Source organism: Mesorhizobium jarvisii, from assembly GCF_003601985.1.
Classification (GTDB): Bacteria; Pseudomonadota; Alphaproteobacteria; order Rhizobiales; family Rhizobiaceae; genus Mesorhizobium; species Mesorhizobium jarvisii.
Map to the genome: position 1 here is coordinate 1 of NZ_QZXA01000011.1, position 55,500 is coordinate 55,500.

57 protein-coding genes, 1 tRNA gene and 2 pseudogenes (1 of these 60 only partly in view) are annotated in these 55,500 nt (G+C 62.6%); 22 read left to right on the forward strand and 38 right to left on the reverse strand.

The features are described 5' to 3' along the window. Positions 1-82 precede the first annotated feature (82 nt). Both D3242_RS25735 and D3242_RS25740 read right to left on the reverse strand, forming a co-directional pair. Positions 83-449, reverse strand: a pseudogene (locus D3242_RS25735) (four helix bundle protein). 47 nt (positions 450-496) lie between these two features. Further along, entirely contained in the window at positions 497-1,933 is a 1,437-nt protein-coding gene (locus tag D3242_RS25740) for a glutamine synthetase family protein (RefSeq protein ID WP_019860333.1), read from the reverse strand. A 143-nt stretch (positions 1,934-2,076) separates the two neighbouring features. Here D3242_RS25740 and D3242_RS25745 point away from each other — a divergent pair, with 143 nt between their 5' ends. Continuing rightward, positions 2,077-2,793, forward strand: a complete 717-nt coding sequence (locus D3242_RS25745; RefSeq protein ID WP_064986139.1) for an HAD family hydrolase — start codon at positions 2,077-2,079, stop codon at positions 2,791-2,793. An 89-nt stretch (positions 2,794-2,882) separates the two neighbouring features. Here D3242_RS25745 and D3242_RS25750 read toward each other — a convergent pair whose 3' ends face one another. The 3 genes from D3242_RS25750 to aceA all read right to left on the reverse strand — a co-directional run bounded on the left by D3242_RS25750 (position 2,883) and on the right by aceA (position 5,155). Continuing rightward, positions 2,883-3,326 (reverse strand): ANTAR domain-containing protein, encoded by a 444-nt coding sequence (locus D3242_RS25750; RefSeq protein WP_019860331.1) that lies wholly within the window; start codon positions 3,324-3,326, stop codon positions 2,883-2,885. A gap of 240 nt (positions 3,327-3,566) precedes the next feature. Next, on the reverse strand, positions 3,567-3,809 hold the full coding sequence (locus D3242_RS25755) for an SMc00767 family acetate metabolism repressor (RefSeq protein ID WP_006202762.1): 243 nt from the start codon (positions 3,807-3,809) through the stop codon (positions 3,567-3,569). A 56-nt stretch (positions 3,810-3,865) separates the two neighbouring features. Next, positions 3,866-5,155, reverse strand: coding sequence for an isocitrate lyase (gene aceA / locus D3242_RS25760; protein WP_038644640.1), 1,290 nt, complete (start codon positions 5,153-5,155; stop codon positions 3,866-3,868). 237 nt (positions 5,156-5,392) lie between these two features. Between aceA and D3242_RS25765 the strand changes: the two genes are divergently transcribed. From D3242_RS25765 to D3242_RS25790, 6 genes are all read left to right on the forward strand, one after another. Beyond that, positions 5,393-6,841 carry a helix-turn-helix domain-containing protein gene (locus tag D3242_RS25765; protein WP_027047235.1) on the forward strand — a complete coding sequence of 483 codons (1,449 nt, stop codon included), beginning with the start codon at positions 5,393-5,395 and terminating at the stop codon, positions 6,839-6,841. Positions 6,842-6,977: 136 nt separating this feature from the next. Next, on the forward strand, positions 6,978-7,931 hold the full coding sequence (locus D3242_RS25770; RefSeq protein WP_019860327.1) for a DMT family transporter: 954 nt from the start codon (positions 6,978-6,980) through the stop codon (positions 7,929-7,931). 326 nt (positions 7,932-8,257) lie between these two features. Next, positions 8,258-9,355, forward strand: a complete 1,098-nt coding sequence (locus D3242_RS25775; protein ID WP_019860326.1) for a polyamine ABC transporter substrate-binding protein — start codon at positions 8,258-8,260, stop codon at positions 9,353-9,355. An 81-nt stretch (positions 9,356-9,436) separates the two neighbouring features. Beyond that, positions 9,437-10,579, forward strand: coding sequence for an ABC transporter ATP-binding protein (locus D3242_RS25780; protein ID WP_019860325.1), 1,143 nt, complete (start codon positions 9,437-9,439; stop codon positions 10,577-10,579). Between the two features lie 9 nt (positions 10,580-10,588). Further along, positions 10,589-11,554 (forward strand): ABC transporter permease subunit, encoded by a 966-nt coding sequence (locus D3242_RS25785; RefSeq protein WP_019860324.1) that lies wholly within the window; start codon positions 10,589-10,591, stop codon positions 11,552-11,554. After that, complete coding sequence (locus tag D3242_RS25790) at positions 11,551-12,369, forward strand: ABC transporter permease (RefSeq protein ID WP_019860323.1); 819 nt, start codon at positions 11,551-11,553, stop codon at positions 12,367-12,369. Before D3242_RS25785 ends, D3242_RS25790 begins: the two co-directional genes overlap by 4 nt. A 139-nt stretch (positions 12,370-12,508) precedes the next feature. Here the strand turns inward: D3242_RS25790 and D3242_RS25795 are convergent, their stop codons facing one another. Then, a complete protein-coding gene (locus D3242_RS25795; protein ID WP_064986141.1) occupies positions 12,509-14,362 on the reverse strand; it encodes an AsmA family protein in 1,854 nt (617 codons plus the stop codon). Positions 14,363-14,559: 197 nt separating this feature from the next. Between D3242_RS25795 and D3242_RS25800 the strand changes: the two genes are divergently transcribed. Beyond that, complete coding sequence (locus tag D3242_RS25800; RefSeq protein ID WP_064986476.1) at positions 14,560-16,518, forward strand: acetoacetate--CoA ligase; 1,959 nt, start codon at positions 14,560-14,562, stop codon at positions 16,516-16,518. Positions 16,519-16,891: 373 nt separating this feature from the next. Here the strand turns inward: D3242_RS25800 and D3242_RS25805 are convergent, their stop codons facing one another. Beyond that, the gene (locus tag D3242_RS25805) at positions 16,892-20,896 is read right to left on the reverse strand and encodes a PAS domain S-box protein (protein WP_064986143.1); all 4,005 of its coding nucleotides are present in this window, start codon (positions 20,894-20,896) and stop codon (positions 16,892-16,894) included. Between the two features lie 250 nt (positions 20,897-21,146). On the opposite strand from D3242_RS25805, the gene D3242_RS25810 reads away from it, so the two are divergent. The 3 genes from D3242_RS25810 (at position 21,147) to D3242_RS33645 (ending at position 22,360) form a co-directional block, all read left to right on the forward strand. Further along, the gene (locus D3242_RS25810; protein WP_019860319.1) at positions 21,147-21,605 is read left to right on the forward strand and encodes a phasin; all 459 of its coding nucleotides are present in this window, start codon (positions 21,147-21,149) and stop codon (positions 21,603-21,605) included. A gap of 355 nt (positions 21,606-21,960) precedes the next feature. Further along, positions 21,961-22,037, forward strand: a tRNA-His gene (locus D3242_RS25815). Between the two features lie 158 nt (positions 22,038-22,195). Further along, entirely contained in the window at positions 22,196-22,360 is a 165-nt protein-coding gene (locus tag D3242_RS33645) for a hypothetical protein (protein ID WP_155772712.1), read from the forward strand. A 33-nt stretch (positions 22,361-22,393) separates the two neighbouring features. On the opposite strand, the gene D3242_RS25825 is transcribed toward D3242_RS33645, so the two are convergent. Beyond that, entirely contained in the window at positions 22,394-22,945 is a 552-nt protein-coding gene (locus D3242_RS25825; protein ID WP_064986147.1) for a hypothetical protein, read from the reverse strand. A 412-nt stretch (positions 22,946-23,357) separates the two neighbouring features. Beyond that, complete coding sequence (locus tag D3242_RS25830; RefSeq protein WP_147377489.1) at positions 23,358-24,089, reverse strand: hypothetical protein; 732 nt, start codon at positions 24,087-24,089, stop codon at positions 23,358-23,360. Positions 24,090-24,138: 49 nt separating this feature from the next. On the opposite strand from D3242_RS25830, the gene D3242_RS25835 reads away from it, so the two are divergent. Beyond that, a complete protein-coding gene (locus tag D3242_RS25835; RefSeq protein WP_064986150.1) occupies positions 24,139-24,363 on the forward strand; it encodes a hypothetical protein in 225 nt (74 codons plus the stop codon). Here the strand turns inward: D3242_RS25835 and D3242_RS25840 are convergent. The 4 genes and pseudogenes from D3242_RS25840 to D3242_RS25855 all read right to left on the reverse strand — a co-directional run bounded on the left by D3242_RS25840 (position 24,353) and on the right by D3242_RS25855 (position 25,810). Beyond that, positions 24,353-24,748 carry a hypothetical protein gene (locus D3242_RS25840; RefSeq protein ID WP_064986152.1) on the reverse strand — a complete coding sequence of 132 codons (396 nt, stop codon included), beginning with the start codon at positions 24,746-24,748 and terminating at the stop codon, positions 24,353-24,355. The genes D3242_RS25835 and D3242_RS25840 overlap by 11 nt on opposite strands. Further along, the gene (locus D3242_RS25845; protein ID WP_064986154.1) at positions 24,738-25,280 is read right to left on the reverse strand and encodes a hypothetical protein; all 543 of its coding nucleotides are present in this window, start codon (positions 25,278-25,280) and stop codon (positions 24,738-24,740) included. The genes D3242_RS25840 and D3242_RS25845 overlap by 11 nt, the downstream gene beginning before the upstream one ends. 33 nt (positions 25,281-25,313) lie before the next feature. After that, positions 25,314-25,511 (reverse strand): hypothetical protein, encoded by a 198-nt coding sequence (locus tag D3242_RS25850; protein WP_167470457.1) that lies wholly within the window; start codon positions 25,509-25,511, stop codon positions 25,314-25,316. 72 nt (positions 25,512-25,583) lie between these two features. After that, positions 25,584-25,810: pseudogene (locus tag D3242_RS25855) on the reverse strand (DUF768 domain-containing protein). Between the two features lie 75 nt (positions 25,811-25,885). Here D3242_RS25855 and D3242_RS25860 point away from each other — a divergent pair. Next, on the forward strand, positions 25,886-26,191 hold the full coding sequence (locus D3242_RS25860; protein WP_064986156.1) for a hypothetical protein: 306 nt from the start codon (positions 25,886-25,888) through the stop codon (positions 26,189-26,191). Between the two features lie 5 nt (positions 26,192-26,196). Beyond that, entirely contained in the window at positions 26,197-26,421 is a 225-nt protein-coding gene (locus D3242_RS25865) for a hypothetical protein (RefSeq protein ID WP_064986478.1), read from the forward strand. Positions 26,422-26,625: 204 nt separating this feature from the next. On the opposite strand, the gene D3242_RS25870 is transcribed toward D3242_RS25865, so the two are convergent. The 16 genes from D3242_RS25870 to D3242_RS25940 all read right to left on the reverse strand — a co-directional run bounded on the left by D3242_RS25870 (position 26,626) and on the right by D3242_RS25940 (position 36,385). After that, complete coding sequence (locus D3242_RS25870) at positions 26,626-27,333, reverse strand: hypothetical protein (RefSeq protein ID WP_064986158.1); 708 nt, start codon at positions 27,331-27,333, stop codon at positions 26,626-26,628. Further along, positions 27,330-28,736: a DUF2793 domain-containing protein gene (locus D3242_RS25875; RefSeq protein ID WP_064986160.1), complete on the reverse strand. Its 1,407-nt coding sequence runs from the start codon at positions 28,734-28,736 to the stop codon at positions 27,330-27,332. The genes D3242_RS25870 and D3242_RS25875 overlap by 4 nt, the downstream gene beginning before the upstream one ends. Further along, on the reverse strand, positions 28,733-29,422 hold the full coding sequence (locus D3242_RS25880) for a hypothetical protein (protein ID WP_064986162.1): 690 nt from the start codon (positions 29,420-29,422) through the stop codon (positions 28,733-28,735). The genes D3242_RS25875 and D3242_RS25880 overlap by 4 nt, the downstream gene beginning before the upstream one ends. Continuing rightward, entirely contained in the window at positions 29,423-31,222 is a 1,800-nt protein-coding gene (locus D3242_RS25885; RefSeq protein ID WP_147377490.1) for a hypothetical protein, read from the reverse strand. After that, entirely contained in the window at positions 31,197-31,622 is a 426-nt protein-coding gene (locus D3242_RS25890) for a hypothetical protein (protein WP_064986165.1), read from the reverse strand. The genes D3242_RS25885 and D3242_RS25890 overlap by 26 nt, the downstream gene beginning before the upstream one ends. Before the next feature lies 1 nt (position 31,623). Further along, positions 31,624-32,037 (reverse strand): cold shock domain-containing protein, encoded by a 414-nt coding sequence (locus tag D3242_RS34400; RefSeq protein ID WP_317452352.1) that lies wholly within the window; start codon positions 32,035-32,037, stop codon positions 31,624-31,626. A gap of 12 nt (positions 32,038-32,049) precedes the next feature. After that, the gene (locus D3242_RS25900) at positions 32,050-32,586 is read right to left on the reverse strand and encodes an HK97 family phage prohead protease (protein ID WP_064986167.1); all 537 of its coding nucleotides are present in this window, start codon (positions 32,584-32,586) and stop codon (positions 32,050-32,052) included. Between the two features lie 4 nt (positions 32,587-32,590). Continuing rightward, positions 32,591-33,655, reverse strand: a complete 1,065-nt coding sequence (locus D3242_RS25905; protein ID WP_064986169.1) for a phage major capsid protein — start codon at positions 33,653-33,655, stop codon at positions 32,591-32,593. Beyond that, positions 33,645-34,256 carry a hypothetical protein gene (locus tag D3242_RS25910; RefSeq protein ID WP_064986171.1) on the reverse strand — a complete coding sequence of 204 codons (612 nt, stop codon included), beginning with the start codon at positions 34,254-34,256 and terminating at the stop codon, positions 33,645-33,647. Before D3242_RS25910 ends, D3242_RS25905 begins: the two co-directional genes overlap by 11 nt. Positions 34,257-34,292: 36 nt before the next feature. Beyond that, positions 34,293-34,622, reverse strand: coding sequence for a hypothetical protein (locus D3242_RS25915; RefSeq protein WP_064986173.1), 330 nt, complete (start codon positions 34,620-34,622; stop codon positions 34,293-34,295). A gap of 123 nt (positions 34,623-34,745) precedes the next feature. Then, complete coding sequence (locus tag D3242_RS25920) at positions 34,746-35,411, reverse strand: hypothetical protein (RefSeq protein ID WP_064986174.1); 666 nt, start codon at positions 35,409-35,411, stop codon at positions 34,746-34,748. Continuing rightward, the gene (locus tag D3242_RS25925; protein ID WP_064986176.1) at positions 35,408-35,626 is read right to left on the reverse strand and encodes a hypothetical protein; all 219 of its coding nucleotides are present in this window, start codon (positions 35,624-35,626) and stop codon (positions 35,408-35,410) included. The genes D3242_RS25920 and D3242_RS25925 overlap by 4 nt, the downstream gene beginning before the upstream one ends. A gap of 6 nt (positions 35,627-35,632) precedes the next feature. After that, entirely contained in the window at positions 35,633-35,863 is a 231-nt protein-coding gene (locus tag D3242_RS25930) for a hypothetical protein (RefSeq protein ID WP_064986178.1), read from the reverse strand. Then, positions 35,860-36,045 (reverse strand): hypothetical protein, encoded by a 186-nt coding sequence (locus D3242_RS25935; RefSeq protein ID WP_064986180.1) that lies wholly within the window; start codon positions 36,043-36,045, stop codon positions 35,860-35,862. Before D3242_RS25935 ends, D3242_RS25930 begins: the two co-directional genes overlap by 4 nt. Next, complete coding sequence (locus D3242_RS33650; protein WP_155772713.1) at positions 36,042-36,185, reverse strand: hypothetical protein; 144 nt, start codon at positions 36,183-36,185, stop codon at positions 36,042-36,044. The genes D3242_RS25935 and D3242_RS33650 overlap by 4 nt, the downstream gene beginning before the upstream one ends. Further along, on the reverse strand, positions 36,182-36,385 hold the full coding sequence (locus D3242_RS25940; RefSeq protein WP_064986182.1) for a hypothetical protein: 204 nt from the start codon (positions 36,383-36,385) through the stop codon (positions 36,182-36,184). Before D3242_RS25940 ends, D3242_RS33650 begins: the two co-directional genes overlap by 4 nt. A 68-nt stretch (positions 36,386-36,453) precedes the next feature. On the opposite strand from D3242_RS25940, the gene D3242_RS25945 reads away from it, so the two are divergent. Together D3242_RS25945 and D3242_RS25950 are read left to right on the forward strand one after the other, a co-directional pair. Next, positions 36,454-36,921, forward strand: a complete 468-nt coding sequence (locus D3242_RS25945) for an Arc family DNA-binding protein (protein WP_081296239.1) — start codon at positions 36,454-36,456, stop codon at positions 36,919-36,921. Between the two features lie 2 nt (positions 36,922-36,923). Further along, entirely contained in the window at positions 36,924-38,162 is a 1,239-nt protein-coding gene (locus tag D3242_RS25950; protein WP_064986186.1) for a tyrosine-type recombinase/integrase, read from the forward strand. Positions 38,163-38,531: 369 nt separating this feature from the next. Here the strand turns inward: D3242_RS25950 and D3242_RS33655 are convergent, their stop codons facing one another. Beyond that, a complete protein-coding gene (locus D3242_RS33655; protein ID WP_167470458.1) occupies positions 38,532-38,936 on the reverse strand; it encodes a hypothetical protein in 405 nt (134 codons plus the stop codon). Between the two features lie 263 nt (positions 38,937-39,199). Here D3242_RS33655 and D3242_RS25970 point away from each other — a divergent pair, with 263 nt between their 5' ends. From D3242_RS25970 to D3242_RS25990, 5 genes are all read left to right on the forward strand, one after another. Continuing rightward, complete coding sequence (locus D3242_RS25970; protein WP_064986191.1) at positions 39,200-40,444, forward strand: ABC transporter substrate-binding protein; 1,245 nt, start codon at positions 39,200-39,202, stop codon at positions 40,442-40,444. An 85-nt stretch (positions 40,445-40,529) separates the two neighbouring features. Beyond that, on the forward strand, positions 40,530-41,483 hold the full coding sequence (locus D3242_RS25975; protein ID WP_064986193.1) for a carbohydrate ABC transporter permease: 954 nt from the start codon (positions 40,530-40,532) through the stop codon (positions 41,481-41,483). After that, positions 41,480-42,346 (forward strand): carbohydrate ABC transporter permease, encoded by an 867-nt coding sequence (locus D3242_RS25980; protein WP_019860314.1) that lies wholly within the window; start codon positions 41,480-41,482, stop codon positions 42,344-42,346. The genes D3242_RS25975 and D3242_RS25980 overlap by 4 nt, the downstream gene beginning before the upstream one ends. 18 nt (positions 42,347-42,364) lie before the next feature. Continuing rightward, positions 42,365-43,882 (forward strand): DUF5060 domain-containing protein, encoded by a 1,518-nt coding sequence (locus D3242_RS25985; protein ID WP_064986195.1) that lies wholly within the window; start codon positions 42,365-42,367, stop codon positions 43,880-43,882. A gap of 16 nt (positions 43,883-43,898) precedes the next feature. Beyond that, the gene (locus D3242_RS25990) at positions 43,899-44,963 is read left to right on the forward strand and encodes an ABC transporter ATP-binding protein (RefSeq protein WP_064986196.1); all 1,065 of its coding nucleotides are present in this window, start codon (positions 43,899-43,901) and stop codon (positions 44,961-44,963) included. Between the two features lie 258 nt (positions 44,964-45,221). On the opposite strand, the gene D3242_RS25995 is transcribed toward D3242_RS25990, so the two are convergent. Together D3242_RS25995 and oiaX are read right to left on the reverse strand one after the other, a co-directional pair. Next, positions 45,222-46,550 carry a four-carbon acid sugar kinase family protein gene (locus D3242_RS25995; RefSeq protein ID WP_019860308.1) on the reverse strand — a complete coding sequence of 443 codons (1,329 nt, stop codon included), beginning with the start codon at positions 46,548-46,550 and terminating at the stop codon, positions 45,222-45,224. A gap of 4 nt (positions 46,551-46,554) precedes the next feature. Beyond that, complete coding sequence (oiaX, locus tag D3242_RS26000) at positions 46,555-47,805, reverse strand: 3-oxo-isoapionate-4-phosphate decarboxylase OiaX (protein WP_019860307.1); 1,251 nt, start codon at positions 47,803-47,805, stop codon at positions 46,555-46,557. 183 nt (positions 47,806-47,988) lie between these two features. On the opposite strand from oiaX, the gene D3242_RS26005 reads away from it, so the two are divergent. Beyond that, positions 47,989-48,702, forward strand: coding sequence for a transcriptional regulator NanR (locus D3242_RS26005; protein WP_019860305.1), 714 nt, complete (start codon positions 47,989-47,991; stop codon positions 48,700-48,702). Between the two features lie 6 nt (positions 48,703-48,708). Here D3242_RS26005 and apnL read toward each other — a convergent pair whose 3' ends face one another. From apnL to D3242_RS26035, 6 genes are all read right to left on the reverse strand, one after another. After that, a complete protein-coding gene (gene apnL, locus D3242_RS26010) occupies positions 48,709-50,547 on the reverse strand; it encodes a D-apionate lactonase (protein ID WP_064986204.1) in 1,839 nt (612 codons plus the stop codon). Further along, a complete protein-coding gene (locus tag D3242_RS26015) occupies positions 50,544-51,578 on the reverse strand; it encodes a Gfo/Idh/MocA family protein (RefSeq protein ID WP_064986206.1) in 1,035 nt (344 codons plus the stop codon). The genes apnL and D3242_RS26015 overlap by 4 nt, the downstream gene beginning before the upstream one ends. Before the next feature lie 2 nt (positions 51,579-51,580). Continuing rightward, positions 51,581-52,645, reverse strand: coding sequence for an ABC transporter permease (locus D3242_RS26020; protein WP_038644660.1), 1,065 nt, complete (start codon positions 52,643-52,645; stop codon positions 51,581-51,583). Further along, complete coding sequence (locus D3242_RS26025; protein WP_019860301.1) at positions 52,638-54,209, reverse strand: sugar ABC transporter ATP-binding protein; 1,572 nt, start codon at positions 54,207-54,209, stop codon at positions 52,638-52,640. Before D3242_RS26025 ends, D3242_RS26020 begins: the two co-directional genes overlap by 8 nt. Continuing rightward, positions 54,206-54,871, reverse strand: a complete 666-nt coding sequence (locus D3242_RS26030; RefSeq protein ID WP_019860300.1) for a DUF2291 family protein — start codon at positions 54,869-54,871, stop codon at positions 54,206-54,208. The genes D3242_RS26025 and D3242_RS26030 overlap by 4 nt, the downstream gene beginning before the upstream one ends. Positions 54,872-54,949: 78 nt before the next feature. Continuing rightward, positions 54,950-55,500, reverse strand: partial view of a D-ribose ABC transporter substrate-binding protein gene (locus tag D3242_RS26035; RefSeq protein WP_019860299.1) — the 3' portion only. 391 nt of this gene lie beyond the right edge of the window; only the last 551 of its 942 coding nucleotides appear in the window; its start codon lies off the right edge, out of view — the gene reads right to left on this strand; it ends in the stop codon at positions 54,950-54,952.

Genomic DNA, 55,500 nt, shown 5'->3' on the forward strand with positions numbered 1-55,500 from the left:
GTAGGGCAGTAGGGCAGTAGGGCAGTAGGGCAGTAGGGCAGTAGGGCAGTAGGGCAGTAGGGCAGTAGGGCAGTAGGTAGAACTATTCAGGGGACAATTTGCGGACGAGGGGCCGCAAGAGCGTTCCCACGCTCTCGCTTCGGTTCATCAATGGTTCGGTTGCCTGATGGGAGGTGATTCCGACGCGCTGCGCGATCAGCAGATTGGTCTCCAACTCTTTGAGAGATCCCTGCAATTCTGAGAAACTGCTGATATGAAGCTCGGCTTTCTCGCCCATAACCCTCGGCAATGTTGGCGGGAACGGAGGTAGCTGCACGACGTACCTGAGCCGTCAGCCCGTAGCGCTCATCCTTTGGCCAGGCTCTGGTTGTTTCGTAGATCGAAACCGCCAGATCCATAGCTTGCTGCCAGACAATCAAATCTCTGTACGATTCAATCTTGGCCGCCATCCTTGCCCTACTGCCCTACTGCCCTACTGCCTTACTCCCCTATTCCCCTAAACATTCAGCAGAAGATACTCCCGCTCCCACGGGCTGATCACTTCCATGAAGGTCTCGAATTCCGCCCGCTTGATCGCCGCATAGGTGGCGGCGAAGGATTTGCCCAGCAGCGCGCAGAGTTCCTCGTCGCCCTCGAACAGGTCGACGGCTTCGAGCAGGCTGCGCGGCAGGTCGATCTCGTCCGCATTGGCGGTCGTCAGCACCGGCGGCTCGGCCTTGATCTTCCTGGTGATGCCGATCAGCCCGCAGGCAAGCGAAGCCGCCAGCGCCAGGTAGGGATTGGCATCGGAGGACGGGATGCGGTTTTCGACACGCCGCGCCGCCGGATCCGAACGCGGCACGCGGAACGCCGTGGTGCGGTTGTCATAGCCCCATTTGTTGTTGACCGGAGCCGAGGCCGCCTGCGTCAGCCGCCGGTAGGAATTGACATAGGGCGCGAACATCACCAGCGCGTTCGGCACGTGTTTCTGCATGCCGCCGATGAAATGGAAGAACGCCTCGGTCTCCGAGCCGTCCTCGGCCGAGAAGATGTTCTTGCCAGTCTTCTTGTCGATGATCGACTGGTGGATATGCATGGCAGAACCCGGCTGGCCCTGGATCGGCTTGGCCATGAAGGTGGCGTAGATCTCGTGCTTGAGCGCGGCTTCGCGGATGGTGCGCTTGAACATGAACACCTGGTCGGCGAGCTCGATCGGGTCGCCGTGGCGCAGATTGATCTCGAGCTGGCCGGCGCCCTCTTCATGGATGAGCGTGTCGATCTCGAGGCCCTGGCTTTCGGAGAAGTGGTAGATGTCGTCGATCAGTTCGTCGAACTCGTTGACGCCGGCGATCGAATAGCCGGCGCCGCCGCCGATTGCACGGCCCGAGCGACCGACGGGCGGGGTGAGCGGATAGTCCGGGTCCGGGTTCTTGCGCACCAGGTAGAACTCGATCTCGGGCGCCACCACCGGCCTCAGCCCGAGCTTGTCATAGGCGGCAAGCACGCGCTTCAACACATTGCGCGGCGTGAATTCGACCGAGCGGCCGTCCTGGTGAACGAGGTCGCAGATGACGGCGGCCGTCGGGTCTTCTTCCCAGGGCACGACTGTCAGCGTCGACAGGTCCGGCATCAGCTTGAGGTCGCCGTCGTCTTCCGGATAGTGGAAGCCGTTGCCGTCTTCGGGATAGCCGCCGGAAATCGTCGTCATGAAGACGGCCGAAGGCAGCGCCAGCGAGGTGTTGGAGGTGAATTTCTTCGACGGCATCATCTTGCCGCGCGCCACGCCCGCCTGATCAGGGGTGATGCATTCGATGTCCTCGATGCCGCGCCATTCCAGCCAGTCGCTGACTTCCTTCCAGTTCTTCACACCACGCAGGTTTTTCACGAAGGCAGGCGTACGCGCTCGTCCTCCGCGGCTCGACGGACGGACTTCCTTTTTTGCAGGCGGCATCATTCACCAGATTGGGTTGCGGATTTGCGAGTATAGCCGTGCCCCACTGTGTAAGGGAAGGGGAGGTGCCGCCGGCAGTCCTCGTTCCGGTTGAAAATCACGTCGGTCGGCCTAGGTTCGTACGGCTCCCAACCCGGAAGGCATCGATGCGAAACAACAACGAACTGACGACCATTGGCTTCGACGCCGACGACACGCTTTGGCAGAACGAACAGTTCTTCCGCATGACGGAGAAGCGTTTCGCCACCATGCTTGCCGATCATGGCGAGGAGAAACAGATTTCGGCGCGATTGCTCGAGGCCGAGCGGCGCAACCTTGCCGTCTATGGCTTCGGCATCAAGGGGTTCACCCTGTCGATGATCGAAACGGCGATCGAGGTCACCGACGGGCGTGTACCGGCTTCGGTCATAGCGGAGATCCTCGAGGCTGGCCGCGAGATGCTGAGCCACCCGATCGAGGTCTTGCCGCATGTGCGCGACACAGTGGAGAAACTTGCCGGCGCCTACCGCCTCGTGCTGATCACCAAGGGCGACCTCTTCGACCAGGAGCGCAAGCTGGCCGGGTCCGACCTCGGCGACCTGTTCGACGCGGTCGAGATCGTCAGCGACAAGAATGCCGCGACCTATTCCCGCCTTTTCAGTCGCCACGGTGACGGCCCCGCAAAGAGCATGATGGTCGGCAATTCGCTGAAGTCGGACGTGGTGCCGGCCATCGAGGCCGGCGGTTGGGGCGTTCATGTGCCGCACGAACTCACCTGGGTGCTCGAGCATGTCGAGGCGCCGCTCGCCGAGCCGCGGTTTCGCCAGATATCCAACCTCGGGCAATTGCCCGAACTGGTCCAAACCATCGCCAGAGGGAGTTGATCGCGCTCTGCACGTCGCCCAAAAGTAACCTCGGTTTGGGGAGAACGATATGCATGGAACAACGACCCGAAGCGCGCCAGGTGACGCGCTTAGCGGCTTATCAGGCGATCGATCACCGGTTGCAGCCGCTCGGGCGTGATCGGCTTGGCGACGACGACGTCAATCACGTTCGACAGGCCCAGGCTCTCCGGCGTACCGGTCTTGGTCGAAAGCAGGATCACGGGAGGAAACGATTTTCCCGAAGCCCGTCGCAATGTTTCGATGCCGGACATCAGGATGTCGCAGTCGTTGTTGTCCGCGCCGCCATCCAGCACGATCACGCCTGGCACGAGTGTCCGCAAGGTCTTCGCCGCCATGTCGGGCGATTCCGAGATTGGCTTGAGCCCGGATCGCTCGACGATCTTCGACACCACCACGCGATTGATCGGCGATTTCCCGACAACAAGCACTTGCGAGGGACTGCGTATCGTCTCGGTGCTTGAATCCTGGGTCACCAGATTCGGATGTTTTGCGGTCTCGCCCTCGTTTCTCACTGGGCACCCAAGTCGGCCAAGAAGCTCGCCCCTATTTCAATGCAGAGTTGAATCTGGGCGACAATTGGCGTGAGATAGCAGCCCATGTCAAGTTGAAATAAAAGCCTTCCGAAAACGCTCCTGCGATAGTGGAGTCAAGCAACAGTACTGTACTGCCCTGTCCACGGATTGGTTGCGTAAAAATAAAATTCACCTGCGCATACGCTGTGCAGGTGAAGGGCCGGTTGCAACGATTTCCGGTCAGCCATGGCTCTGTTGTGTGACGATCACCGGGATCAGAAGGTCGCCCCAATTGCCGTCGCCGCCATGGTGCCTCGCCGAGCGCACCAGCTCCACCGAGACGCCGGCCTCGACCGCCTTCATCACCGACTGGTTGAGCCTGTGCAGATCGTTGGCCAGCATGCGGATCGTCGCCTGCTGGTCGACGCTCATCGTGGTCGATTGTTCTTCTGCCCGTTCCTTGACGCGGCTTATCGATGCCATTGGTCTTCTCCTGTGTGTGAAGCCCTGTTGGGCGTTTCCTCGGTGTTTCTGATCCGCTATTCGGCGGCCGGCCTGAACTGTGCGTGCTCGGTCGATTCATGCATGGCGGTGGTCGACGACTTGCCGCCTGTGATTGCCATCGACACGGCGTCGAAATAGCCGGTGCCGACCTCGCGTTGGTGCTTGGTCGCGGTGTAGCCATTGGCTTCCGCCGCGAATTCGGCCTCCTGCAATTCGGAATAGGCCGCCATCTGCCGTTCCTTGTAACCACGCGCCAGTTCGAACATGCCGTAGTTGAGCTGGTGGAAGCCGGCGAGCGTGATGAACTGGAACTTGTAGCCCATGGCGCCGAGTTCCCTCTGGAACTTGGCGATCGTCGCGTCGTCGAGATTCTTCTTCCAGTTGAAGGAGGGCGAGCAATTGTAGGCGAGCAGCTTGCCCGGATGGTGCTTGCGCACGCCCTCGGCGAATTTTTTGGCCTGTGCGAGGTCCGGCTTCGAGGTCTCGCACCAGATCAGGTCCGCGTGGGGGGCGTAGGCGATGGCCCGCGCGATGCAGGGCTCGATGCCGTTCCTGACCTGGTAGAAGCCTTCCACCGTGCGTCCGGCATCGTAGTCGACGAAGGGCTGGTCGCGCTCGTCGATGTCGGATGTCAGAAGCTTCGCGGCTTCGGCGTCGGTGCGTGCCACGACCAGGGTCGGCGTGCCCATCACATCCGCTGCCAGGCGCGCGGCGTTGAGGTTGCGGATATGCGCGGCGGTCGGGATCAGCACCTTGCCGCCGAGATGGCCGCACTTCTTTTCCGACGCCAACTGGTCCTCGTAGTGAACGCCGGCGGCGCCCGCTTCGATGAACGCCTTCATGATCTCGAAGGCGTTGAGCGGCCCGCCGAAGCCGGCTTCGGCGTCGGCGACAATCGGCGCGAACCAGGTCTCGACCGAAAGCCCGTTGCCCTCGGAGGTCTCGATCTGGTCGGCGCGCTGCAGCGTCCGGTTGATGCGCTTGACCAGCTCCGGCGCGGCATTGGCCGGATAAAGCGACTGGTCGGGGTACATCGCCGAGGCGGTGTTGGCGTCGGCGGCGACCTGCCAGCCCGACAAATAGATCGCCTTCAGTCCGGCGCGCACCTGCTGCATAGCCTGATTGCCGGACATGGCGCCGAGCGCGTTGACGAAATCCTCCTCGTGGATGAGCTTCCACAGCCGGTTGGCACCCATTTCGGCGAGACTCTGACGGATCTGCACCGAGCCGCGCAGCCGCTTCACATCCTCTGGCGAATAGGGACGTTCGATGCCGTCGAAGCGGCCTTCCGGCGCCGAGGGAACGAGATTGTAAAAATCGGTCATGAGTCACTCCGAAGGATTGCTGGATTTTGTCCGCGCGCCAATCTTTTGGCGCATCGGGATGTGACTGAATTTACATTGCGGCGCAAAATCAGCCAGAAAAATCAGCCGATTCGGCCGAAGATTAGGGAAAACCTGTGTTGTGTTTGACAGAGGGTTGCTGTAAATTTGTCATAGTTGTAAAACTAACTGGCAATGGGATGCCGCGAATGTCGTGTAAATTCCTGTCAAGAGCAGTTGATGGCTGAGCAGAAGATTTTCGCCGGGCCGCGCATCCGCCGCATTCGCAACGCCAAGGGCCTGACCCAGACGGCGATGGCGGAAGGGCTCGGCATCTCGCCGTCCTACCTCAACCTGATCGAGCGCAACCAGCGGCCGCTGACGGTGCAGCTGATCCTGAAACTGGCCTCAGTCTACAAGGTCGACCCGCATGAGCTGCAGGGCGAGGCGAGGGGGTCGGTCGCGGCCTTGAAGGAAGTGTTCACCGATCCGCTGCTGGTTGGCGAATTGCCGGGAGACCAGGAGTTGATCGAACTTGCCGAGGCAGCGCCCAATGCGTCCGCGGCGGTGATAAAACTGTTTCGCGCCTATCGCGAGCAGGCCGAGCGACTGTCAGACCTCAATGAACTCCTGGCGCGCGAAGGGCGGGCGACCGCGCTATCCGGCGCTCGCCTGCCAATCGACGAGGTGCATGAGACCTTCGAGCGGCGGCCGAACCATTTTACGGCACTTGAGGAAGAGGCCGAGGCGTTCACCGCGGTGCTCGATCCCGGCGACGATCTGTTCGGTGCGTTGAAGGCATGGCTGAAGCGCGAATACGGCATCGTGGTCAAGGTGCTGCCGGTCGCCACCATGCCGAACTGGCGCCGTCGCTACGACCGCCATTCGCAGCGCCTGTTCCTGTCCGAGAGGCTGTCGCCGTTCGACCAGCTACGCGAAGTGGCGATGGAGGCCTGCCTGATCCGCATGACGGTCGCGGTCGCCGGCGAGATCCAGGCGCTCAAGCTGACCACCGACGAAGCCCGCCGCCTCGCCCGTTTCGAGCTCGGCCGCTATGCCGCGCACGCGCTGATGATGCCCTACCAGGCCTTTCATGCCGCCGCCATCCGTGCCCGCTACGACATCGATGTCCTGCGCTCGCGCTTCGGCGTCTCTTTCGAGCAGGCCGCGAACCGGCTGACCATGCTGCAGCGGCAGGGCGCACCGGGCGTGCCGTTCTTCATGCTGGAGGTCGACAATGCGGGGAACCGCTTTCGCAGGGCCGGCAGCCAGGGCTTTCCGCACAGCCGCTTTGGCGGCGGTTGCCCCAAGCTGCCCGTGCATGCCGCCTTCACCCAGCCGGGTCAGGTTTTCGTCGAAGCGGTGGAAATGCCTGACGGCGCCGAGTTCCTGTGCATCGCCCGCACGCTGGAAGGGCCGCAGGGCGCGTTCGCGGAGCGCCCACGCCGCACGGCGCTGCTGCTTGGTTGCGACATCGGCTTTCGCGACGACATCGTCTATGGCGCGGCGCTGCCCGGCGCCGTGGTCGGTGCAAGGGCTGGACAAGGCGCCGTCGCGGCGACGCCGGTCGGACCCGCCTGCCGGCTTTGCGAGCGCGTCGGCTGCCTGGCGCGGGCCGAACCGCCGGTGACGCGTCCGCTTGGCCTCGACGAGATGGTGACGGGCCTGAGCGCTTTCGACTTCCAGTAATGCGAGAACAAAGGTGCCACAATCGTCGCCGGTGTCTGGATCACCCGCGGCCTTAGTCTTTGCGTTACGCGAACAGAGCAGTTTTTTGTCGTCCCTTGCGCATCGTCCCGTCCACAAAAGCTCGACAGTCGCGCCCATGACAGACGCAGCATCATCGCCGGGCCTTGTTGCATCGACCTCCTCGCCGCGCGAGGAACGTGTCGGCATGCTTCTGGTCTTCCTGTCGGCGCTGATGTGGAGTTTCGGCGGCACCATCGCCCGCTTCATCACCGTTGGCGACAGCTGGACGGTTATTTTCTGGCGCTCCGTCTGGGCCGCCGCCTTCCTGCTCCTGTTCATGACCTGGCGTGACGGCTGGCGCGGCATGCTGAAATCGTTTCGTGACATGGGCCTGCCTGGCCTTGCCGTCGGCTTCTGTTTCGCCATCGCATCGACCGCCTTCGTCGTGGCGCTCGCCTACACCACCGTCGCCAATATCCTTTTGATGCAAGCCGGTGTGCCGCTTCTGGCGGCGCTGTTGGCCTGGGCCTTGTTTCGCGAACGGGTCAGTGCCGTGACTTGGGTGGCGATTGCCGCCGTCATTGCCGGCGTTGCCATCATGGTGTCGGAATCACTCAATGGCGCCGTCTCGCCCATAGGCGACGGGCTGGCGCTGCTGATCGCGTTCATGTTCTCGATCGCGACCGTCATCACAAGGCGGTTCGCCAGTGTGCGGATGACGCCGGCGACCTGTCTCGGCACGTTCCTGGCCGCGGGCTTTGCCGCCTCGCAGGCGTCGACCTTCACGGTTTCAGCCGGCGACATGGGTTTTCTCTTCGCTTTCGGCGTGGTCAATCTCGGCATCGGTCTCGCCTTCTTCGCAACTGGCGCGCGGCTGATCCCGGCCGCCGTCGCGGCACTGCTCGGCACCTTCGAGCCGATCCTTGGGCCGATATGGGTCTGGCTCATCCATTCCGAGGTGCCGTCCGGCCGCACCATCATCGGCGGCGCCGTGGTGGTCACGGCGCTGCTCGTCCATATCGGGCTCGAATTCAAGCGCCAGGCACGGCCGCGGCGGGCAGGGGTCACCGGAGTGCCGTCGCCGAATTGATGCGGGCCGCTGAAGCTTTGCCATTGACAATGTTGCTGCCGCCCGGGCAGGCTGGGTCCACAGCAACAACAAGACAGGCGTATCTTGCCAAGTCTCCCCGGCGGCCCGATCGAGACCGCTCCATATTTCTGTATTTCTGTCCGCGCGGCGGCGAAAGCTTCTGACGGCACCGCGATTCCTTCCAGCCTCGGACGATTGCGCGGCCGCGGCCGTCGCGCCAATCGGCGCTTGTTGTCCCCTGGAAAGCTCAAAAGTCTGAAACAAATGCCCGGTCGCGCACATGTCGCGACGAGCCGGCGATGGAACACTCACCAAAGGAGAATAGCATGATCCGCAAAGCGCTCTGGCTTTCGGCGACCTCGGTATTTCTGACATTGTTCACACCTGCCGGCCATGCGGAGGACCGTGTCGTCAACGTCTTTAACTGGTCGGATTACATCGACAGCTCCGTCATCGAGGACTTCACCAAGCAGACCGGCATCAAGGTCGTCTACGACACCTTCGATTCCAACGAGATCCTGGAAACGAAGCTGCTTGCCGGCGGTAGCGGCTACGACGTCGTCGTGCCCAGCGGCAATTTCCTTGCCCGCCAGATCCAGGCCGGCGTCTTCCAGAAGCTCGACAAGTCGAAGCTGCCGAACATCTCCAACATGTGGGACGTCATTTCGGAACGCACCGCCAAGTACGATCCCGGCAACGAATACTCGGTCAACTACATGTGGGGCACCGTCGGCATCGGCTATAACGTCAAGAAAGTGCAGGCCGCGCTCGGCACCGACAAGATCGACAGCTGGGATGTGTTCTTCAATCCCGAAAGTCTCGCCAAGTTGAAGGATTGCGGCGTCTATGTGCTGGATTCGCCGGCCGACATCATTCCGGCGGCGCTGAAATATGTCGGCCTCGACCCGAACAGCACCTCGCCCGACGATATCGCCAAGGCCGAGGAAGCCCTGATGAAGGTCCGCCCCTTTATCAGGAAATTCCACTCGTCCGAATATATCAACGCCTTGGCCAACGGCGACATCTGCCTGGCTATCGGCTTCTCTGGGGACGTCTTCCAGGCCCGCAACCGCGCCCAGGAGGCCAAGCAGGGTGTCGAGATCGGCTATTCCGTGCCGAAGGAAGGCGCCCAGATATGGTTCGACCAGATGGCGATCCCCGCTGATGCGCCGCATGTCGCCGAGGCGCATGAATTCATCAACTACATGATGAAGCCCGAAGTCATCGCCAAGTCTTCAAACTTCGTGCTCTACGCCAACGGCAACAAGGCTTCGCAGCAGTTCGTCGACAAGGCGATCCTGGACGATCCGTCAATCTATCCGGACGAAGCGACGGTGCAGAAGCTCTATACGGTCCAGCCGTACGATCCCAAGGCCCAGCGCGTCATCACGCGCACCTGGACCAAGATCGTCACCGGCCAATAATCATCTGAAGCGACCTCGGCGGACAGCTGCCGGGGTCGCGTTTTTTGGGGCACGAAGCAAGAAACAGAACGGAGTGGGGATATGAAATCGCTTGGCAGCATCCGCAGGGATTTCGCGCCATGGAACGACCCGAACGCCAAGCCATACATCCAGTTCGACAACGTCACCAAGAAGTTCGGTGACTTCACCGCCGTCAACAATCTGTCGCTGACCATCTTCGAGCGCGAGTTCTTCGCCCTGCTCGGCGCCTCGGGTTGCGGAAAGTCGACGCTGCTGCGGATGCTCGCCGGTTTCGAGGAACCGACGGCCGGCCGCATCCTGCTCGATGGCCAGGATCTGCGCGGCATCCCGCCCTATCGCCGGCCGGTCAACATGATGTTCCAGTCCTATGCGCTGTTCCCGCATATGACGGTGGAGAACAACATCGCCTTCGGCCTCAAGCAGGAAGGCATGCCCAAGCCCGATATCGAAAAGCGCGTCGCCGAGATGCTGAAGCTGGTCAAGCTCGAGCAGTTCGCCAAGCGCAAGCCGCACCAACTCTCCGGCGGCCAGCGCCAGCGCGTCGCTCTCGCCCGCTCGGTCGCCAAGCGGCCGAAGGTGCTGCTGCTCGACGAGCCGCTCGGCGCGCTCGACAAGAAGCTGCGCGAGGAGACCCAGTTCGAACTGATGGACCTGCAGCAGGAGCTTGGTCTCACCTTCGTCGTCGTCACCCACGACCAGGAAGAAGCGATGACCATGGCAGATCGCATCGCCATCATGGACAAGGGCGAGGTCATGCAGGTGGCGACGCCCGCGGAAGTCTACGAAGCCCCGGCCTCGCGCTTCGTCGCCCATTTCGTCGGCAATGTGAACATGTTCGAGGGCAAGGTCGCCGAGCGGTCGGCCAATACCACCCGCATAACCGGAGCGAGCGGAGCCCAGATCGTCGTCGAGAATGGCGGTGCCGTGGCCGCGCCCAATGCCGATATCGTCTTCGCCATCAGGCCGGAGAAGATCAAGGTCTCGTCGAAGAAGCCGGCCGATGCCGTCAACGCGATGGAAGGCGAGGTCTATGACGTTGCTTATCTCGGCGACATGACCGTCTACCACATCAGGCTTGACGATGGGCAGATCGTGCGGGCAAGCGCCTTGAACGCGGCGCGCGTGACCGAGGATCCGCTGACCTGGAACGATCGCGCCTGGGTGTCATTCCGGCCCGATGCCGGCGTCGTGCTGGCGCGGTAGGGGGCTGATATGTCCAACATCGCTGTCGCCGATGCCGCCGCGCCATCGACTGCCAAGCCTTTCCTGACGCGGCTGGGTGCCGGTTTCGTCAATCGGCTCGTCATCATCGTCCCCTACCTGTGGCTGCTGTTCTTCTTCCTCATCCCCTTCGTCATCGTCTTCAAGATTTCATTGTCGCAGACGGCGATCGCCATGCCGCCCTACACGCCGGTGCTCGACTTCAGCGACGGCGTCTCCGGCTTCTTCGCCGGGTTTCGCGACCTCAACTTCGACAACTATGTCTGGTTGACGCAGGACGCGCTCTATTTCAAGGCCTATGTGACGAGCGTCATCATTGCCGCGATCTCGACCGTGCTGACGCTGATCGTCGGCTACCCCATCGCCTATGGCATGTCACGCGCGCCGGCGACCATCCGCCCGACCTTGCTGATGCTGGTCATCCTGCCGTTCTGGACGTCGTTCCTGATCCGGGTCTATGCCTGGATCGGCATTCTGAAGCCCGAGGGCCTGCTCAATCAGCTGCTCTTGTCGCTGCACATCATCAACCAGCCGCTGGTCATCCTCAACACCTATACGGCGATCTTCATCGGCATCGTCTATTCCTACCTGCCCTTCATGGTGCTGCCGCTCTATTCGTCACTGGAAAAGATGGATTACTCGCTGATCGAGGCGGCCAAGGATCTGGGCTGCCCGCCGACCGCGGCTTTCTGGAAGATCACCTTCCCGCTGTCGCTGCCGGGCGTCATAGCCGGCTGCCTGTTGGTGTTCATCCCGGCCGTCGGCGAGTTCGTCATTCCCGACCTGCTCGGCGGATCGCAGACGCTGATGATCGGCAAGACGCTGTGGAACGAGTTCTTCGCCAACCGTGACTGGCCGGTCTCGTCGGCCGTCGCCGTCATCCTGCTTCTGCTGCTCACCGTGCCGATCATGCTTTTCCAGCAGGCACAGGCGCGTGCCCAGGAGCAGGGCAAATGAACGCCACCTGGAGCCGCTTCAACGTCACCTCGATCGTGCTTGGCTTTGCCTTCCTGTACCTGCCGATCGTGCTGCTCATCGTCTTCTCCTTCAACGAATCCAAGCTCGTCACCGTCTGGGGCGGCTTCTCGACCAAATGGTACGTGTCGCTGTTCCACAATCAGGGCTTGATGGACGCCACCTGGGTGACGGCGCGTGTCGGCGTCATTTCGGCCACCGTGGCGACCGTGCTGGGCACGTTGGCGGCGCTCACCCTGACGCGCTACACGCGGTTCCGGGGCAGGGTGCTGTTTTCCGGCATGGTCTTCGCACCGCTCGTCATGCCGGAAGTCATCACCGGCCTATCGCTGCTGCTGCTTTTCGTTGCCGTCGGCCTCGACCGCGGCTTCTTCACGGTGACGCTCGCCCACATCACGCTGACGATGTGCTTCGTGGCGGTCGTCGTGCAGTCGCGCCTGGTCTCCTTCGACCGGTCGCTGGAGGAGGCGGCGATGGATCTCGGCGCAACGCCGGCCAAGACCTTCTTCCAGATCACGCTGCCGGTCATCCTGCCGGCGATCGTATCCGGCTGGATGCTGGCCTTCACGCTGTCGCTCGACGATCTGGTCATCGCCTCCTTCACCTCGGGACCGGGCGCCACGACGCTGCCGATGAAGATCTACAGCCAGGTCCGTCTCGGCGTGACGCCGGAGATCAATGCCGCCTGCACCATCCTGATCGCCGTCGTCGCGGTCGGCGTCATCATCGCTTCGATCGCCAACAAGCGTCGTGAGGTGCAGCGCCAGCTCGACGAACAGGCGGCGCAACGCGGCTGAGCATGATCCCGAAAAGTGGAAGCCGGTTTTCGGACAAGATCATGCTCAACTGAACGGAAGCATGATCCCGAAAAGCATGCCCTCGGGCCTGACCCGAGGGTGAAGCCTGTTTGATGCCCAGCGAAACGTAAGCGCGCTTCTATTCGCCCGAAACGCCACGGCTTATCGGCGAAATGAACGGCGTGCTCCAGGTTCCGCCGACGAAGAAGGACGACTGGTTGGGGCCTTGCTGGCCGGTCTTCTGCGCCGCCGCCTGGTCCGGCTGGATAACGCCGCCGGACAGCGCCAGCCCGCGCCCCGCATAGGAGGCGATGCCGGAAAGCCAGATCTTGTATTTCGCCGAATTGGCCTCGGCCTTGTCCAGCCTCGCCACGCCGCGCGAAATGGTCGCTTTCACTTCGGCGCCGTCGATCGGCAGCGTGCCGTCCGAGACGTCGTCGAGCGCGAAGAAGCCGCCCTGTTCGGTATGCTTGAGAAAGGCCGGCAGGTTGAACTTGCTGAGTGCGCCGGGACCGAAGGTCGCCGAGACCGAGCCGTCGGCGTTTTCAAAGATCGAATCCCAGGTCCTGCCCGGTCCCTTGAGGATGACAGAAACGGTGCCTGTGCCGACCGGCACCAGCCGGGTCATGCCGGCCGCCGTGCCGAACGCGCCGCCATCGACATCGGACGCAAGCAGCCGGATCTCTACCTGTGTGCCCTCGGGCTTGCGGTCGAAACGAAGACTGGTCTGGATGTTGCCGCCAAAGGCCGAGGCGTCGGAGATATCGAAGACGGAAAGACCGTCCTTGACCTGGGCGGTGGCGGCGACATCGGCAAGCTGGATCGTGCCGGCCGTGGCGTGCGCCGCCGACAGCCTCAGATCCAGATTGACCCGGTCGGCGAAACTTGCCTCCACGTCACCTGGGCCGGTCCCGCTCGCTGGTCCGAGCGGGGTAAAGGCGGACAGAAACGATCTGAGGTCGAGCGTGTCGAAGGCGAGCGTGCCCGAGATCACGGGTTGGGCGTCGCCAAGCGACAGGTCGAGCGCGCCCATGCCCGGATTGTTGTCCAGCGTCAGCGCGGTGTTCTCGAACTTGACGCGTCCGGCCGACGCCGTGACCTTGCTCGAAATGCTGACCGAGCCGATCGCGGCACTTGGCGCGATACCGGCCTGCGACCATTCCAGCACACGGCGCAATGAGGGTGCCGCGAACTTCACCTGGCCGTCGAAATAGGCGTTGTCGGCCATGCTGGCCGTGCCGTCGAAGGAGAAGGTGGCGGGTGCTGCTTTGAAAGACAGAGTGAGCGGCGCCACACCGCCGGCAAACAGCACCAGCGGCTTCTGCGAGGCGGCGTCGAGGGCGACGCTTTCGCCGCGCCAGATCCCGGTTGCCGACAGTGTCGCATTGCTGTTCATCGCCGCCCAGGTCGCCTGGCCGCTAAGGCTGCTCAGGATCTCCACGTCCTTGCCGTTGACGGAAGCCACCATGCGGCCGTCCCTGAATTCAACCGTGCCGAAGGCATCTGTCGGCAGTTTGTCCAGGTTGGGTTTGGCGGGGTCGGCACTGACCACGCCGCGTGCCGTGTCGATGGAGCGCGCGATGCGCCCACCGGTCGGCGCGGTGGGCAGGAACAGGCCGTCCGCGGTCCGCTGGACCCGGATCGTCGGCCGCACCAGCCGCGCCGTGGAAAACACCACATCGCCCTGCAACGCCGCCATCGCCGATAGGTCGATTTCGACGCGTTCGGCTTCGACGACCGGCGGCGCGTCGGCGTCCGTCCATTTCGAAAGCGTGACATCGGTCAGGATCGCCCGGAATTTCGGCCAGACCTCGATGCGCGGCGAGCCTTCGATGGCGACCCGGAAGCCGCTCCAGGCGCTCATTTCCCAGGCGATGCGATCGCGCACGATGCGCGTCGAGGCGATCAGCGGCAGGGCAGCGACCACCAGAGCGATGACGATCACGGCAGCGCCGATCGCCCATACTCCGCGGCGGATCAAGGATGATGGCATCTCGCCCTATATGCTTCCGTTCCGATTAATCGCCTGACGTAAAACCCCAGTCGTCACTACGACTTAGGACTGAGGCATTTCAAGTCTTTATGGCCCGGCGATGGCATTTGCGCACACCTGAGCGCTTCGGCCCAACAAAATCTTGCTCTGCTGCGCTGCAATATGCATAAGCGATGGCGACCTTGGGAGGATCGATCATGGCTGCCGAAGTACCGCTCTGGACCCCGACGCAAGACCGGATCGACGCTTCGCCATTAACTGCTTTCCTGAAGGCGGCGGAGGCGGAAGCCGGCGCCACATTCGCGTCCTACGGCGACCTTCACCGCTGGTCGGTCGAGGATCGCGAAGGGTTCTGGAGCCTGGTCTGGGACTTTTCCGGCATTGTCGGTGAAAAGGGCGAGCGCCTGCTGGCCGATGGCGACAGGATGCCCGGTGCCTCCTTCTTTCCCGACGCGACGTTGAATTTCGCCGAGAACCTGTTGAAGAAAACCGGCGCGGGCGAGGCGATCGTCTTTCGCGGCGAGGACAAGGTGGAGCGGCGGCTGTCCTGGAACCAGCTGCATGGCCTGGTCTCGCGCCTGCAGCAGCTTTTCCTGTCGCTCAAGGTCAAGAAGGGCGACCGCATCGCGGCGATGATGCCCAACATGCCCGAGACCGTCGCCGCCATGCTGGCCGCCGCCTCGATCGGCGCGGTGTGGTCGTCCTGCTCCCCCGATTTCGGCGAACAGGGCGTGCTCGACCGGTTCGGACAGATCGAGCCCGTTATCTTCATCGCGCCCGACGGCTATTGGTACAATGGCAAGGCGATCGAGGTCGCCGACAAGGTCGCCGCGGTCGCGGCCAAGCTCGGCAGTGTCCGCAAGGTGCTGCTTGTCGATTATCTCGGCACTTCGGCCGATGTGGCGGCAACCATCGACAAGGCGGTGGCGATGGAAGAGGCGCTGTCGCCCTTCGCCGCCAAGCCAGTCATCTTCGAGCCTCTGCCGTTTTCGCATCCGCTCTACATCCTGTTTTCATCAGGAACCACCGGCATCCCCAAATGCATCGTCCACTCGGCCGGCGGGACGCTGATCCAGCATGTCAAGGAACATCGGCTGCATGCCGGTCTTGTCGACGGCGACCGCTTCTTCTACTTCACCACTTGCGGCTGGATGATGTGGAACTGGCTGGTGTCGGGCCTGGCTTCCGGGGCGACGCTGCTGCTCTATGACGGCTCGCCCTTCTACCCCGACGGCAATGTGCTGTTCAACTTCGCCGATGCCGAGAAGATGACCTTCTTCGGAACCTCGGCCAAGTTCATCGATTCCGTGCGCAAGGCCGGCCTCAAGCCGATCCGCAGCCATGACCTGTCGACAGTGCGGGCGATCTCCTCCACCGGTTCGCCGCTGTCGCCCGAGGATTTCCGCTTCGTCTATGACGGCATCAAGAAGGACGTGCATCTCGCCTCGGTTTCCGGGGGCACCGACATCGTCTCCTGCTTCGTGCTCGGCGTGCCGACGCAAGCTGTCTGGACCGGCGAGATCCAGGGACCTGGCCTTGGCCTGGCCGTCGATGTCTGGGACGACGACGGCAAGCCGATCCGGCAGGAGAAGGGCGAACTGGTCTGCACCAAGGCGTTTCCGTCGATGCCGATCGGCTTCTGGAACGACCCCGACGGCAAGAAATACCAGGCTGCCTATTTCGAGCGTTTCGACAATGTCTGGTGCCATGGCGATTTCGCTGAATGGACGGCGCATGGCGGCATGATCATCCATGGCCGCTCGGATGCCACGCTCAATCCGGGCGGGGTGCGCATCGGCACGGCGGAGATCTACAACCAGGTCGAACAGATGCCGGAAATCCTCGAAGCGCTGTGCATCGGCCAGGATTTCGACAATGACGTGCGTGTCGTGCTGTTCGTGCGGCTGGCCGCGGGCGCCGAACTGGACGAGGATCTGGAGAAACGCATCCGCGCCAAGATCCGCAGCGGGGCGAGCCCGCGTCACGTACCGGCCAGGATCGTCGCCGTCACCGACATCCCGCGCACCAAGTCGGGCAAGATCACCGAACTCGCCGTGCGCGACGTCGTGCATGGCCGCGCCATCAAGAACAAGGAAGCGCTCGCCAACCCGGAAGCGCTGGAGCTGTTCAGGAACCTGCCGCAGCTTGCCGAATGATCCCGACCGGCATGGTTAACGAAACATGTCGCGGGAATTTACCTAGATTTCACGAGTGGTACACATTCGTAAATTTTTCGGCGAGCCGGTAAGGACTTGTTAAGGCCCGGCCCCGATAGTCGCATGTAACTTGAGGGAGAAATCCCGTTCCTCAGCCCCCGGAGGATCTGAATTCGCTCAAGCCCCCGTTGTGACAGCAATCCCATCTCTTAAGGCGTCCTCCAGGGCGCCTTTTCTTTTGGGCTTGTTAGAGCGGTTCGCCATTTCACGGAAACGGCGAACCGCTCTAACTCATTGTTTTGACGCAATTCCCAAGGGAAAAGCGCTACGCGCTTCTCCCGGGAAAACCGCTCACACTTTTCTTGGAATTGCTCTACTCCGCCAGCACCCGGGTCGAGGGGAAAGCCACTTCCACCAGCGTGCCTTCGCCGGGCGTCGAATTGATGGTGAAGCGGGCGCGGTTTGCTTCCACCATCGCCTTGGTCAACGGCAGGCCAAGGCCGGTGCCGTCGCCGCGGCCGCGCTTCAGCGCGTTGATCTGCTTGAACGGCTTGAGCGCCTGTTCGATCTCGGCCTGGCTCATGCCGATGCCGGTGTCGCGCACCCGCATGACGACGTCGCCTGAAGTCTCATAGGCGGTCGAGACGATCACCTGGCCGCCGGCCTGGGTGTAGCGGATGGCGTTGGACAGGATGTTGAGCGCGATCTGGCGCACGCTGCGCAAATCGGCCACCACCTCCGGCAGCCGCGAGGCGAAGCTGGAGCGGATGATGACGCGTTCGCGATTGGCCTGCGGCTGCATCATCGCCACGGTCTCGGCCAGCGTGTCGTTGAGCGAGACCGCCTCATAGGCCATTTCCTGCTGGCCGGCCTCGATCTTCGAGATGTCGAGCAGGTCGTTGACCAGGTCGAGAACATGGTTGCCCGAGCGATTGATGTCGCGCAGATAGTCGCGGTAGCGGTCATTGGCGACCGGCCCGAACTTCTCGTCGACCATCAATTCGGAAAAGCCGATGATCGCATTGAGCGGCGTGCGGATCTCGTGGCTGATGCGGGCAAGGAAATCGGTCTTCTGCGAGGATGCCCGTTCGGCCACCGCGCGCGCCTGGGTGAGATCTTCCTCGGCTCGCTTCCATTGCGTGATGTCGCGCACGACGGCACAAAAGCCGCTGTCATTGGGCAGCCGGCCGATTGTCATGAACAGCGGGATGAAGCGCCCTTGCGCCTCGCGCCCGATCACCTCGCGGCCGTCATTCATGACGCTCGCCACGCCGGGTTCGGAAAGCCCGGCGAGATAGTCGCGCGCCGCGCGCTGGCTTTCGATGGCAAACAGCGAGGCGAAGGGCTTGCCGGTCACCTCGTCACTGTCGAAACCGAACAGCGCTTCGGCCGGACGGCTGATCGAGCGGATGGTGCCGTCGCTGCCGATCAGCACGACGCCGTCGGTGGCGGTGTCGATGATGGTGCGCATCTCGGCGATGCGGGCCTTGAGCTCGGAAATGTCGGGTTGCGTCGGCTCTTCGCCGACCAAGTGCAGCGCTGCGGGCGCGTCATCATCACCGGAACGGCGCACGACCAGCATCAGCGCCTTGCCGTCACGCCAGGGAACGGAGCGCAGGATGGCGTCGATCGGGAACTCCTGGCCATCGCGTGTCTTCAGCCGCAACGCCTGGTCGCTGCCTTCGGAGGCGCCGTCATCGGCATAGGGATCGGCAAACAGTGCACCGAGGCCACCGGCATCCTCGAGGTCATCGAGCGTGTCGTAACCGGTCAGGTCGAGGAACTCCTCGTTGGCATAATGCAACTGATCGCCCGAATGGATGAGCAGCGGCACCGGCAGCTTGCCGAGCAGCGAAGTGTCTGGAGTCTTGCTTTCGTCACCGACGGAAAAGGCCGACGGCACGATCCCTTCGGTCTTGAGCGGTGGCACTTTCAGGCGCGGCCGTTCGGCCGGGCTCCCGACGGCGTTGGCCGCTTTGGCGGTTTCGCCGCTGAATGTTGCGGCCTGCTCATCGGCGGCAGCGGTTTTCGCGCCGTCGACCCAGTCCTCACTGTCCTCGGCATCGCGAAAATCGGCTGACGTCATGCTGTCATCGTCGTCGGTCCCGACATGTCCGGCCTCTGCAACTGCCGGTTCATCGTCGATTGCGGCGGGCTCGGCACTTTCCGATTCTGTGGGGACCGGTTCAGAGGCCGTAGGCTCGTCATTGTCCGCGACGGGGCTCGCCTCGGCATAGCTGAGCAGCGAGCCTGTCGCGCCGGCCGGCGTGTCACTATCCTCCTGGCGAACCACGTCGTCGGGATGAGCGCCGTCGAGCCGTGCGAGATCCGCCTCGTCCTCGGCGTCGGTCTCGGATGGCTCGGCCGGTACCGCGTCGCTCTCCGGTTCCGCCACCGGGATTTCGCCGGTCTCGGCCGGCGCCTGATCCGGGGCGGCGTCTGGCGTCGACGCAACATCGGAGACCGCCTCGATCGGAGTTTCCGTCTTGGCGGCCGGGGCCTCCACGGCTGTTTCAGCCGCTGGCTCAGCCGGTGTGCCGGGCTCCGGTTTCGGCGGGCTTTCGATGCCGGGCTTGTCGGCTTCCGGCGGCTCGGCCGGCGCACTGTCCTTCTTCAGCCGCTCGCCGATCTCACGGAAGGCGCTGCGTTCCAGCGTCGACAGCCCCTTGTCGTTGGCCGGCTGCCGGTGTTCGGCCAGGCGGATGACCTTGTCGGCAAAGCGCCGTTCCTGTTTCGGCACGATGGTCAGCGCGGGCACCTCGCCCTTGAACGGGTCCGCTGCATCTGGTTCCTCGGCCTTCGACTCGTCCGCCTTCGGCTCTTCAGCGGGAGGTTCGACGGCTTCCGGTTCCGGCGTAGCCGGCTGCTCGCCATTGGGCACCAGGGCCATGCCGATGGCTTCCGGATCGACGATCGCATCGCCGGTCCGGGCAACGCCGAAGCCGCGAAAACCTTCGAAGGCGCGGCTGCGGCCATAGACAGGCAAAGCCGCCAGGTCGACGGGGATCTTCAGGTCGGTGCCGACGACAGGCCACAGCACGGAGCGGCCGGACCATGTATCGCGCCGCTCCAGCAGGCCGGCGATCTCGCCGGATGCGTCAAGGCCGAAGGCCGCTGCGACATCCCTGAAGCGCCGGCCAATCACGTCGGCCGCCGGCTTGCCGACAATGTCGGCGAATTCCGGCGACAGTGCGCTGAACTTGCCTTCGGCGTCGGTGCGCCAGACGAAGCGCAGCGGCGCTGCCGAGCGGTCTATTGTCCGAACTGGGGGCATGGTCTGGGCTGCCGGGGAGGCGGGCTTGCTCTCCTTCGCGCTGTCCACGGGAGCCTCGGCGCCGGTCGCTTGGACCGCATTATTCGCTTCTGGCGCGGCAGGTGCGGGTCGCGCGTCATCCTCGCCGACATTGAAGTACCAGTGATCGTGCTGTGGCGGCGTGCCGCCCGCTGTCGGCTGATCGTTGTCGGCGGCAACCGGTGTTGGCCCGGTCGGCTCCGAAATCTCTTGCGTTGCCCGTTCCGGCCGATCTTCAGCGGCCGGCTTGGAAGGGGCGGGCTCGGGCTCGATCTCGGCAGTGCCAGTTGACCGTTCGACGGCCTCCGCCTGCGAAACATCCGCCGTCGGTTGATTGTCCTGATGAGGATCGGGTTGTGCGGCGGTGCTTTCCGTTACCTTATTGGCGGCTTCTGCCGAAGCCTCTGAGATAGACGCATTGTCCTCGAGCTGATCCTCATCGATCACAACCAGGAGATGCCGCTCCGGCGTCAGCCGCGCGAGCCCGGCGGGGTAGGAGGTGTTGCCGCCCGGAACGAGGCGCTTGACGATGCGTTCGCCCTCGGCGGCCACATCGGCGACCAGGGCGGCCAGCGTCGCGGGCTGAATGCCGAGCTTCGAAAAGCCGTCCGACGCGGCCTCGACATTGCCCCCGGCGTCGATGAAGGCGATGAAATGGCCGTCTTCGGTGAAGCCGCTGATCGCCCGGTTGGCGATTTCGGCGGCTCCGCGCGAGCCTGTCTGCGCCGCCGGCACCGCCAGCATGATCGCCTTCTCGCCGTCGGGCAGCGTCACGGCACTTGCCTGGAAGCCGACGGTCCTGCTGGTCATGCCGGTCGCCAACCTGACGGTGATGCCGCGATCGCTGCCGATCTCGGGAAAGCCGCTGGTCGCCATGATCTGGCGGCGGGCGATCAGCGGCAGCTGTGCCGAGGCCCCGATGATCGCCTCGATGTCGGGATAGCCGAACACGGCGGCGCCCGGCCCATTGGCCCAGATTACCTGCTCCAGATCCACCGACAGGATCGCGATCGCGTCGCCGGCGGCAAAACGCTGGCGCACCGCGTCGAGCACGGCCACGTCGAGGAAGGAATATTCGGACGGCATGCGCTTGGCGAACCCTCACGGAGCGGCGAAATTTGCAGTTAACGCTTTGTTAATAAAAGCCGCAGCTGCGAAGGTCCACAAGCCAGAACGTGCAAAGGCTGGTTTCTGGGCTTTTGGTTAACGGCCGGAAAGAAATTTATGGTGCACTGCAACAAAGATATTGCAATGCACAAAATTTGCCTTTATATTGCCATCATAACTGAACGAGACGGCTTTCCGTCAAAGCCGCTGCCGCTGAAAAGGATGGAAAATGTCCAGGACCAAAACTGCCGAGACGATCGAAAACGTTGAATTCCCGAGCTTCGACGCTTCCAAGGCCACCGACCAGATCCGCGCCTTCGCCGAAAAGGGCGTTGAGCAGTCGAAAGAGGCCTATGCCAAGCTCAAGACCGGCGCCGAGGAGACCCAGAAGGCTCTGGAGTCGACCTACGAGACCGCCAAGACTGTTTCCAGCGACCTGTCGCTCAAGACCATCGCGGCGCTGCGCGCCAACGCCGAAGCCGGCTTCTCGCATCTCGAAGCCCTGATCGGCGCCAAGTCGCTGTCGGAAGTCGTCGAGTTGCAGACCGCCTTCCTGCGCAAGCGCGTCGAGTTGACGGTCGAGCAGGCCAAGGACTTCCAGGCTGTTGCCTCCAAGGCGGCGGAAGACGTCTCCAAGCCGATCAAGACCGCCTTCGAGAAGGCGATCAAGGACATCAAGGCTGCCTAATATTTGCGCATGATCTGAGGATGCAACAAAAGGTCGCATTTTCTTAAAAACGATCAGGCGTATGATGGTAGCCATCAAGAAATACCCGGCGAGTGGAACCTCCTCCCTCTGCTCCCCGGGGTGACCAGCCAGCTCCTCCTCCCGCTGGCTCGTAACAGGAAAAGGCCGGCACCTCCTCCCGCCGGCCTTTTTCTTTGCCCTGCGAAACCGCCGCCGTTGCGGCACATGTGGGGAAGTGGTCTTTGCTTCGCAAAAGCCTTGAATTAAAATCCATAAGCCCGTATGGACGCATCGCCGAACGACAGAGCGGATCGCTTAGGACGAGTTCCCGAAGAGATTCTGCTCAGGCAAATGTGCCGTTGTAGCTCAGCTGGTTAGAGCGCCGGATTGTGGATCCGGAGGTCGCTGGTTCGATCCCAGCCAACGGTACCAAAATTTTCACAACGAAATCAAATGCTTGACAAGTAGGGTAGGGCGCTTAGCAGCGTTCCATGTCGCGTGCATGTTGCAAACCGGTACGCTTGAATTACAATGGTTTGCGCAAGATGACGGCAACTCCACGCGACATGAACGCGACACGGAGGGCACTCGTGGAACGGCTTTTCGACGATCTGATTGACGTGATCCAGTCGCGACCTGAGCAGCGTTGGCGCTCCGTCGACATTACAGCGTGGGCGATTCGCCTGGCCGGAAACCTTGCGACAGGCGTCGCGATCGGCATAGGGATCGCGGCTGGAAGGGTTCTCGCGGGCTGAAGCCCGCCGCCTCGCGACGGCGGGATCTTCCTTCTAGGCCACAAGCGATCGAAGCAACTCAACGGCGCTGTCGGCCATGCGCTCGCCTTCATTGTCGACCTCGATGGTCGAAATCAGGTAACGCGCCTTGGCGGCGACCTCGCCCATATCGGCCGGCCGGTAATCGCGCAGCGCCTGAAACGCCGCCCATTCCGCATCGCTGGCGACCTCGACGGCCTTCTCAAGCCGATCGAGATCGACGGTGGCCGCTACGGCGAGACGCCGAGCTTTTGCCTGATCGAGATCATCCTCCATGACACAGCGCCAGGTCACGGCGTCGTCGGGTGAAACCTTCAGGTGCTTGACAGCAGCAGCTGCCCATTTGTCGATTTCCTCGGCGCTCCAGACAACGCTGGCCGCCATCGAACTGAAAAGCTGGACACTCGCGTCGGGGACCTTCTCGAACGCTTTGTCATACATTTCGGTTGCCGCGGTAAGCGCCGCCCTGGCGGCGCGGTGGGCATCGATGAGGGCGTCGACGCCCGATGGAGCGTCCGGAGCGGCGATCGCGCGCTGTAGGCCCGCGCCTGTGGCGATTGCGGCCATTCCGCTGAGAACGGAACGGCGAGTTGTTGCCTGGTGTATCATCTGGATATTTTCCCTCACGGTGAGAACCGGCTTCTCACAGCCGGCGAGCCGAAGGCCATGCCCCGGATCTAACTCGGCGATCGGCGCCGAAGCCGGGGGTTGAGAAACTGCCGTGAGACAGCTCGATGGCTTTTAGCTTCCGCTTGGACATGGCGCATCGCCCCCGGCCGTGCTACGACGGCAAGGACGGTGCGCCCGCCAAGGCGTCACCAACGCGCATTCAGAGCCCGCCAAGGCTCCGTGCGCCTAGGCAGTGCCAACGACGCCAATCGATGGTCTGCTCATCACGGTCCGGGTTCTCACACCCCAACGGACACGTTGCGCTCACAAAACGATTCTCGTCAAGCGATCCCCTCTCGGGGAACATCGCTTATGCACTGTCATCGTTGCACCACTCGATCGTCAGCGTCCCGCCGAGCGCCTTGACCGCCTTGTCGACCTTTCGGAAATCGTGCTTCTTCCTACGTTGCGCCAGCTTGCTGAAATATTTCCCAGTGCCGGCGTAGACGTCGAGGTCGGGCATGAAATGCCCCTTCGCGCGGCAGGCCTCGCGGACATCATCGATAACGGGATGGCTTGTCTTCACATATGGCTTCCGCCAGCGCTTCAATCCCATCTGGTAGCCAGAGACCTGGAGCGACGTCCAGGTACGGCCAGGGAACGCCGCGATCAGCTCATCCTTGCTGACCGTTGGGAAGAGCCGTTTCAGCCGTGCCCGATCGGCGGCCGTCCAGGCCGGTTTCGGGGTGCTGAGCCCCATGAGGTGACATTGCCCGCGGATCGCCGGCATGGACCTTTCCGGCAGTCGCATTTTCATCGCTATGTAGTCTGGAAACCATTTCTTCAAAACGGCACGCTCCGCCGTCGTCCACAGCGCGTGGCCGTTGGGTGTTCGACCCGCCCTGCGAATTCGATCTTGGGCGGCCAAGCTCTTGTGGAGGTGCTCGATATCTGTCGATCGGTATGCCATCGGAGTACCGAAACGACCACGGCGCACGCCGGCAAGCCCCCGATCGGTGAGCTCCCCGCTTTCCACAACCCGTGGTGAACGATATGTTTCCGCGCCGAGGAACATTGAAAATGACGATCCCAATTCGTGCATTCCGAAATCCGCCGTACCGCGCGGCGCGGACCTCGCAAAGGCGCAGCGAGTGGCTGATCAGAACCGCGTCATTGATCGGATCGAGCACCACGCCAATGAGATCCTCGCAAACTGTCCGGACGAATGGCAGACGCTGTCATTCGGGCAGATCGGCAACCATCTAGCCATCGACGTCAAACTTGTGTGTCACGCGCTTAGCGACGGCAATCAGAACGGGCGCGGGGTGCGGGTGACGCCGGCGGATCGCGTCTTGCTCGAACGCTTCAGGTCCTGACCTCGGCGCCCTTGAGCAGGCGCCGGTGCCGCTTTCGCTCCAGGAACGCCACGATCTGGCGATCGCGTTCCGCGGCCATGCCGGGATTCGGCATCCAGTCGGCCGGCGGTCTTTTCATCTGCCATTTGTCGCCATGGACACCCCACCGGTGCTCGCCGACGACCTCGGAGCCATCAAAGAAAAGGGTGACGTTTGCCTTCGGAAAATGCAGCGGACGCGCCTGCCACCACACGCGCCCGATCTCGACGTCGCCGTTGCCGCGATGCTGCCAGGGCGTCCAGTTCGAATGAGACCGCGTCGGCTGCCTGCCAGACCGGTGATAGTCATCGCCCAAAAGATCGCGCCAGATCTCGACGTCGGCGGCATCCTGAAGATCAGAGCGCAACGGCCGCCCGATCGTCGCCGGCGGCCTTAAGCCGCCTCCGCTTGGCGTTCTCCCTGCCCTTGCGCGCGATCTCCGCGCGCTTCGCCTCGGCGGCGACCTCTTCGGCCGACTGCTTCGGCATGACGATGTCCGGGCTTGCAAAGCGCCAGAGCAGCGCCGTCGCCATCGCCTCGGCTGTCGAACACCCAGGTTTCACGAATTGAGCCCAGGCGCGGACCTGGCCGAGGTCGACGGTGTCGAAGAGATCGGCGCGGATCTCAACCAGGTTGGAGAGCACAACACGCGAAACCGCCTCGATCGTATCGAACTGCAGCTCGCCGGCGTTGCCATCGCTTTCCACGATCAGGCGGAGGACCAAGCGGAGGTGATCGGCGCCGTGCGCCTGGCCGAGGCGCTTCAGGGTCTTCGGGCAGAAGCATACCCTTGGTCGGCCTGCCATGGCGCCGTGCAGCGCGGGCTTAAGGATCTTGATCCCGCATTGCTCGGCGATCTGGTGGACGTCGCAGGGAAAGGGCGCGGTGCGAATCGGCATGGCGTGACTGTACCGCCGGCGTGGTTTCCAAAATCACTCGCACGAACCGGATTTCAGCCAAGTGGCCGCACCGGTCCTGTGGTGTTCCATCTGATGAACTCGACTTCCTTGCCGGTCACTTCCCGCACGGTCTTCAATCTTCACGATGCTTTTGTGCAGCGCTTCCGCTGCCGTCAGAAAGCACTCGATTTCAGCCTGCGAAAGCTTCGTGGATGGTTTGGACCTGGCCATTGGCGATCTCCGTTTTGAGTGGGTCGCCGCAACGGGAGGATTATATTCCTCGCGTCCGTCTCGGTGGCAAGGCTATTCACGCAGGCCGGGGTCGTAATGCACGATCGCGTCGAGGATCATTTTTGGGAGAGGCTGTCGTCGACCTCTTCGTCGATCTCGCTCCGCTTGATTCCGAGCACTTTGGCGTCGGCGATCATCTTGTGCGTGAGTTCGTCAACGGAGATGACATCAGCCTTCGTCGTCTCAGGGACGTTGTTGGCCAGCCATTGGTCAAGGAAGTTGATTCCGCGAGTGCTCATGCTGCACATAAGCTCGCGGCGTATATTAGGTTCCATGCATATTGACGTCGGCGGCGGCCGCTCCAGAATCCAAATATGGGCAAGGGCATCAAAGTCGGCGACACCGTCGCGATAACTGCAACCGTGCGCAAGCGGGTCACGGAAGACCGCGTGAGTGTTCTGATCCCTACCTACGGTCAGCCGCACTCGATCGTTGACACCACGCCACACATAAGCAGCGGGCAGAAAATCGAGCTGGCCGGCGAAGTGCTTCGCGTCGACGAGGATACGGTCACGGTCGGCGGCCAGGATCTGGGCATTACGGTCAAACACAGTGCCGTGCGGCTCGTCACCAGCTATCTGCCGCCGACGCGCAAGAGGTTGGTCGACAAGGCGACGTGAAGGTCATGAAGATCGAAGCCGACGAATGCCGGGCAGCCCTGATACTGATCCGGCGCACGATCGAGGAGCACTGCCCGCCCGGGGTACTGCCGAGCGAGGAGGCCGTCAACGGCCTCTACGGGCCGGAGTTGATCCATGAGGCAGAAGCACTGGCGGCTGCCATCGTCGCAACTATCGACAAGATGCAGTTGCGCGTGATGATGAAGCCGCCGGCCCCCAGTATCAAATAGGAAGCCCGCCAGCGCGCGGGTTTCCGGTTGGCCCGCGCGCCTTGCCGTATGAGAACCCGCGCATCGACGACGACGTGAATGGCCAAAGACCTGATCGAAGCTGTGAAGGCACCTCAAAAGAGCCCTCGGCTTGCCATTGCGCTCGCCGCCTTTGCCATCCTCGTTGCCTTTGCCGGCGCCGGCTTTGGCAGTCAAAAGCCTCCGCTACGGCCCGAAGCTGATCGCGCCGCCGACAAAGGTCTTCGAGGCCGAGAGCGTGAAGGTGAAATCATCCGTAGTGGCCGCCACAGTGGTCGCGATGTGGGCGGCAGCTGTCGAGGTATTCGTCATCGATGCGGACTGATCGGAGTCCTCGACAACGCTGTCGGTGCCTGTCCAGCTCTCCGTTACGGATGCGCCGGTGCCCTGGGCGGCAATGCCGGCGATCAGGGCGCCGCCGACCTTCGTCTCGACATCGTTGATCGCGCAGCTCGTGCCGCTCGCTGAGGTCTTGGAGACCTGGTCAACAGGCGTGGCGCTCAGGCCCGAGCAGCAATAGACGTCCATGCTGGCGCGCTCCGCCGTGGTCGTCATTACGATATTCGGTGCCGAACCGCTGGCGACGATGCCATAGTAGATCTCGAAATAGCTGACGATGGCGGTGAATAGTTGGATACGACCCGGGCTCCAGCGTGTCAGCGCAGTGCCACCAACTGACACGCCAGTGGTCGTGTAATTTCCAACGCTTTCCCCCGTGATAACGACAACAACGAGGCGATCGGCCGCCGGCGCGGATAGCGGCGCGCTAGCATAGGTGACGGTGCCGCCAGAGGCAGCGGCTTGCGAGCGGCCGATATACGTGATCGGGGCTGCTGGCGGTGCTCCTGCAGCCTGCTCAAACCCGCCAATCGCGGCACCGATACCGGGGATCATGCGACTGCCTTGACTAGATTTGCATAGGTCTTGCCTGTCGAAAGAACCTGATAGAACAGAAGGTCTTTCGCCCCCGCTGCCGTCGACAGCGTTGGATCCGTGCCGCCGGCAAACAGCCAATCGGCATGATAGCCCAAAGTTCGGCTGCCGGTGCCATCCTGGATGATCTCGATACAGCCGGATTGCCCGTTCTTGGGGTTGGATGGCGCGCCTAGCGTGCGGTTGCCGCCGAGCGTCACCTTGGCATTCAGGAAGGTGGCCATATCGACGGCGATGGTCGTCGCGTCGGTCAGGGTAACAGGGTCGGCAGCGGTGAAGATGATATCGGCTGTGAGCACCTTGTTCGAGGTCGCAGCCTGAACCTGCGCGGCCGATGCCTTGTCGATGGCCACGTCATTGGCGTTGGCGAGGATGCCGGTACCGGCGCCCACATCAAACGTTCGATCCGCTGAAAGATCGCCACCACCGGTTAGACCAGCGCCTGCGGTGATGGTCCTTGACGTCGGGACGGACCCACCAGCGGAGGTAAGCTGAGCGAAAGCAAGCGAGGTCGAACCGACCGTGATCGGCGCGTTGGTCGAGCACGTCCATTGCGTGTCGGCAAGCGTCGTTCCCTCGCTGACATAGACCGATGCATTGACGAGCTCAGCGCCGGCATCGGCATCCGTGGCACGCGCCGGCGCACCGCTGGCGGCAACAACATAGATGCCATTCTCCGCGCCGCTCGACTGGTTCTTGATGAGGATGCGGTCGCCGGTGGCGAGGGTTACACCATCGATCGTGTCGCCATTCTCATAAGCGCTGGCGAGAGTGCCGTTGGCCGTAGTGGCGGCGCGAACGGCTTGCTTCCACGAGAGACCGGCCACCTTGCCGTCGACATAGGTCTTCATCCCCTTTTCGGTGGTGACCTTATTGTCCGAATTCGATGCGAGCGTGCCATCAGTCGAGATCGCGATGCCGCTGTCCTTGATGAGCTTTCCGGTCGTGGTGTCAAACAGGACGATGTTGTTGTTGACGGCGCTTGCCGGCCCGACGACATCTCCGACGCCGCCACCACCACCGCCTGCAAACAGAGACCAAGCTGACCCGCTGTAGAAATAGTAGGCGTTGTCGTCCTGCGCATAGGCAAGCGCGCCCTCTATCGCCGGTAGGAAGAACCATGCCGCGTTGTAGTAGACGGCGACATTCTTGCCTTGGCCTGACCACGCCCCTGTCGGCGAGGCGCCGAGCACATAGAGATCGCCTTCGGCCGGCGATCCCGGAGGAGCTGTGTCGCCAATCGAGATGGCGGCAAAGCACGTCGCGCCCGCCTCGAGCTTGGCGATCGCCTCGTTGACCGTGACCGAACGGTTGCTCTGCGTTTCGGCAAGTTCGGTAATGCCGAGGCGATTGGAAGTCGTCATGTTGCTTTCCTTTTCATCTTTTCGCCGATCTTGTCTGGCCAGCGGTGAAGCATCGTCGTTGAGACGCTGCCACGTTTCACAACCGTGATATCGAGAATTCCCCCGATCAGATGCTGCCGATCGGTGTTGGCGTCAAAGGGATCGATCGGCACCGGAAAGTTGCGGAAGTATTCAAAAATGCTAACCCCGTGCATGGACAGCCACGCTTGAATGGTCTGACCCCCGGCCGGTGCCGGTACACCCATCGCCTGCAAGGTGATGGCACGGCCGTCGGTACCGAAACCCCAATGCAATGGTCCAGGATCGATTAGGGTCGAAGGGGCGCAACCATATTTTGCCGGCCTGTTCTGGAACATTCGGTGCATCGGCCCGGCGGTCTCCGAGACGCCTGCGATCAGGACCTCGAGCATTGGTGAACTCGGCAGCCAGGGCAAGGCCGCTGCGATTTCGGCCAACATCTGGTCGAAACCGGATCTCTCTGCCGCGGCGATGATCCTTTGGGAGACGTCTTCCCCGAAGTCCAGATTCCCGCGGTAGGCAACGGCCAGCGGGAGGCGCTCCGATACCGCGACCTTTCGCGCGACCTTCAACAGCGTTCCGTCGCGATCGTAGACGGCGCCGTCAGTGAGAACGATGACGGCGTCCGGCGAAATCGCCGATGAGAGTGCTGACAAGATGCCCGACATTCAGCAGTCTCCTTTGAAAATTTCGACAGTGATCTGCGAGGCGTCGCAAGCCAGGCCGGCCAGCGCACATTCCTGTTCGAGGACGTCCTTGAGCGGGACCGGCAGGCGTTGTGCCCGCGGCAAATACCAGACAACAGGATCAGCTCCGCCCGCCGGCAGGATGAGAACGGCTTGCCATTGCTGATTAACCCCGAACTGGCCAAGGTCAGAGTTGAGCTTGAGCAGCCAAGTCGACGTGGCGGCGTCATAGCGGTTTACCTGGCCGAGGTCAGAGACGCGGAACTCGAAAATATCGTTATCGAATCCCTTGATCGCGATGAGATCGGAACCCAACTTCATCCGCTTCGACAGGGGCGGTTGGGCATTGGGAACCGCACCGATGCCCGTGTGGGTGTTCGACCGCAGCAGGGTTCCAAGATCCGACGTGTAGACGAACAATTGGCCTGCGGCATCGAGCACGACGACGCTGTCGCTCTCCTCGTCGTAGAAGCATGCGACCGCATCATCGGTGAGCGCGCCGAGCGTGATTTCCGTATCAGACAACAGGCCGGTGACATCCCAGCCGATCCTGGTCACCGCCTTCGATGTGCCTGCGATCCCTCCGCGGACGGCGTAGGCGTAGTCAGGACCGACAGAAAGCGTCTGGAGGTAGGAAAGCGGCGAATGCGCTGTGCTTGCCGTCCATATCTGCTGCCAGCCGGTGCTTGCATTCGACAGCAGCGATAGCTTGGCGCCAAAGACCCACACCAGCATATAGGTGACGCCGCCAAAGCTGATGTCGTCGAGGATGGCGGAAAGCTCGCTCAAGCCGTCAAGGCCGCTGACTTCCTGACGGAAAGCGCCGGTGGCGGCATCATAGAAGGCAATCGAATCGCCACTGCCGCCGACAACGGCGACGTCGAGGCGATCGCTGATGTGGACAGATCCCGCATAGGGAATCGTGGCGTTCAGGATTTCGGCTCCTGCCGGCAAGCGACTGATTATCAGCGTGCCGGAGTCATTGGCCGCCAGATAGTCGCCGGTGGTGTCATTCCTCCACTCGTTCGCGTTCGTAGAAAAGCCATCGATGCTGGCTGTCGCCAGTATCGCACCCTTGAGGATCTCGGCCTCGATATTGGGGACGCGGATGCCGAACTCGTCGAGCGGCAGATTCTTGATGACGACATAGACGATGCCTGGCCAAGCCGGCACCAGGCCGGCGCCGCGGTCGGCTTCAATGTCAGGATCCGGTTGCTGATCATCGGTGCCGAGATGCAACGTGACCGACGCACCCTTGGCGACGCCGATGCCGTTACCGCCGCTCGCGATGGCGTCCTGCAGCGCTTCGAACGAGACGTCGAAGATCAGCTTGTCGTCAGCCCAGATACGGGTGATCGCAGTGGCAGGACCGTTCCAGGCGAAGGCAACCGCAAAGGTTGCCGTATAGCTGTATGTCGTCACCTCCGGCCCGAGCGCCTTGCCCTGCCGTTCCGTCTTCACATGCTCGTCGACGTGGTCGCCCTTGAGCCAGATCACGGCCCCGGCGGTGCGGATCGATCCATAGACGCGCGCCAGCTGGTCGCCATATTGCGAGGTCTGCGCCTTCAGACTTTCCGCGCGCGGCCCCTTGATCTTCTGCGGGAAGAAATACGCAATCGCCAGATTGATGCCGATCCCGACGGCGGTGGTGACGATCGATCCGAGGAGGCCACCACCGACAGCGGCACCGGCAAGCGGGGCTATGAAGGCCATTTTGGCCCCACGTGCGCGGCGGCGAGGAGTTCGCGGGCTGGCATCACGTCGCCTTTTCGAGGTAGCCAATCAGCTGCCAAGTGTCCTGCAGATCCGTCGCCGTGATCACCGCTGCGGCGTTACGCTTGGCGATTTTCAAGGTCTCGGAACTCAGGATGGTGACGCCGTCGCCTGCGACGAAGGTGACCTGGCCGGTGCCGCCCTGGATCACCTTCCGCGATGTGCCCGGCGGGAACGGCACCGCCGAATAGGGCGGCACGACGATCGATACCGGGCTACTGCTCGTCGTTCGCACGCACTGCTCGCGTGGTGAGAGTGTGAACGTGGTGCCGTCGAAAGCCTCTATCCGATTGAGGATCTCGACGATGGCTCCAGGCTCGGCGAGGATGATGCCGCCGTCACGCACGATGATCTGACCGCCGGCTTCAATAATCAGCCGGTCACCCTCGACGCGCACCTTGTTGCTCATATCAATTCGCCAATCTCACGTTTCGCGCCTCGGGCCGGCCGGTGCGCTCGCTGACGCCGTCGTCGAACGACACCTTGGCGCCAACATGCAGCTCGTCGACGCCGATCACGTTACTGATGTGGACGAAGACATCGCTGCTATCACCACCGTCCGGGCGGATGAACCCGAAGCCGCGATCACCTCGCCAGGTCACGACGACACCGGTCCTCATCTGACTTCTGGGTGCAGAGAAGGCTCGATTCTCATAGTTGGTTTGCACGGCGATCGCCCCTTCCGAGTTGGTCACCGCCTGGCCGCCTTCTGCTGTCGCGACCAGGCGGGAAATCGTGAACGTCACGATTGAAGGAAAACCGGCCGCAGGCAAAATCCCTTGCCCGCGGCCGGAAGCAGCATGCCGCCCGTCCAAAAGCACCACGCTGAAACGCTGTCATTTGCGGCTAATCTCCGCCAAGGAGCGGCGTGCCGCGTCGAGCCGTGGTGTTTTGCTCACAGATCTGCCGGTGATCAGCGCGCCCGCGTTGGCCGCGACGCTGACGAAGGAGAACTCGAGCAGCTCACAACTGATGAATCGGAGGCCGCCGTAAGGCTTGGACGGATCGATCGGCACGCTTTTCAACGGCATGAATCCGATCGAGGTCGAGTTGATGATGCCGGCCTTGATAAGCCCATAGACTTCATCACTCTTCGCGCTGACGCCGACATCGGGGAACTGGACCAAAGCGACAAGCTTGCCACCCTCCATGCTGACACTCAGCGCCTTGGCTATGGGATGGTCACTGTCGTGCTGCCAGAGCACCGTCGGCGAGCGGCGGAAGGCGTCGAGCTTGATGCCGGCCTGGTCGATGATGTCGCCCATGCGATCGAGCTCGCCAGTCGACACGATGGCGCGCACCTGGCGGACACCGATGCCATCTCCGACGAACTTCAGAATGGCGGGAGACGCGGAACGGCGGATCTCGGTCATCGCCTCAGTTCCCGATCAGGCCGACGATCGGACCCGCAACCGTGTTGCTGCCCAGATCGTGCACGTTGATGTCGAAACGCTCGGTCGCACGACAGCCGATCTGGTCGTATTCCAGATATCGATTTGCCGTGGTCTGAACGGTGACGCCTCGGCGGTCGCCAAGCGTGGCCGCAAGGCTGAGATCCCCGAAGGCGATCATCACCTTGGCGCTTTGATCGCCGGCGCCCGGGAGGCTCGGCACAGGTTCGATCGGCCAGCTCAGGTACTGCATCGCCGGCCGCGCCCCGGTTGCTGTCATGGTCATGCCGGCGGCAGTGGCACCGAGACGCGCAAAGCAACGGCCGATCGCATAACTGGACGCGTACCATTTGGCGCTCGGCAAAGCGTATTCTGGACAGGCAGCGATCAGCGCGCCGAGATCCGCCGCGGTGATTTCGTCGAAAGTATCGTTGTTGGTGGCGGCAACGATCTTGCCGGCGTCATGGGTGCCGTCGATCAGCTTGACGTTGACGCCGGTGATCCCGCCGTACGAGCTCGTGCCGTCGCCGTTCCAACCGCAGGAATCTTCCAATGCCGCCAGGGCATAGGCCGCGTCCTCGGCGAAGTCCTGGCCGACGTCGATAGTCTCATCCTCGCCCAGCTCCGAGCTCATCCTCGACAGCGCTGCCGCTTTTTTGGCATTGAGGTTGACCGAGCTCCAGGTCCGGTCCTGTTCCGCGATCTGGGCGTTCTCGCCAACGAAGGCAGCGATCAAGCCGGTGTCGAGCCGGGGGAACGAGCGCGAGTCCGCGCCCATGCGCTTGACCGCTGCGTTGCGCCGGAAGGTGCCGGTCAGCGCGCGGATCTTGATGATGCCGGCTTCGACTTCGATCGGAACAAGGAACCCGCCAGCGATGCCGCTGGTTTCGCCCTGGGCCTTCTGCAGGATGACCCCGTTCTTGGCACACCAGGCACGAGCGACTTCGTCGCCCTTGTGCATCGCGGCACGGAAGAACATGCCGGCCTTGAAGGCGGACTCATCGTCATCGAAGGCCCGCGGACGGGCGCCGGCATAGGTCTTAATCGGCATCGTCGATTTCCTTCCTGGTGATGATGCCGGCCCTCTCGCAGGCCTGCAGGAAAACGTAGGCGTGATCGCCGACGACGGGCGGTCCGAATAACGGGCCCGACACCACATCGCAGATCAAATTTGGGTTTGCTTTTGCGAGGCGCCGCACCTTTTCACGGAAGCCAGCGGCCTCGGCGTTGACGCGCCGCAGTGTCAGCAGCGCCATTGCGCGTTGGCGGACGATCTCAAGCCAATCGGCCTCGGTTTCGCGCATCACCTCGGCGACCGCCATGATCCTGGCTTGGTTTTCGCGGCTTTCGAGGGCTTCCAGCGCGAAAACAATAGCGGCCCGCTCGGTCTTGATCCCATGCAGGGTTTCGCCTGGTGTCGGCAACTTGTCCTTCGGCAGTGCATGCCCGTTTAACAGGGTGGCGGCGAGTTCGCGGGCATCCGGTCCCGATTGCGGCTCGGCCGGCCGGATGCCGGCCTGCTCCAGCTGGATCTGCTCGGCCAATAGCGCTTTGTCGCGATCGCGAAACCCGCGTGCCTTCGCAAGGATCTGCTCGATGAGCGCCTGCGGCACTGGCTCGGCTGCTGATTCGGAGGTCGTGTTTTTCGCCATGGCTGGACGAATCGCACCGAAAGGGGCGGACAAAAACTATTTCGTCCGTTTATTTTTTCGCCGCAGTCGCCGAGCGATGGCTTCAGGGTTGCCGCCTGTCTGTTGCGCGATCTCCCGGGCTACGATCGTGACCGCGTGCGAGCCGCGACCCTCGGCGGCCAGCTCGGCGATGCGCGTCAGCGCCAGGTTGTCGTTTTCGGCTGGCCGGCCACTCGAACCCCGCTGCGCCCGCAAGATGTTGGCGGCCTGCCGCGCGCTGCCGTCACCCGCCTCGGCCAGGAGGTCCAAGGTGGCGAGGATCGAGAGCAACTCGGCAGGACGGCCGGTCGTCGGGTCGATTGGCGGAGGGTTGACGCGACGGCGCATCGATCAGTCGCCACTCCTGCCGAAGGCGTTGAGCCTATTTTTTTCGGTCATATCGCGATTTTCCCCGAATTTCCGGTAACGCCGAAAAATTTTGTGAACGTGAGCCCCGGGCGGTTCCGGGGGTCATTCGCTCCAGAGATCGAGACCCCCCACCCCTGGTTCGTCTTCCGGACCGTCGTACTCAACAGTGCCTTCATCATCATCTTGTCTCCAAGGTTCGTGATTGAAGCTGTCGTCTGATCGTGATGAATGGGACGCGTGCGGAGCACGAGCGTCCCCCTCGGCATCAACGTCTAACGTCAAGCTCGACCTGATAGAGGCAGCGTGTAGACGGGCGGTCGGCTTGGCGCCGCCGCCCGATTCTCCTCGAGGAATCTCCTCTATGAGATTCCCCGGGCCTTTAGTGCCGGTCATAATGTCGTGGGAGTGCCGGTCAAAGGGCACGGAAGTGCCGGTCATAGATGGGTTTTGACCGGAACTATACTGCCGGTCAAAAAGGGTCGGATAGGTCCTGTTCGGGTTGCCTTTGCCGGCTCGTTTGACTGCGATGTGGCCTCGATCGCGAAGAGCAGTGAAGAGGTCGCGCACATGCCGCGTCCCAATGCCGAGCAGCTCGGCGTAGCCGTCCTGGCTTCGAAATGAGAAGATCGTACCCTGCTTCGAGAGCGTGCGGCCGCAATCTTTCATGAAATGCCAGCCCAGCTTGAATGCCAGCGGAGCGAGGGTGTTATCGGCCGCGACTTGGTCGAGCCACGCGTTTTTGAACGCCCCGAAATTCACCTTGCTCATACTGGCTGCGCCTTTCGCTTGGCGGCAGCGCGCGCGGCTCGTCTGGCCTTTCGGTTCGCGGCGGCGATCCCGGGCCCGCCGGGCGCCTTGGTGATCAGCTTATAGACGGTGAAGTCCAGGCCATCGAAGACAACCAGTTCATCGCTTTCGACGCTGGTGATCCCATGTTGAGCGAGGATCTCATCCTGCTCTGCGCGCGAAAGCTGGCGGCTCATTTGCTGCTATCCAACCCGTCGGCCGCATCGTGAGCATTTGAACTTCCGGTCCACCAGCATCTCCAGCGGCAGCTCTACCTTGCCGCGGTGGCCGCAGGGGCAACGCAAGATCTTCGTCACGATCTCAGCGGCATCGGCTTCTTTATGGGCGCCCGCGCGAGGCTTGCCGACGCTCTCCGCGCCCTGGCGGGCGATTCGCTGGCGGTCTGAGTTGCGAGACCAGTCGCGCTTGGTCACGTCGCCCTCGCACGCCGCAGATTGACCTCGCGCAGCACCGCGCAGGCTTGGGCAGCGGACAAGCCGAAGCGCTCCTGGAGGAGTGGTACGATCGGTCGCTTCCGATCGTTGGGATAGGCCGCGTACCACTCGATCGCCTCGATGAGCTCGTCGCTGCCTTCTTCGGCGGTGTCGCCGCTCATCGCCGGGCCTCCATGAGCCTGGTCGCCGTCTCGATCAGCGCGTTGCCGGCGCGCAGCAGCAGCAGCGCAAGCCGGAGCCTACCGAGGCGCGTCTGCAACAGCCCGGCGACGACGAATAGACAGACGCCGGCGGCGATCATGCGGCGTCTCCGAGGATCGCCGCGAGAAGCTTGCGGCGCGAGGCAACCCACTTTTCGCCAATCTTGGTCGCCGGCAGATGGCCGGCGCTCAGCATGTGAAATGTTTGCCGCTCAGTCCGCCCAATGATCTTGGCGATGTTCTTGACCTCCCAGACGATGTCATCCGTCGCCGAGGTGGTACTGGCAGAAATTGGTTCCATGTCACTGTCTCCGATCTCGTGTGAATCATATCCAGTGGATACAATCTGCTTTACTGTAGCCAGTGGATATGCTTGACGTCAAAGGGAATATATCCAATGGATATGGTGATCCTGACAGCGAGCACCGACCGATGGTCAATCGAAGCAATCCGGAACAATTTCAGCTCCGCCTGCCGCCCGGGCTGCGAGAGCGCATAAAAGCTCACGCGGATGAAAACGGCCGCTCGACGAACGCCGAGATCGTTCGCGTCTTAGAGCGGGAATTTCCTGAGCCTTGGAAGCTCGAGGAGCGTGTCGATCAACTGCACGGGCTCCTCACCATTCTGGGCAAAGCCATGCCGAAGGACGCGGCCGACGAGGTGGTTCAGCACGTCCACGAGACACTTACGGCGATTGCGGTTGGCCGCACGACAGATGTCGATGACGACACGCGTGACGAGATCCTCCGCGGACTGGTGCGCTGGGAAGGCAAAGCGTTGAAAGACGCTGAGGGTCAAGGGCTGCCTCCAGCATTCTTACGCCGGAGCAAGACCTGACAATGTCAATCCGCAAGCGAACCTGGACCACGGCAAAAGGTGAGCAAAAGACGGCCTGGGTGGTCGATTACGTCGACGGGAAGGGGACACGACGGCTGAAGACCTTCACCAAGAAGAAGGACGCCGACCAGTTCGCCGCGACAGCAACGGTCGAGGTCCGCGAGGGCGTCCACGTAGCCGATGGCGCTAGCGCCACGGTGAAGCAGGCAGGAGCGTTCTGGATTGCCAGCGCCGAGGCTGCCGGGCTGGAACGCACTACAGTCGACAGTTACCGATCACACGTCGATTTGCATATCGTACCATTCATCGGCGAGACCAGGCTGACCATGCTGAGCATCCCGGCCGTGCGAGCGTTCGAAGACGAGTTACGCGCCGGTGGAAGGTCGGCCGCGATGATCCGCAAGGTGATGGTCAGCCTGGGCTCGCTTTTGGCGGATGCTCAAGAGCGAGGATTGACGGCACGCAATGTCGTGCGGGAGGTACGCGGCAAGCGCAAGGGCGGCGAGCGCCGCCAGGAGCGGCGCCAGAAGGGCAAGCTGAAGGTCGGCGTTGATATCCCGACGCGCGAGGAAGTGAAGGCCATCGTAGGCGCGCTGTCGGGGCGCCGTTGGAGGCCTTTGCTGTTGACCGCCATCTTCACCGGACTGCGGGCGTCAGAACTTCGCGGCCTTCGCTGGAGCGACGTGGATCTCGATCGCCGCGAGGTCCGCGTTCACCAGCGGGCGGACAGGTTCAACACGATAGGCAAGCCCAAGTCGATTTCAGGCGAGCGGACCTTGCCGGCGCCGCCGATCGTCATCAACGCGCTGCGGGAGTGGCGGTTGATTTGCCCCAAGCGTGACACCGGCAAGGTCGATGCCGACGGTAAAGCGGTGATGGTCCTTGACCTCGTTTTCCCGAACGGCAGCGGCAAGGTCGAGCAGCTCAATAATATCGTTCGCCGCGGGCTGCAGCCGGCACTAGTCGCGGCCGGGGTGACGATCGACACCGGCGAGGTCGACGAGGATGGCAATCCGGTCATTGTCGCGAAGTACAAAGGCATTCACGCGCTGCGACATTTCTATGCGTCCTGGTGCATCAACCGGCAGGAAGAGGGCGGCCTCGGCTTGCCTCTAAAGGTGGTCCAGGAACGCATGGGCCACGCGAGCGTGACGATGACGGCCGACGTCTACGGGCATTTATTTCCGAGAGGCGACGACGCCGACGAGCTAGCGCGCGCGGAGAACGCACTTTTGGGCTGACGCGACATGGGCGCGACATGAAGCCGGAAAGCTCAATGATTTCAATGTGCGCTTTCGGATTGTGGATCCGGAGGTCGCTGGTTCGATCCCAGCCAACGGTACCATTGGCATCTCCGACAAGTTATTGGTTTTGCTGAAGGGTTTCCTGCAAGGCCGTGGAATGTAGCCTGCCTTGTGGGTGGGCGGACTTTCCTGGTGCAATGAAGGCCGGCGTTCGGTTCGGGCGCTTATCGGCGGCTGCGACCTGCAAATAGGGATGGCTCTCTGCTCGTGGGGGATGATGGCGGGAGAGCGCTACCGCCTTTCCCCCACCCATCGAACCACCAGTTCCGGCTTCGCTGCCATGGCTGGCCGAAGCGAATGACGGATTCAGTGAACCCTGTGTGGAATAAACAGGTGATCCGAACCGGTGCCACTCGATACCGTCGAACAAGTCGTCTCTCGAAAAAACCGAAACCAACCGTGATCAATGCCGCTAGCAAGAAATATCCAAGAGCCGCGGCGAACAGAGGCTCGTAAACCCGAAAGGTCTGCGCGAACGAGGTTGGCCGCCCCCATAAGTTCGAAGGCTGTGATCGTCGAGGCCAGGGCAGTTCCCTTCAACAGCAGGATGTTCTGACCGCCGATCGCCGGCAGCGCCGACCTGAAAGCCTGCGGGAGAAGGACGGAAATCATGATCCGTGTTTTCGACAGGCCAAGCCATCCGGTCACGTAATCCCAAGGAAGCGGAAGCCGCAGCAAGGCGGGATGTCGAATCCGCTTGGCGAATTGCAAAAGAAAGCTCCGCGATGCCTGAGGGCAACCGAGATGCCGAAGGAGATCGTGTGGCCGCGCGGCGCGGTGAGAAATGCAGCGACGAGGCGCACGCAGTCGGCGAAGGAAAGGTACGACCAGCATGCGCCGGTCCGCCGGTTCGGGGAAAGCCCTGGCCAAGCAACTCTGCTCTTCATCTCATCATACCAGTTGACATGATGATGGTTGCCGCTAAGGTTGGTCAGGGCTCGGCGGATGCGGGTACACGGTCAAGGGAGGAGACTATGCAGACATCGAGGAAACTTCGGCGCGTAGCGCTTTTTGGCGCCATCGCCATGGTGGTCGCCAGCGCGGCGTCCGCGCAAGAGGTCAAGGTCTGGACCCTGACCTTCGCCAATGATTCCGCCAACAAGGCATGGGCTGACATCGTCAAGGAATTCGAGGCTGCCAATCCTGGTGTCACCATCAAGGTGGAAGGCCGCGGCACCGATGAACACAAGTCGGCGCTGCGGGTCGCCTCAGGTTCCGACCAGGGACCGGACATCTATTTCATGTGGGGCGGCCTTGGCCTTGGCGGCGAATTCGTCAAGGCGGGACTCAGCCTGCCGCTCGACAAATTCTACGCCGAATACAAATGGGACGATGAACTGCTCTCACCGGCGCTTTCCTTCTCCAAGCAGTATGAGGGTGGCAGGCACGGCGTGCCCTACACATTCCACGGAGAGGCGCTCTATTACAACAAGGCGTTGTTCGAGAAGGCCGGCATCACCACGGCCCCCGCGACCTATGATGAACTTGTCGCGGACGCCGAGAAGCTGAAAGCCGCCGGCATCCCGGCAATCACCTTTGGCGGAACCGTCAACTGGCACGTCATGCGTCTCATGGACATGATCCTGGAAACCAAATGCGGGGTCGAGAAGCATGACCGTCTGATGGGGATGCAGGTGAGCTGGGCAGACGAGGCCTGCGCCACGGCCTCCTTCGAGGAGTTCCACAAATGGACATCGAATTACACGCTGAAGCCGTTCATGGGGATCGATCAGGCGCAGTCGTTCAATCTCTTCCTCGGCGGTCGAGCCGCCATGATGCTTGAAGGCGACTGGCTGGTGGGTCAGCTTAAGGGCGAAAACCGCACTGCGGATTTTGGTCTGTTCCCATTCCCGACCGGTACTGACCGCCTCTACGGCTTCGCCGAGTACAACTACATTTCGACCAAGAGCAAAGTTCCCGACATCGCCGCCAAGTTCCTGAACTATCTCGAATCCACCGACGTGCAGCAAAAGCACCTTGGCGATTTCGGTTCGATCTCGGTCAACAAGAACGTCAAGTACACGAGCGCCGAACCGCTCGACCAGAAATGGATCGAGATCTTCGGCAAGTTCCCGTCGACGTTCGTCAATGGCGACCAGGCCTTCCCGCTCGACGTCACCACCGAATATTTCCGGGTGATCAACGAGGTTGCTAGCGACACTCTCGATCCCAAGGCGGCAGCCGCCGAGCTGCAGAAATTCATCGGCAACCGCAGCTGATATTGAACCTCGCGATGGCCGGCCCCGACAAGCCGCAGGCCGGGGCCGGTCAGCCGATTCTCTTGCACCGCTCCTGGGACGATACATGGCCGTGAACATTTCCGCCGCCGATCGCCATGCGCGAAAGCCTGCCCGGTCAGGCCAGCTTCGCCGAAAACTACAGGATCCGACCCTGCAGGGATTGATGCTGTTGGCGCCCGCGGTGCTGGCCTACGCAGTCTTTGCCTTCTATCCGATGATCGACGTCATCCAGCTCAGCTTCATGAAATGGAATGGACTGAACGCGGACAAGCATTGGGTGGGGCTCGACAACTACCGCTACGTGCTGCACGACGATCCGGTGTTCTGGGTCGCCTTCAAGAACACGCTGATCTGGACTTTCCTGTCGGTCATCTTCCCGCCGCTGATCGGCTTTGGGCTGGCGCTTGGCCTGAACCAGAACATCCCTGGCCGCTCGCCGCTGCGCGCCCTGTTCTACATGCCCGTGATCATAGCGCCGATCGCCGTGGCAACCATGTGGCGCTGGATGTTCGACCCTTTCTTCGGGTTGTTCAACAGTTTGCTCTCCGCAGCCGGATGGCCCAACCTGATCCAGGATTGGCTGGGCGACCGCAACGTCGCGCTCTATTCGGTCTTCATAGGCTATGTCTGGGAGGTCGCGGGCTTCTCGATGGTGTTGTTCCTGGCCGGGCTGCAAGGCGTCTCGCAGACGCTGGTCGAAGCCGCCCGCATCGATGGCGCAGGACGCTTCCAGCTGTTCCGCTATGTGACACTGCCGGCGCTGAGGCCCACCATAACCATCGTCCTGATCCTGTCGCTGATCAACTCGCTGAAAGCCTTCGACATCGTCTACGGGATGACCGGCGGCGGACCGGCGCAATCGACGCAGATGCTCGCCATGTGGGCCTATACGCAAGCCATGCAACTCGGTGACTTCGGCCGTGGCAGCGCCATCTCCGTCGTACTCTTGCTCATCACCGTTGCCATCGTCATCCCCTATCTGCGCTGGACGCTCAAGCGGCAGGAGGCCTATCAATGAGCGGCGTGGCCAGCCCCTTTCGCCAGGCCGGCGCGGAGCGGGTGGATCCGCTGCTGGTGGCATTGTGGATCGCGCTGATCATCGTCGCCGTGGTCTGGATCGCTCCGTTCATCTTCATCATCTTCACGTCGTTGAAATCGAACGCCACGGTGATGGGGACCGGCGCATTCTCTCCGCCCACCAGCCTCGCCTGGGAGAATTTCACCAATGCCTGGCGGCGCGGCGATTTCGGCACAACGGTCGTCAACAGCACCATCATCACCGTCATCAAGGTGCCGCTCGGGCTGATGATATCGGCCATGGCCGCCTATTCGCTGAGCCGCATCCAGGTCTGGGGACACAAGGTGGTCTTCCTTGCCATCGTGTTTGGCACGATGATCCCGTTCCAGGTGATGCTGGCGCCGATCTTCAAGCAGGTGAACAGCTTCGGGCTGATCAACACCTATGTCGGCATCATCCTGCCTTATCTCGCCTTCGGCGTCCCTTACCAGGTCTTCATCCTGCATGGCTTCTTCAAGGAGGTGCCCAAGGAGCTCAGCGAGGCGGCGCTTATCGACGGTGCGTCGCATTTCACCGTATTCCGGCGTATCTTCCTGCCGGTGTCGCTGCCGGTGCTTGCGGCGCTGCTGATCCTCGACTTCGTCGCCACCTGGAACGAGTTCGCCATGGCGCTGGTCATCCTGCAGGATCCGGATCGCTGGACGTTGCCGCTCGGCCTGATGTCGTTCCAGAGCCAGTTCGCCCGCGACTACGGCCAGCTCAACGCGGCGATCGTGATGACGGTGCTGCCGGCGGCGATCGTCTACCTCATCTTCCAGCGCTACTTCGTCTCGGGGCTGACCTCAGGCGCGGTCAAGGAATAGCAACGCAAGGAACCACGCATGGCCGACGGCACGACAGTCGAGAAATGGGACATATTCGAGATCGCACTGAAGGGCCCCGCGGATAGCAACCCCTTCGTCGAGATCGAGTTGTCCGCTAGCTTTTCGCAAGCGAACCGCAGCATCGCGGTTCCAGGCTTTTACGATGGCGACGGCACCTACCGCATCCGTTTCATGCCGGACAATGAAGGCAGCTGGAGCTATGTCACGCACTCCAACATCCCGTCGCTGGCGGGCAAGAGCGGCGCCTTCGAGGCAACCGCACCGTCCGCGGGCAACCACGGTCCGGTGCGCGTGCGCAACAAATTCCATTTCGCCTATGCCGACGGCACGCCCTACTTCCCGTTCGGCACCACTTGCTATGCCTGGACGCACCAGCCGCTCGACATGCAGGCCGAGACGCTGGCGACCTTGAAGAATGCGCGCTTCAACAAGCTGCGCATGGGTGTCTTCCCGAAAGACTATCCCTTCAACGTCAATGCGGCGCTGCACGCGATCTTCGAGGCCGGGCCGGACGGCAAGCAAGATTTCGACCGGCCCAACCCTCTGGCGTTCCGCCATTTCGAGGCGCAGGTCGGCGCGTTGCGCGATCTCGGCATCGAGGCCGACATCATCATCTTCCATCCCTATGACCGTTGGGGCTACGCCAACATGAGCGCGGCCCAGGATTTCCGTTATGTCGCCTACCTCGCAGCACGGCTTGCCGCGTACCGCAACGTCTGGTGGTCGCTGGCCAACGAGTACGACTTCCTGCTTGACACCAAGCCGATGGCGCAGTGGGACCGCTACTTCCATATCCTCGAGGAAAACGACCCCTACCAACATCTGAAATCGATCCACAATGGCGAGCAGTCGATGAATTTCGACCACCGCAAACCTTGGGTCAGCCATGTCTGCATCCAGAACTGGGATGTGAAACGCACGCCCGAATGGCGCGACGCCTACGGCAAGCCGGTCGTAAACGACGAACCTGAATATGAAGGCAACATCGTCTTCCCATGGGGCAACATCAGTGCCGAAGAACTGGTGCACCGCTTCTGGCTCACCGTCATGCGCGGCGGCTATGCCGGGCATGGCGAAACCTACATGCACCCCCAGGATCTGATCTGGTGGGCCAAGGGCGGCCGGCTTCACGGCGAGGCGTGGAAGCGGATCGGCTTCCTGCGCGACCTCATCGAAGAGGACGTCAGCAATGGGTTGGAGCCGATGGGCCACAACAGTGCCTGGCCGTGGAGCCGGGTCTCCGGCGCCAGCGAGGGCGATCTTCGCTACATCTATCTCGGCGAGCATCAGCCGGTCATCTGGTCTACCGGCCTACCGCTCGAAGGTGGCGACTACGACGTCGATGTGATCGATGCCTGGAAGATGACCGTGACGCCCGCGACGAAAGTGGCGGCGCCAATTCCGCATCCAACACGCCATGGCTCGGTCGTGCGCGGGGGCAAGGCGGACGCTGCTTTCGGGGTCGAGTTACCCGGCAAGCCCTACCAAGCCATCCGCGTCAGGCCACGGCGCTAGTAAACGGGGTTACAAGATGTCTTCTGTCCAGATTGTCGACGTGAAGAAGTCCTATGGTGCGACCCCCGTGATCCATGGGGTCAGCGTCGACATCGAGGACGGTGAATTTGTCATTCTGGTCGGCCCTTCGGGCTGTGGAAAATCGACGCTGCTGCGCATGATCGCCGGGCTCGAAACGATCTCGGGCGGAGAGATTTCGATCGGCGAGCGGGTGGTCAACCATCTCCAGCCAAAGGAACGGGACATCGCCATGGTGTTCCAGAACTATGCGCTCTATCCGCAGATGACCGTTGCGCAGAATATGGGTTTCGCCCTCGAACTCGCTGGCGCCAGGAAAGCCGAGATCAAGGAAAAGGTAGATACGGCGGCATCGATCCTGGGGCTGCAGCCGCTGCTCGCGCGTTATCCGCGCCAGTTATCCGGCGGCCAGCGCCAACGCGTCGCCATGGGCCGCGCCATCGTGCGCGATCCCAAGGTGTTCCTGTTCGACGAACCGCTGTCCAACCTCGACGCCAAGCTGCGCGTGCAGATGCGCACCGAGATCAAGGCGCTGCACCAACGGCTCAAATCGACCATCGTCTATGTCACCCACGACCAGATCGAGGCCATGACGATGGCCGACAAGATCGTGGTGCTCAACGGCGGCAGGATCGAGCAGGTTGGAAGCCCGCTCCAACTCTATGACCGGCCGGTCAACATGTTCGTCGCCGGCTTCCTTGGATCGCCGGCGATGAATTTCATCGAAGGAACGGTGCGCGACGACCCGCATCCCGGCCTCGAACTGGACGACAGATCAATCATCCCGCTGTCAGCCATTCCCCCCGGCGCCTCCGGACGGCGCCTAGTGCTGGGCGTGCGTCCGGAGGACATTCATATCGACAGCGAAACCGGCGCCGCGGCGAAGGTGATCGTCGTCGAGCCGACGGGCGCCGAGACGCATCTTTCGGTCGAAATGGCGGGCCATGAACTCGTCTGCGTGCTGCGCGAACGCGTCACTTTGAAGCCGGATGAGACCGTCATGCTTTCCGTACGAAAGTCGGCCGTGCATTTCTTCGATCCGGCGTCGGGAAGCCGTATCTGATGATGTTTGGCGATAGGCCGTCCGGGATGTTCGAGGGGTGGTTCTGCCAGCGACGCGGCGGCGTGCTCGTCGTAGCGACAGGGGGGCGTCGCGGGCTTCTGGGGTGAAGTGCTGACAGTGCGGTCGATGCCGCCAGTGTTGCCGGGCTAGTGATCAACGGCGGCGCTCGACATCGCGGTGCTGACCACGGCGCTTTCCCGTCTTTTGCCCCGGAACGCCGCGAGCCGCCGTGACGCTATTTGCCGCTAGGCAATCCCGTCAATCTCCGAGGCCGTCGCGAATTGCGCTAAAATAGCGATCGGATCCGACCTGGCCGCCCTTCAGCGCGATTTCGAGGCCGTCGACCTCGCCGCCGCCATGGGCAAGGCAGAGCGGCGAACCCGGTGATTGCGGCAATGGCATGCGCACGGTCAGTGCGTCGATGGACAACTGTCCCAGCGCATGGCTGGAGGTGTCTCCGCCGGCGATGACCGCGCGCCTGAGTTTCTGCTCGACGACCAGCTGGCGCAGAATGTCGCCCAGCGCCCGGCCGAGCCGGTTTCGCGCACCTTCAATATGGTCGATCTCGGCACTGCGATCGGCCTGGGGACCAAGGGCGGTGTAGAGGATGACGCTGCGCCCTGCCGTGAGACTCGCCAGGCCGCTCGCTACGGCACGTTCGATCGCCCCGCCGGCGCTGTCCGAGACCAGCTGCATGGCATCGATCTGGATGCCGTCGAACCCATGGGCGAGCGCGAAGCGGATCTGCTTCTCTGTGGTTGGCGACACACTGCCCGAGACCACGGCGAGCCGGTCCACCGGACCGGGTGGCGCGAAGGACGCGTGCCCCGCGGCGATGCCCTTGCCGGCCCATTCGGCGAGCAGCGCATATTCGACGCCCGAGGATCCGACGACGAAACCATAGCCTTGTTCGCAAATCCGCCAGATCTGCTCGCCGACGCGTGCCTGCGTCTGGCGGCTTTCGACGTCGAACAGGACGATTTCCTTGTCCTGAAGAGCCTGGTCGACCGTCTGCGAAAGATCATCCGCCTGCAACGCCGTCAGGTCGACAAGGCCGGAACCGAGATCGGTCTGCCGATGGAGGTGGATGAGGAGATCAGCCTCCTTCATCGGCGTCACTGGATGCCGGCTCATGACCGGGTGGCGATCGATGCGGAAATAGGTACCGCGAAATGCCGCGAAGAGGTTGCCGAACGCCGTGTATCGCTTGAGCTGGGGAGCCCCGACAACCAACGGCACGCTCTTCTGGTTGAAGACACGCCGGCCGATCTCGATGGCGCGGCCAATGCTGCCGATCGCCGGGCTGGAATCGAAGGTCGAGCAGATCTTGTAATGGCAAACCGTCGCTTGCAGCCGGCTTAGCCATTCGAAGGCCGGCGCCAGATTTTCGTCCATCCATTGCGGCGTCTCGCTGCGGCTCGTACCGGCCAGCCCCATGGCACGGCAATGCGAAAACCGCCCTAGCAGCTGCTGGTCGGGTTGACGCATGAACAGCACGGTCGGCACGCCGCCGAGCTCGAGCGCTTCCATGACGTCGGTCGAGCCGGTGAGGTCGTCGCCATAGTAGCTGAGCAGGAGGTGCTGCATGACGTCAGGCCGCCTTGCCGTCGCCGAACTTTTCGATCGACCGTGCCAGCTCGGGATGCTTCAGGGCGAATCTCGCCAGCGGGATGCCGTCGACTGCCGCTTGCCAGGCTTGCTGGACGGCGCGCACGCCGGCGCCTGGCCCGTCCGGATGGCTGACGATGCCGCCGCCGCAGAGATAGAGCAGATCGACCGTGCGGCCGGTTCGTTGGTAGGTCTCGGGCGCCTGTCCGCCCCACTGGCCGGAACCTGCGACCGGCAGCGCGCAATCGTCAGGCGAAAAGATCGGCGTCGTCACTGCCTCGAAGGAGCGGATGAAGGAGTCGTCCGGCTCCCAGTATTTCGAGGCGATGCCGTTGATCTGGAACTGGTCGACGCCAAGCAGCCGCCAGAACTGCTGCCACACCTTGAAATCCATGCCGAGCCCCGGATGGCGGGTGAGGATGTCCCAGCCGTTGCGGTGGGCGTGCAGCACCAGGCTGGAGCGCTTTCTCAAGTAGGCCATGCCGCCGAAGCCGATGGAGTTGATGTTGACCACGGCGCAATTGCCGCCGGCCTTCGCCACCAGATCGTGGTTGCGCATCATCACGTCGGGGTCGGCATGCGAGATACCGAAGGCGTACATCACCTTTTTGCCGGTCTTCTGCTCGTAATCGAGGATGAGCGGCATGATCGCCTTCACCCGCTCGGCCAGCGGCGAATAGGTCGGGCTCATCAACTTCTCGTCGTCTTTGATGAAATCGACGCCGGCTGCAATCAGTTCACCCACCATCGCGGCCGTCTCATGCGGCCGCAAGCCCAGCGCCGGCTTGACGATGGTGCCGATGATCGGGCGTCCCTCGACGCCGGTCAGCTTGCGGCTGCCGGCAACGCCGAACTGTGGGCCGGGATGGGCGCCGCGATAGTCATCAGGCAGCTTCATGTCGACAATGCGGATGCCCGACAGGCCTTTGATCGAATAGGTGCCGCCGATGGCGATGGTCATTAGCGCTGACAGGTCCGTGCCGATAGCGTCGAAGGGAAAGCCGATGTCGACATCGGCGCGTTTAAACGGTCCATTGCCGGCTTCCGGAATGGAGGGCTGCAAGGCTTCGGGTAGATGCCGGATCGCCAGGACACGCGCCGCCACACGGGCCTTCAGTTCCTCGGTCTCGCCGGGCAGCGCTACGAAGGTGCCAGTCGACTGGTCGCTGGCGATCTTGGCTGCCAAGGCCTCGATGCTTTCGGACGTTTCGATGCGATAGGTGAGGGTGATCATAGTCTGCTGTCTCAAGCCCAGGCGTTCGAAAAAGGTTCACCGGTGTTCGAAATCTGGTATAATGAGTACATAAGTATTGCAAGACATATCCGGCTGGAAGGTTTGCGAGGTCGACAGCCGGCATTTCCGCGAATTGTGGCGGCAGTGTTAGATAGGGCCGGGTCAAGGGAGTGATTCGCGACGATGAACCGTTCGGAACCGATTGTCCGGCGCAAGCTTTCCGACGAGGTCTTCTTGCGGCTGAAGCGCCTGATCACCAGCGGCGAATTGATGCCGGGCGACGATATGCCGTCGGAGCGTGAATTGATGGAGCGTTTCGAGGTCGGCCGTCCGGCGATCCGCGAGGCGATGCAGGCGCTGAGCAATATGGGCCTCGTGGCGATCTCGCATGGCGAGCGCGCCAAGGTGCTGCAACTGACCGCCAAGTCGATCATCAAACAGGTCGATAGCGCGGCCAAGATCATCCTGTCGTCATCGAAGGACACGCTGGAGCATCTCAAGACCGCGCGCATCTTCTTCGAGCGTGGCATGGTCAGGGAAGCCGCCGAAAAGGCCACCGCCGAGAATATTAAGCTGCTGCGCGCAACCCTTGCCGAACAGCGCGGCTTCAGCGGCGACTCCGAAGCTTTTATATCGGCCGACATGAAGTTTCATACGCAGATCGCTGCGATCTCCGGCAACCCGATCTATGTCGCTGTCAGCGAGGCGATGCTGGGCTGGCTGAAGGAGTATCACACCGAAATGCTGATCTGGACCGGCAAGGAACAGTTCACGCTGACCGAGCACGAAGAGATCATCGGACGCATCGAGAAGAAAGATACCGATGGCGCCGAGAAGGCGATGATCAAGCATCTGGAGCGCTCGCGCGCCCTCTATGTGATGAATTCTGAAAAGTAATCTGATTCAGCCGATCCGCGCGATCGCGTAGGGTGTCATCACAATACGGTCGCGGCCAAACTCCGAAAGGTCGACCGCCACGTCGCTTGCCGTCAGGTTCGTCAGCCACACGACCGTCTTGCCCGAGGATGAGCGCCCGGCCAGCGCCAGTACCCGGGTCTCGTCGCTCGTTTTGGCCGCGACGTGTTTAAGGCCGGCCAGTTCGCAAAGCCCCTTGATGGCCTGGAAGATCGGCCGGGGTGACCTTTCCGCAACGGGTTCTCCGGATGCCGCCAGCACGCCGAATGGCCCGGTGAAGGCGGACAGCGTCAGCATCTCCAGACCGACCGGCGCGACACGCGCAGCATAGCCGATGGTCCAGGCGGCGGCGAACTGGCCATTCTGGCGCGGATCGCGGTTCGCCATGGCGATGCGTTGTCCCTGCGGGTTGTCCTTGGTGGCGCCGCCATAAGGGTTCTGCCGCATGGCAATGGTCGACGGCCCGATCCGGTAGGGCTTGTCGCCGAAGATCGCCCGCACCGAGCGGGTAATGAACGGCAACGCCTCGAGCGACTGCATGACGCTGAGATCGTCGGCGGCGTGTACGATCGGGCAGGTGCAATGGGTCACGAAATCGAGCAGCCCGGCCGGAACGCGCTTGCGGTTCAGCTCAGTGAAATAGCTGAACATACCGCCGCCAAGACGGATATCCGGGAAGGCGCGGCGCGCTGCGGCGTAGACATCTTCCAGCGGCGGGCAGGGCGGCCAGGCACTGCCCGGCGGCGTCGATTGCCGATCGACAGAGGGCGAAACCGCGATGGCGTCGAGCCGCAGATTTGCCCGGCGCACCGTGTCGGCGACCTCTGCGAGTTCAGCATCGAGATCGCCGCTGCAGGCGACCACGCATTCGAGCGTTGTAAGGGCGGGATAGGCAGCAGCGACCCGGGCGAAGGAGCGCAAGGTATCGAGCCCATGGCCGCGCGTCGGATCGTAGTGAAACAGCAATTGTTGCGGGCCGAGCACGGACAGGGTGGCGAGGTTCGCCAGCGCCGTCTCGACATCGCCGGGGTGGATGATCATGCCGACATCCGGCAGCGCCGGACCGGGGTCGCCGAGCGTCACACGGATCGGACCGGATGCCTCGATGGTGGCCGGTGTGTTGTCGTCACTGGCAATGCGCAGGCTGATCGTCTGGCGGTTGGTCTCGCCGGCCGGCAGCACATAGGGCCACGGCAGCGCCAGCGGCCGCACATAGGTCTTGTAGGACGCATCGGACCAGTTGCGCTGGTCCTCCATTTCGAAGACGTCGCCTTCCATGCGGCATTGCGCGGTGACGCCGGGCCGCACTTCATGGGTGATGGCGCGCAAATCCTTGAAAGGCTGCCACGGGTTGATCAGGTCAGGCAGTTTCGTCGCCACAACGCTGCCATCCGTGTGCTCGACCGTCACGGGGCTGCCGGCGAGGCCGGCGATCGGATGCAGGATGCAGAAGCCGCAGCGGTTGGTCTCGAAGTCGCTGTCGGGCAGGGCGCTGACGTCGAAGACCAGCTGCCCATCAGAAGAGCCTTTGATGGTGGCGCGGAAGGCGAGCCGGCTTCCGCCAGGCCCGGTGCAGCTTGCCGCGTAGCTGACGGAGAAAGCATCGGCACCCTGGTCGATGGTCAAGTCCGTCAGCGCTGGCTCATAGGTGCCCCAGTCGCGGTCGCGCACGACATAGGCGATGGCGCGCAGCACCTCCGTGCCGCCGTGGCGGATCATGCGCAGATTGCCGTTGACGAAATCGGCGTTGAGCGGACCGGCGGTCAACCGGACCGGTTCGGTCTCCGCCGCGCTCGTGCCGCAAAGGAGGAAGCGATCCCAGGTCATTTCAGCAGGTCGTCGATGCGCACCGGTTCCCGGCTCGCGGCGCCGGCATAGGCGGCCTCGACCAGCGCGAATGTCTTGAGGTTATCGGCGCCCGCGGTCGCCGGCTCCTTGCCTGATGCAAGGCAGTCGACCCAGTGCCGCTGGATCGCCAGCACGCTTTCCTGGATGTTGTGCCATGGCCGCGAGGCCCAGGGCAGCAGCGGCGGCGAAATATCCCTGACCATCGTACCGCTCTTGCCGGTGACGGTGAGCTGGTAGCCCTGCGCCAGCCGGAGCGTGCCGTCGCTTCCGTCGATCTCGATCAGCGTTTCGGGAAACGGCTCCGCCGCAAGTCGGGTGGCATAGCTGCAATCGACCACTGAAATGGCGCCGCTCTCGTGATCCATCAGCATGGTGGCGACATCCTCGCCGGCGATGGCCGGGTTGATGCGCGCGGTACGGGCAGTGAGGCTCGACACATCGCCGAGGAGAAAACGCGCAATGTCGAGGATGTGGATGCCGAGATCCTCGATGATGAAGCGCTTTCCCGTCGCCAGATAAGGCTGACCGGAAAACACGTCATAGGCGGAGCGGAAGGAGATGCGCCCGAAGAAGGGCGTGCCGATCTCACCGCTGTCGAGCACCGCGCGCACCGCCTGGATCGGTGACTGCCAGCGGAAATTCTCATGCACCATCAGCGGCACACCGGCCTTGGCGCAGGCCGCGACCATCGCCTTGGCGTCGGCGAGCGTCGGCGCGAACGGTTTCTGGCAGATCACCGGGACGCGGTGGGCGGCCGCCATCTCGACCAGCGGCCGATGACTGCCGACGGTGGTGGCGATGTCGACGAAGTCGAGCGTCTCGGCCGAAAACAGCGCGGCTGCATCGGTGTAGCGCTTCGCCACGCCGAACTGGTCGCCGACGATCCTGAGCCGCTCCGGGTCGCGGTCGCAGATGGCGACGATCGAGGCGCCGTCGATGTCGCGCCAGGCATGCATCTGATTGACGGCGAAGAAGCCGCAACCGATCAGCGCTCCACTCAAAGTCGCCATGATCAACCCGCCTTTGCCATCTGCATCAGGGTGACACGCTGCTGAAGCCGGCGCTGCGCCTGGTCGACGACGACGGCGACGATGATGACCAGACCCTTGATCACCATCTGCCAGAAGGAGCTTACGCCCATCATCACCAGCCCGTCCGACAGGATGCCGATGACGAAGGCGCCGACGATGGTGCCGCCGATCGTGCCGCGGCCGCCCGACATCGAGGTGCCGCCAAGCACCGCCGCGGCGATGGCGTTCAACTCGAAGCTTTCGCCGGTCGCCGGATGCGAGGCCATCAGCTCCGACGAGATGATCAGGCCGACGATCGCCGCGCAGAAGCCGGAGAACATGTAGACGAACATCTTGACCATGTTGACGCGTACGCCCGAAATGCGCGCCGCGCGCTCGTTGCCGCCGACGGCGAAGATGTGGCGGCCGAGCGGCGTGTACCGGGCGAGATAGGCCGCGCCCAGCGCTACCACGATCAGGATCCAGATCGACACCGGCAGGCCGATGAGCCGGCCGGCGCCGAGGAAGCCGAAGCCGGTGGTGCCAAGTTCCGGTTTGCCGACCAGATTGGGGAAAGTGCGGCCGTCGGACGACAGCAGCGCCAGGCCGCGCGCTACATAAAGCACGCCGAGCGTGGCGATGAAGGGCGCGACGTTGAGCCTGGTGATCAGCAGTCCGTTGACGGCGCCGATCGCTATGCCGACCGCCAGGGTGATCAAGGCGATCTCGACCACGTTGAAGTAGATGGTGTAGCCGATCTGCAGATCGATGCCGTTGAGCACGAGATAGCCGGCCACCATGCCGCACAGGCCGACGATCGAGCCGACCGAAAGGTCGATGCCGCCGGTGATGATGACAAAGGTCATGCCCATGGCGAGGAAGGCATTGAGCGCCACATGCTTGGCCATCAGGATCAGATTGGCGGCCGACAGGAAATTCGGCGCCGCGATGGAGAAGAACACCAGCACGGCGATCAGCGCAATGAAGGTCCTGAGCTTCATCAGCGTCAGCAGCGCTGAGCCGCTGGAGACCGAAGAGGGGGCTGCCCTGGCCGGAATGTCAGTCATCAGTGTTGCTCTCCAAATTCTGGGGCAAGATGTGCGGGGCGGGGCCATGGCCGAACGCCGATGCGGCGACGATCGCGGCCTCGCTCGCCTCCGCGCGGTCGAACATGCCGGTCAGTCTGCCATTGCTCATCACCGCGATCCGGTCGGACAGCGCCATCACCTCGTCGAGATCGGAAGTGGCGAAGAGGATGCCCAGCCCATCGCGCGACAGCTTGCGCATGGTGCGGAAGACGTCGGCCTTGGCGCCGACATCGATGCCGCGGCTCGGCTCGTCCATCAAAAGCACCTTCGGTCCGGTGAGCAGCGCCTTGCCGATCACCACCTTCTGCTGGTTGCCGCCGGAAAGCGAAGAGACTTCCTGTGCCGGGTCTGCGACCTTGATCGAGAGCTCCCGCACCATCTGCGAGACAGCCTGCCGCTCGGCGCCGCCTCTTATGTGGAACAGGCGCACGAAGCGCGACAGGCTGGCCAGCGTCAGATTGCTGGCGACCGAGAGGATCGACACCAGGCCTTCGCGTTGGCGGTCTTCCGGGATCAGCGCCAGCCCGCGCCGTATGCGCCGCGTCGTGTCGCGTTCCCTGATCTGTTTTCCGTCGATGAAGATCTTGCCGCTGGCATGGCCGTGGCGGCCCATGATGCAGTCGAACAACTCACTGCGTCCGGCGCCCATCAGTCCGTAGATGCCCAGGATCTCGCCGGCGCGCAGCGACAGTGAGACGTGGTCGACCGCCAGTCCGCCGGTGACACGCGGCAGGCAGATGTCTTCGGCGCGGAACACCTCCTCGCCGGGAACATGGCCGTCGGCCTTGGCGAAATCCTTGGCGTCCGAGCCGATCATCTGCCGCACGATCCACTGCGTGTCGACGTCTCTCATCTCCTCCTGGCCGGTGATGCGGCCGTCGCGCAAAACGGTGATGTAGTCGCCGATGCGGATGAGCTCCTCCAACCGGTGCGAGATGTAGACGATCGCCACGCCGTGCGCCTTGAGGTCGGCGATCACCTTGAACAGGATCTCGACTTCCGCCGCGCTCAGCGCCGAGGTCGGCTCGTCCATGATCAGGATGCGCGCGTCGAGCGAGACAGCCTTGGCGATCTCGACCAGCTGCTGCTGGCCGATACGCAGATCCTCGACCAGCATGTCCGGCCGGATACCGGCTTCGAGCCGATCGAGAAATTCGCCAGCCCGCCGCTCCTGCGCCTTGCGGTCAATCTTGCGAAACCGGTTGGTGATCTCGCGCGTGGCGAAAATGTTCTCGGCGACCGTCATGTTGCCGAACAGGTTCAACTCCTGGAACACCATGCCGATGCCGCGGTTCACCGCGTCACCGGAGGATGAGAAGGAGACCTCGTTGCCGTCGAGCAGAATGCGGCCGGCCGTCGGCTGCTCGACCCCGGCGATGATCTTCATCAGCGTCGATTTGCCGGCGCCGTTTTCGCCGACGAGCACATTGACCGCGCCCTTGCGCACCTCGAAATTGGCCTGCTTGACCGCCACGGTGCCGGCATAGACTTTCGAGACGTCTTCCAGCTTGAGGATGACGTCGTAACTGGGCGCCGTGGTCATGGCTTAGGCCCGATCTCAGCCTCCGCCGGGGTCACCAATGGCAGATCCTGGCCGCCTTCGATCGTGTAGGCGCCAAGCACCTTGGCGGTGCGGCCCTCCAGCGCCTCGCGCGGCAGCTTGGACAGCACGGTCTTGTCGGCATAGGCATTGAACGCCTTGCCGAACTGGGCAAAGTCGATCTGGTTGGTGAAATCGTTGAACTGGACGAAATCCAGGCTGTCGCGCAGCGCCGTGCCGCGCACCGCCGGCCCGATCTGCACGCGCGCATCCGCCTTGCCGTCGCCGTCGACGTCGATATCCATCGTGCCCGCGCGCGACTGTGTGTTGGCGGCGATGATCTTGCCTTCGACGCGGACCGCGAAAGTCCATGGCGAATTCGCCTGCTTCTTGGGATTGCCGTATTTGGCGCCGGCCGCCGCCGGATCGGTCTTCGCCAGAGCATGGACCTCGGCAAACGGCCCGGCCTTTTGCTGCAGATACGGGATGACCTTGGAGGCCCAGATCTCCTCGACCATCTTGTCCGGGTTGAAGCCTGACGCGTCGCCTGCACTGCCTTGCGCTGATGGCGTCGGCAGGATCTTGCAGGCGCTGAGGCCGATGCCGGCGGCCAGCGCAAGGATCGGCCAAGTCGACTTAATCGGCCAGATCGGCTTGTTCAACATTGCGGTCAAAGCATCCCGGTGAAATGAAGGCGAGGGACGAACCCTGAGTTCGCCCCCCGCTGTTTGCGTTGCACAGGTTCAGTTCTTCAGCGCGAAGGTTTCCAGTTTGGCGGCGTTGTCACCATTGACAAGCACGCAGTCCATCAACTGCTTTTCCTTCTCGGGCGACTTCTTGTTCTTGATGAAGTCGTTGGCCTGTTCAACTGCCATCTGCGCCTGGGCGAAGGCCGGCTGCAGCACCGTGGCCTTGATGCCGCCTGATGTGATGGAGTCGCGCACGTCGTTGGAGCCGTCGAAGCCGACGACAATGACGTCCTTGCGGTTCGCCGCGGCGAGCGCCGCATAGGCACCCATCGCCATCGTGTCGTTGCCGGAGATCACGCCCTTGATGTCGGGATTGGCCTGCAGGATCGATTCCATCTTGGCATAGGCCTCGGTCTGGCTCCAATTGGCCGATTGCTGCGCAACCATCTTCAGGTCTGGATAGTCGTTGATGACGTCGTGATAGCCCTTGGAGCGGATGCCGGCATTGGTGTCGGATTCCTTGCCGACCAGTTCGACGAAGTTACCCTTCTCGCCCATCAGCTTGACGAACTCCTGCGCGCCGAGCTGGGCGCCCTGGTAATTGT

What these genes read in the sequence shown, in the direction of transcription:
- D3242_RS25740 (WP_019860333.1), bottom strand. Translation starts at nt 1,933, where the DNA reads ATGATGCCGCCTGCAAAAAAGGAAGTCCGTCCGTCGAGCCGCGGAGGA.
- D3242_RS25745 (WP_064986139.1), top strand. Translation starts at nt 2,077, where the DNA reads ATGCGAAACAACAACGAACTGACGACCATTGGCTTCGACGCCGACGAC.
- D3242_RS25755 (WP_006202762.1), bottom strand. Translation starts at nt 3,809, where the DNA reads ATGGCATCGATAAGCCGCGTCAAGGAACGGGCAGAAGAACAATCGACC.
- aceA (WP_038644640.1), bottom strand. Translation starts at nt 5,155, where the DNA reads ATGACCGATTTTTACAATCTCGTTCCCTCGGCGCCGGAAGGCCGCTTC.
- D3242_RS25765 (WP_027047235.1), top strand. Translation starts at nt 5,393, where the DNA reads ATGGCTGAGCAGAAGATTTTCGCCGGGCCGCGCATCCGCCGCATTCGC.
- D3242_RS25770 (WP_019860327.1), top strand. Translation starts at nt 6,978, where the DNA reads ATGACAGACGCAGCATCATCGCCGGGCCTTGTTGCATCGACCTCCTCG.
- D3242_RS25775 (WP_019860326.1), top strand. Translation starts at nt 8,258, where the DNA reads ATGATCCGCAAAGCGCTCTGGCTTTCGGCGACCTCGGTATTTCTGACA.
- D3242_RS25780 (WP_019860325.1), top strand. Translation starts at nt 9,437, where the DNA reads ATGAAATCGCTTGGCAGCATCCGCAGGGATTTCGCGCCATGGAACGAC.
- D3242_RS25785 (WP_019860324.1), top strand. Translation starts at nt 10,589, where the DNA reads ATGTCCAACATCGCTGTCGCCGATGCCGCCGCGCCATCGACTGCCAAG.
- D3242_RS25790 (WP_019860323.1), top strand. Translation starts at nt 11,551, where the DNA reads ATGAACGCCACCTGGAGCCGCTTCAACGTCACCTCGATCGTGCTTGGC.
- D3242_RS25795 (WP_064986141.1), bottom strand. Translation starts at nt 14,362, where the DNA reads ATGCCATCATCCTTGATCCGCCGCGGAGTATGGGCGATCGGCGCTGCC.
- D3242_RS25800 (WP_064986476.1), top strand. Translation starts at nt 14,560, where the DNA reads ATGGCTGCCGAAGTACCGCTCTGGACCCCGACGCAAGACCGGATCGAC.
- D3242_RS25805 (WP_064986143.1), bottom strand. Translation starts at nt 20,896, where the DNA reads ATGCCGTCCGAATATTCCTTCCTCGACGTGGCCGTGCTCGACGCGGTG.
- D3242_RS25810 (WP_019860319.1), top strand. Translation starts at nt 21,147, where the DNA reads ATGTCCAGGACCAAAACTGCCGAGACGATCGAAAACGTTGAATTCCCG.
- D3242_RS25825 (WP_064986147.1), bottom strand. Translation starts at nt 22,945, where the DNA reads ATGGCCGCAATCGCCACAGGCGCGGGCCTACAGCGCGCGATCGCCGCT.
- D3242_RS25830 (WP_147377489.1), bottom strand. Translation starts at nt 24,089, where the DNA reads ATGCACGAATTGGGATCGTCATTTTCAATGTTCCTCGGCGCGGAAACA.
- D3242_RS25845 (WP_064986154.1), bottom strand. Translation starts at nt 25,280, where the DNA reads ATGCCGATTCGCACCGCGCCCTTTCCCTGCGACGTCCACCAGATCGCC.
- D3242_RS25850 (WP_167470457.1), bottom strand. Translation starts at nt 25,511, where the DNA reads ATGGCCAGGTCCAAACCATCCACGAAGCTTTCGCAGGCTGAAATCGAG.
- D3242_RS25860 (WP_064986156.1), top strand. Translation starts at nt 25,886, where the DNA reads ATGGGCAAGGGCATCAAAGTCGGCGACACCGTCGCGATAACTGCAACC.
- D3242_RS25865 (WP_064986478.1), top strand. Translation starts at nt 26,197, where the DNA reads ATGAAGATCGAAGCCGACGAATGCCGGGCAGCCCTGATACTGATCCGG.
- D3242_RS25870 (WP_064986158.1), bottom strand. Translation starts at nt 27,333, where the DNA reads ATGATCCCCGGTATCGGTGCCGCGATTGGCGGGTTTGAGCAGGCTGCA.
- D3242_RS25875 (WP_064986160.1), bottom strand. Translation starts at nt 28,736, where the DNA reads ATGACGACTTCCAATCGCCTCGGCATTACCGAACTTGCCGAAACGCAG.
- D3242_RS25880 (WP_064986162.1), bottom strand. Translation starts at nt 29,422, where the DNA reads ATGTCGGGCATCTTGTCAGCACTCTCATCGGCGATTTCGCCGGACGCC.
- D3242_RS25890 (WP_064986165.1), bottom strand. Translation starts at nt 31,622, where the DNA reads ATGAGCAACAAGGTGCGCGTCGAGGGTGACCGGCTGATTATTGAAGCC.
- D3242_RS25900 (WP_064986167.1), bottom strand. Translation starts at nt 32,586, where the DNA reads ATGACCGAGATCCGCCGTTCCGCGTCTCCCGCCATTCTGAAGTTCGTC.
- D3242_RS25905 (WP_064986169.1), bottom strand. Translation starts at nt 33,655, where the DNA reads ATGCCGATTAAGACCTATGCCGGCGCCCGTCCGCGGGCCTTCGATGAC.
- D3242_RS25910 (WP_064986171.1), bottom strand. Translation starts at nt 34,256, where the DNA reads ATGGCGAAAAACACGACCTCCGAATCAGCAGCCGAGCCAGTGCCGCAG.
- D3242_RS25915 (WP_064986173.1), bottom strand. Translation starts at nt 34,622, where the DNA reads ATGCGCCGTCGCGTCAACCCTCCGCCAATCGACCCGACGACCGGCCGT.
- D3242_RS25920 (WP_064986174.1), bottom strand. Translation starts at nt 35,411, where the DNA reads ATGAGCAAGGTGAATTTCGGGGCGTTCAAAAACGCGTGGCTCGACCAA.
- D3242_RS25925 (WP_064986176.1), bottom strand. Translation starts at nt 35,626, where the DNA reads ATGAGCCGCCAGCTTTCGCGCGCAGAGCAGGATGAGATCCTCGCTCAA.
- D3242_RS25935 (WP_064986180.1), bottom strand. Translation starts at nt 36,045, where the DNA reads ATGAGCGGCGACACCGCCGAAGAAGGCAGCGACGAGCTCATCGAGGCG.
- D3242_RS33650 (WP_155772713.1), bottom strand. Translation starts at nt 36,185, where the DNA reads ATGATCGCCGCCGGCGTCTGTCTATTCGTCGTCGCCGGGCTGTTGCAG.
- D3242_RS25940 (WP_064986182.1), bottom strand. Translation starts at nt 36,385, where the DNA reads ATGGAACCAATTTCTGCCAGTACCACCTCGGCGACGGATGACATCGTC.
- D3242_RS25945 (WP_081296239.1), top strand. Translation starts at nt 36,454, where the DNA reads ATGCTTGACGTCAAAGGGAATATATCCAATGGATATGGTGATCCTGAC.
- D3242_RS25950 (WP_064986186.1), top strand. Translation starts at nt 36,924, where the DNA reads ATGTCAATCCGCAAGCGAACCTGGACCACGGCAAAAGGTGAGCAAAAG.
- D3242_RS25970 (WP_064986191.1), top strand. Translation starts at nt 39,200, where the DNA reads ATGCAGACATCGAGGAAACTTCGGCGCGTAGCGCTTTTTGGCGCCATC.
- D3242_RS25975 (WP_064986193.1), top strand. Translation starts at nt 40,530, where the DNA reads ATGGCCGTGAACATTTCCGCCGCCGATCGCCATGCGCGAAAGCCTGCC.
- D3242_RS25980 (WP_019860314.1), top strand. Translation starts at nt 41,480, where the DNA reads ATGAGCGGCGTGGCCAGCCCCTTTCGCCAGGCCGGCGCGGAGCGGGTG.
- D3242_RS25985 (WP_064986195.1), top strand. Translation starts at nt 42,365, where the DNA reads ATGGCCGACGGCACGACAGTCGAGAAATGGGACATATTCGAGATCGCA.
- D3242_RS25990 (WP_064986196.1), top strand. Translation starts at nt 43,899, where the DNA reads ATGTCTTCTGTCCAGATTGTCGACGTGAAGAAGTCCTATGGTGCGACC.
- D3242_RS25995 (WP_019860308.1), bottom strand. Translation starts at nt 46,550, where the DNA reads ATGCAGCACCTCCTGCTCAGCTACTATGGCGACGACCTCACCGGCTCG.
- oiaX (WP_019860307.1), bottom strand. Translation starts at nt 47,805, where the DNA reads ATGATCACCCTCACCTATCGCATCGAAACGTCCGAAAGCATCGAGGCC.
- D3242_RS26005 (WP_019860305.1), top strand. Translation starts at nt 47,989, where the DNA reads ATGAACCGTTCGGAACCGATTGTCCGGCGCAAGCTTTCCGACGAGGTC.
- apnL (WP_064986204.1), bottom strand. Translation starts at nt 50,547, where the DNA reads ATGACCTGGGATCGCTTCCTCCTTTGCGGCACGAGCGCGGCGGAGACC.
- D3242_RS26015 (WP_064986206.1), bottom strand. Translation starts at nt 51,578, where the DNA reads ATGGCGACTTTGAGTGGAGCGCTGATCGGTTGCGGCTTCTTCGCCGTC.
- D3242_RS26020 (WP_038644660.1), bottom strand. Translation starts at nt 52,645, where the DNA reads ATGACTGACATTCCGGCCAGGGCAGCCCCCTCTTCGGTCTCCAGCGGC.
- D3242_RS26025 (WP_019860301.1), bottom strand. Translation starts at nt 54,209, where the DNA reads ATGACCACGGCGCCCAGTTACGACGTCATCCTCAAGCTGGAAGACGTC.
- D3242_RS26030 (WP_019860300.1), bottom strand. Translation starts at nt 54,871, where the DNA reads ATGTTGAACAAGCCGATCTGGCCGATTAAGTCGACTTGGCCGATCCTT.